The organism is Zoogloea sp. (assembly GCF_017302315.1).
Taxonomy (GTDB): domain Bacteria; phylum Pseudomonadota; class Gammaproteobacteria; order Burkholderiales; family Rhodocyclaceae; genus Zoogloea.
Window position 1 is genome coordinate 55,864 of sequence record NZ_JAFLDT010000004.1, and the last position, 57,671, is coordinate 113,534.

53 protein-coding genes and 3 tRNA genes (2 of these 56 only partly in view) are annotated in these 57,671 nt (G+C 60.8%); 48 read left to right on the forward strand and 8 right to left on the reverse strand.

The genetic code is table 11. The annotated features are described in order from the left end of the window. The 7 genes from J0L98_RS02465 to J0L98_RS02495 all read left to right on the forward strand — a co-directional run. Positions 1–404 carry the 3' portion of a MotA/TolQ/ExbB proton channel family protein gene (locus J0L98_RS02465; RefSeq protein ID WP_296409860.1) on the forward strand. The gene continues 202 nt to the left of window position 1, outside the view, so only the last 404 of its 606 coding nucleotides appear in the window; its start codon lies beyond the left edge, outside the window; its stop codon occupies positions 402–404. Positions 405–413: 9 nt separating this feature from the next. After that, a complete protein-coding gene (locus J0L98_RS02470) occupies positions 414–836 on the forward strand; it encodes a biopolymer transporter ExbD (protein ID WP_296409862.1) in 423 nt (140 codons plus the stop codon). Between the two features lie 9 nt (positions 837–845). Continuing rightward, entirely contained in the window at positions 846–1,856 is a 1,011-nt protein-coding gene (lpxK, locus tag J0L98_RS02475) for a tetraacyldisaccharide 4'-kinase (RefSeq protein WP_296409863.1), read from the forward strand. Beyond that, positions 1,837–2,025 carry a Trm112 family protein gene (locus tag J0L98_RS02480; RefSeq protein WP_296409865.1) on the forward strand — a complete coding sequence of 63 codons (189 nt, stop codon included), beginning with the start codon at positions 1,837–1,839 and terminating at the stop codon, positions 2,023–2,025. Before lpxK ends, J0L98_RS02480 begins: the two co-directional genes overlap by 20 nt. A gap of 1 nt (position 2,026) precedes the next feature. After that, positions 2,027–2,800: a 3-deoxy-manno-octulosonate cytidylyltransferase gene (gene kdsB, locus J0L98_RS02485; protein WP_296409867.1), complete on the forward strand. Its 774-nt coding sequence runs from the start codon at positions 2,027–2,029 to the stop codon at positions 2,798–2,800. Positions 2,801–2,847: 47 nt separating this feature from the next. Further along, complete coding sequence (adk, locus tag J0L98_RS02490) at positions 2,848–3,501, forward strand: adenylate kinase (RefSeq protein WP_296402728.1); 654 nt, start codon at positions 2,848–2,850, stop codon at positions 3,499–3,501. A 74-nt stretch (positions 3,502–3,575) separates the two neighbouring features. Further along, the gene (locus J0L98_RS02495; RefSeq protein ID WP_296409869.1) at positions 3,576–4,829 is read left to right on the forward strand and encodes a 6-phosphofructokinase; all 1,254 of its coding nucleotides are present in this window, start codon (positions 3,576–3,578) and stop codon (positions 4,827–4,829) included. Between the two features lie 44 nt (positions 4,830–4,873). On the opposite strand, the gene J0L98_RS02500 is transcribed toward J0L98_RS02495, so the two are convergent. Further along, a complete protein-coding gene (locus J0L98_RS02500) occupies positions 4,874–5,503 on the reverse strand; it encodes a YbhB/YbcL family Raf kinase inhibitor-like protein (RefSeq protein ID WP_296409871.1) in 630 nt (209 codons plus the stop codon). Between the two features lie 60 nt (positions 5,504–5,563). After that, the gene (murJ, locus tag J0L98_RS02505; RefSeq protein ID WP_296409872.1) at positions 5,564–7,099 is read right to left on the reverse strand and encodes a murein biosynthesis integral membrane protein MurJ; all 1,536 of its coding nucleotides are present in this window, start codon (positions 7,097–7,099) and stop codon (positions 5,564–5,566) included. Between the two features lie 170 nt (positions 7,100–7,269). Here murJ and J0L98_RS02510 point away from each other — a divergent pair, with 170 nt between their 5' ends. Further along, on the forward strand, positions 7,270–8,238 hold the full coding sequence (locus tag J0L98_RS02510) for an acetyl-CoA carboxylase carboxyltransferase subunit alpha (protein ID WP_296402737.1): 969 nt from the start codon (positions 7,270–7,272) through the stop codon (positions 8,236–8,238). Then, positions 8,225–9,556 carry a tRNA lysidine(34) synthetase TilS gene (gene tilS / locus J0L98_RS02515; RefSeq protein WP_296409874.1) on the forward strand — a complete coding sequence of 444 codons (1,332 nt, stop codon included), beginning with the start codon at positions 8,225–8,227 and terminating at the stop codon, positions 9,554–9,556. Before J0L98_RS02510 ends, tilS begins: the two co-directional genes overlap by 14 nt. Position 9,557: 1 nt before the next feature. On the opposite strand, the gene J0L98_RS02520 is transcribed toward tilS, so the two are convergent. Both J0L98_RS02520 and J0L98_RS02525 read right to left on the reverse strand, forming a co-directional pair. After that, positions 9,558–10,163, reverse strand: a complete 606-nt coding sequence (locus J0L98_RS02520) for a response regulator (RefSeq protein ID WP_296409875.1) — start codon at positions 10,161–10,163, stop codon at positions 9,558–9,560. Further along, entirely contained in the window at positions 10,160–12,118 is a 1,959-nt protein-coding gene (locus tag J0L98_RS02525; protein WP_365954081.1) for a PAS domain S-box protein, read from the reverse strand. Before J0L98_RS02525 ends, J0L98_RS02520 begins: the two co-directional genes overlap by 4 nt. 188 nt (positions 12,119–12,306) lie before the next feature. Here J0L98_RS02525 and J0L98_RS02530 point away from each other — a divergent pair, with 188 nt between their 5' ends. The 21 genes from J0L98_RS02530 to J0L98_RS02630 all read left to right on the forward strand — a co-directional run bounded on the left by J0L98_RS02530 (position 12,307) and on the right by J0L98_RS02630 (position 34,068). Continuing rightward, the gene (locus tag J0L98_RS02530) at positions 12,307–13,311 is read left to right on the forward strand and encodes a TRAP transporter substrate-binding protein (protein ID WP_296409876.1); all 1,005 of its coding nucleotides are present in this window, start codon (positions 12,307–12,309) and stop codon (positions 13,309–13,311) included. 104 nt (positions 13,312–13,415) lie between these two features. Then, on the forward strand, positions 13,416–14,108 hold the full coding sequence (locus J0L98_RS02535; protein ID WP_296409945.1) for a TRAP transporter small permease: 693 nt from the start codon (positions 13,416–13,418) through the stop codon (positions 14,106–14,108). Next, a complete protein-coding gene (locus tag J0L98_RS02540; protein ID WP_296409877.1) occupies positions 14,105–15,388 on the forward strand; it encodes a TRAP transporter large permease subunit in 1,284 nt (427 codons plus the stop codon). Before J0L98_RS02535 ends, J0L98_RS02540 begins: the two co-directional genes overlap by 4 nt. A 151-nt stretch (positions 15,389–15,539) precedes the next feature. Continuing rightward, positions 15,540–17,999, forward strand: a complete 2,460-nt coding sequence (locus tag J0L98_RS02545; protein WP_296409879.1) for a heavy metal translocating P-type ATPase — start codon at positions 15,540–15,542, stop codon at positions 17,997–17,999. 8 nt (positions 18,000–18,007) lie between these two features. Beyond that, positions 18,008–18,202 carry a cbb3-type cytochrome oxidase assembly protein CcoS gene (ccoS, locus tag J0L98_RS02550; protein ID WP_296409880.1) on the forward strand — a complete coding sequence of 65 codons (195 nt, stop codon included), beginning with the start codon at positions 18,008–18,010 and terminating at the stop codon, positions 18,200–18,202. A gap of 460 nt (positions 18,203–18,662) precedes the next feature. Next, entirely contained in the window at positions 18,663–19,088 is a 426-nt protein-coding gene (ndk, locus tag J0L98_RS02555) for a nucleoside-diphosphate kinase (protein ID WP_296409881.1), read from the forward strand. A gap of 45 nt (positions 19,089–19,133) precedes the next feature. Further along, a complete protein-coding gene (gene rlmN, locus J0L98_RS02560; protein ID WP_296409882.1) occupies positions 19,134–20,234 on the forward strand; it encodes a 23S rRNA (adenine(2503)-C(2))-methyltransferase RlmN in 1,101 nt (366 codons plus the stop codon). Then, positions 20,231–21,019: a type IV pilus biogenesis/stability protein PilW gene (gene pilW / locus J0L98_RS02565; RefSeq protein ID WP_296402752.1), complete on the forward strand. Its 789-nt coding sequence runs from the start codon at positions 20,231–20,233 to the stop codon at positions 21,017–21,019. The genes rlmN and pilW overlap by 4 nt, the downstream gene beginning before the upstream one ends. Positions 21,020–21,081: 62 nt before the next feature. Beyond that, on the forward strand, positions 21,082–21,927 hold the full coding sequence (locus tag J0L98_RS02570; RefSeq protein WP_296409883.1) for a RodZ domain-containing protein: 846 nt from the start codon (positions 21,082–21,084) through the stop codon (positions 21,925–21,927). An 11-nt stretch (positions 21,928–21,938) separates the two neighbouring features. After that, the gene (ispG, locus tag J0L98_RS02575; protein WP_296409884.1) at positions 21,939–23,189 is read left to right on the forward strand and encodes a flavodoxin-dependent (E)-4-hydroxy-3-methylbut-2-enyl-diphosphate synthase; all 1,251 of its coding nucleotides are present in this window, start codon (positions 21,939–21,941) and stop codon (positions 23,187–23,189) included. A gap of 34 nt (positions 23,190–23,223) precedes the next feature. Continuing rightward, on the forward strand, positions 23,224–24,519 hold the full coding sequence (hisS, locus tag J0L98_RS02580; RefSeq protein ID WP_296409885.1) for a histidine--tRNA ligase: 1,296 nt from the start codon (positions 23,224–23,226) through the stop codon (positions 24,517–24,519). Beyond that, a complete protein-coding gene (locus tag J0L98_RS02585; protein WP_296409886.1) occupies positions 24,506–25,159 on the forward strand; it encodes a tetratricopeptide repeat protein in 654 nt (217 codons plus the stop codon). Before hisS ends, J0L98_RS02585 begins: the two co-directional genes overlap by 14 nt. Next, positions 25,156–26,292 (forward strand): outer membrane protein assembly factor BamB, encoded by a 1,137-nt coding sequence (bamB, locus tag J0L98_RS02590; protein ID WP_296409888.1) that lies wholly within the window; start codon positions 25,156–25,158, stop codon positions 26,290–26,292. Before J0L98_RS02585 ends, bamB begins: the two co-directional genes overlap by 4 nt. A gap of 15 nt (positions 26,293–26,307) precedes the next feature. Further along, positions 26,308–27,636 (forward strand): ribosome biogenesis GTPase Der, encoded by a 1,329-nt coding sequence (gene der, locus J0L98_RS02595; RefSeq protein WP_296409889.1) that lies wholly within the window; start codon positions 26,308–26,310, stop codon positions 27,634–27,636. A 100-nt stretch (positions 27,637–27,736) separates the two neighbouring features. Further along, positions 27,737–27,979, forward strand: a complete 243-nt coding sequence (gene hfq / locus J0L98_RS02600; RefSeq protein WP_079434940.1) for an RNA chaperone Hfq — start codon at positions 27,737–27,739, stop codon at positions 27,977–27,979. A gap of 50 nt (positions 27,980–28,029) precedes the next feature. Continuing rightward, positions 28,030–29,166 carry a GTPase HflX gene (gene hflX / locus J0L98_RS02605; RefSeq protein WP_296409890.1) on the forward strand — a complete coding sequence of 379 codons (1,137 nt, stop codon included), beginning with the start codon at positions 28,030–28,032 and terminating at the stop codon, positions 29,164–29,166. Positions 29,167–29,223: 57 nt separating this feature from the next. Next, entirely contained in the window at positions 29,224–30,492 is a 1,269-nt protein-coding gene (hflK, locus tag J0L98_RS02610; protein ID WP_296409946.1) for an FtsH protease activity modulator HflK, read from the forward strand. Continuing rightward, on the forward strand, positions 30,492–31,397 hold the full coding sequence (gene hflC / locus J0L98_RS02615) for a protease modulator HflC (protein WP_296409892.1): 906 nt from the start codon (positions 30,492–30,494) through the stop codon (positions 31,395–31,397). The genes hflK and hflC overlap by 1 nt, the downstream gene beginning before the upstream one ends. Further along, positions 31,397–31,582: a DUF2065 domain-containing protein gene (locus tag J0L98_RS02620; RefSeq protein WP_296402771.1), complete on the forward strand. Its 186-nt coding sequence runs from the start codon at positions 31,397–31,399 to the stop codon at positions 31,580–31,582. The genes hflC and J0L98_RS02620 overlap by 1 nt, the downstream gene beginning before the upstream one ends. A 15-nt stretch (positions 31,583–31,597) precedes the next feature. Next, positions 31,598–32,752 (forward strand): ATP phosphoribosyltransferase regulatory subunit, encoded by a 1,155-nt coding sequence (locus J0L98_RS02625; protein WP_296409947.1) that lies wholly within the window; start codon positions 31,598–31,600, stop codon positions 32,750–32,752. Positions 32,753–32,757: 5 nt separating this feature from the next. Next, a complete protein-coding gene (locus J0L98_RS02630; protein WP_296402773.1) occupies positions 32,758–34,068 on the forward strand; it encodes an adenylosuccinate synthase in 1,311 nt (436 codons plus the stop codon). Between the two features lie 166 nt (positions 34,069–34,234). Here J0L98_RS02630 and J0L98_RS02635 read toward each other — a convergent pair. The 3 genes from J0L98_RS02635 to J0L98_RS02645 all read right to left on the reverse strand — a co-directional run bounded on the left by J0L98_RS02635 (position 34,235) and on the right by J0L98_RS02645 (position 34,758). Then, a tRNA-Leu gene (locus J0L98_RS02635) sits at positions 34,235–34,319 on the reverse strand. A gap of 135 nt (positions 34,320–34,454) precedes the next feature. Then, positions 34,455–34,539, reverse strand: a tRNA-Leu gene (locus J0L98_RS02640). A gap of 134 nt (positions 34,540–34,673) precedes the next feature. Beyond that, positions 34,674–34,758 (reverse strand) — tRNA-Leu (locus J0L98_RS02645). Positions 34,759–34,938: 180 nt separating this feature from the next. Between J0L98_RS02645 and rnr the strand changes: the two genes are divergently transcribed. The 3 genes from rnr to J0L98_RS02660 are packed head-to-tail and all read left to right on the forward strand — an operon-like array spanning position 34,939 to position 38,700. Next, positions 34,939–37,263: a ribonuclease R gene (rnr, locus tag J0L98_RS02650; protein ID WP_296409893.1), complete on the forward strand. Its 2,325-nt coding sequence runs from the start codon at positions 34,939–34,941 to the stop codon at positions 37,261–37,263. Next, complete coding sequence (gene rlmB, locus J0L98_RS02655) at positions 37,256–38,017, forward strand: 23S rRNA (guanosine(2251)-2'-O)-methyltransferase RlmB (protein ID WP_296402777.1); 762 nt, start codon at positions 37,256–37,258, stop codon at positions 38,015–38,017. The genes rnr and rlmB overlap by 8 nt, the downstream gene beginning before the upstream one ends. Next, positions 38,014–38,700 (forward strand): pyridoxamine 5'-phosphate oxidase family protein, encoded by a 687-nt coding sequence (locus J0L98_RS02660; protein ID WP_296409894.1) that lies wholly within the window; start codon positions 38,014–38,016, stop codon positions 38,698–38,700. The genes rlmB and J0L98_RS02660 overlap by 4 nt, the downstream gene beginning before the upstream one ends. Before the next feature lie 3 nt (positions 38,701–38,703). Here the strand turns inward: J0L98_RS02660 and J0L98_RS02665 are convergent, their stop codons facing one another. Beyond that, on the reverse strand, positions 38,704–39,486 hold the full coding sequence (locus J0L98_RS02665) for an outer membrane lipoprotein-sorting protein (protein ID WP_296409895.1): 783 nt from the start codon (positions 39,484–39,486) through the stop codon (positions 38,704–38,706). A gap of 42 nt (positions 39,487–39,528) precedes the next feature. Here J0L98_RS02665 and J0L98_RS02670 point away from each other — a divergent pair, with 42 nt between their 5' ends. From J0L98_RS02670 to J0L98_RS02740, 15 genes are all read left to right on the forward strand, one after another. Then, the gene (locus tag J0L98_RS02670; protein WP_296409897.1) at positions 39,529–40,275 is read left to right on the forward strand and encodes an ABC transporter ATP-binding protein; all 747 of its coding nucleotides are present in this window, start codon (positions 39,529–39,531) and stop codon (positions 40,273–40,275) included. A gap of 25 nt (positions 40,276–40,300) precedes the next feature. Further along, complete coding sequence (locus tag J0L98_RS02675; RefSeq protein ID WP_296409898.1) at positions 40,301–41,593, forward strand: DUF1302 family protein; 1,293 nt, start codon at positions 40,301–40,303, stop codon at positions 41,591–41,593. 201 nt (positions 41,594–41,794) lie between these two features. After that, on the forward strand, positions 41,795–42,400 hold the full coding sequence (locus J0L98_RS02680) for an XrtA/PEP-CTERM system exopolysaccharide export protein (RefSeq protein ID WP_296409899.1): 606 nt from the start codon (positions 41,795–41,797) through the stop codon (positions 42,398–42,400). 59 nt (positions 42,401–42,459) lie between these two features. Further along, positions 42,460–44,019: an XrtA system polysaccharide chain length determinant gene (locus J0L98_RS02685; protein ID WP_296409900.1), complete on the forward strand. Its 1,560-nt coding sequence runs from the start codon at positions 42,460–42,462 to the stop codon at positions 44,017–44,019. A gap of 9 nt (positions 44,020–44,028) precedes the next feature. Then, positions 44,029–45,000 (forward strand): XrtA-associated tyrosine autokinase, encoded by a 972-nt coding sequence (locus J0L98_RS02690; RefSeq protein WP_296409901.1) that lies wholly within the window; start codon positions 44,029–44,031, stop codon positions 44,998–45,000. Beyond that, the gene (locus J0L98_RS02695) at positions 44,997–46,571 is read left to right on the forward strand and encodes a TIGR03016 family PEP-CTERM system-associated outer membrane protein (protein ID WP_296409902.1); all 1,575 of its coding nucleotides are present in this window, start codon (positions 44,997–44,999) and stop codon (positions 46,569–46,571) included. Before J0L98_RS02690 ends, J0L98_RS02695 begins: the two co-directional genes overlap by 4 nt. 8 nt (positions 46,572–46,579) lie before the next feature. After that, positions 46,580–47,650 (forward strand): XrtA/PEP-CTERM system-associated ATPase, encoded by a 1,071-nt coding sequence (locus tag J0L98_RS02700; RefSeq protein WP_296409904.1) that lies wholly within the window; start codon positions 46,580–46,582, stop codon positions 47,648–47,650. Beyond that, a complete protein-coding gene (locus J0L98_RS02705) occupies positions 47,647–48,516 on the forward strand; it encodes an XrtA system polysaccharide deacetylase (protein WP_296409905.1) in 870 nt (289 codons plus the stop codon). Before J0L98_RS02700 ends, J0L98_RS02705 begins: the two co-directional genes overlap by 4 nt. Positions 48,517–48,526: 10 nt before the next feature. Beyond that, entirely contained in the window at positions 48,527–49,564 is a 1,038-nt protein-coding gene (locus tag J0L98_RS02710; protein ID WP_296409949.1) for a FemAB family XrtA/PEP-CTERM system-associated protein, read from the forward strand. A 39-nt stretch (positions 49,565–49,603) separates the two neighbouring features. Continuing rightward, positions 49,604–51,175 carry an exosortase A gene (gene xrtA / locus J0L98_RS02715; RefSeq protein ID WP_296409906.1) on the forward strand — a complete coding sequence of 524 codons (1,572 nt, stop codon included), beginning with the start codon at positions 49,604–49,606 and terminating at the stop codon, positions 51,173–51,175. Beyond that, on the forward strand, positions 51,172–52,335 hold the full coding sequence (locus J0L98_RS02720; protein ID WP_296409908.1) for a TIGR03088 family PEP-CTERM/XrtA system glycosyltransferase: 1,164 nt from the start codon (positions 51,172–51,174) through the stop codon (positions 52,333–52,335). Before xrtA ends, J0L98_RS02720 begins: the two co-directional genes overlap by 4 nt. A gap of 38 nt (positions 52,336–52,373) precedes the next feature. Further along, positions 52,374–54,299: an XrtA/PEP-CTERM system amidotransferase gene (locus tag J0L98_RS02725; protein WP_296409909.1), complete on the forward strand. Its 1,926-nt coding sequence runs from the start codon at positions 52,374–52,376 to the stop codon at positions 54,297–54,299. Further along, positions 54,299–55,504 (forward strand): TIGR04063 family PEP-CTERM/XrtA system glycosyltransferase, encoded by a 1,206-nt coding sequence (locus J0L98_RS02730; RefSeq protein ID WP_296409910.1) that lies wholly within the window; start codon positions 54,299–54,301, stop codon positions 55,502–55,504. Before J0L98_RS02725 ends, J0L98_RS02730 begins: the two co-directional genes overlap by 1 nt. A gap of 9 nt (positions 55,505–55,513) precedes the next feature. After that, positions 55,514–57,442, forward strand: coding sequence for an asparagine synthase (glutamine-hydrolyzing) (gene asnB / locus J0L98_RS02735; RefSeq protein WP_296409911.1), 1,929 nt, complete (start codon positions 55,514–55,516; stop codon positions 57,440–57,442). Next, positions 57,439–57,671: the start of a TIGR03087 family PEP-CTERM/XrtA system glycosyltransferase gene (locus tag J0L98_RS02740; RefSeq protein ID WP_296409912.1), read on the forward strand. 985 nt of this gene lie beyond the right edge of the window; only the first 233 of its 1,218 coding nucleotides appear in the window; it begins with the start codon at positions 57,439–57,441; the stop codon falls past the right edge of the window. Before asnB ends, J0L98_RS02740 begins: the two co-directional genes overlap by 4 nt.

Here is a 57,671-nt window from a genome sequence, read left to right on the forward strand (position 1 = left end):
CGCCCCTCGGGCGGGTCTTCGCCGCCGGCCTGCGCAATGTGCGCAGTTCCCGGGAGGTCATGAAGGAGTCCATCGAGGAAACCGGTCGCGCCGTGACCCACGACCTGGAGCGTTTCCTGACCACGCTGGGTACCATCGCTTCAATCAGCCCGCTGATGGGCTTGTTCGGTACCATCGTCGGCATGATCGAGATCTTCGGGTCCCAGGCCCCGGGTGGTTCCAATCCCCAACAGCTGGCCCAGGGCATCTCCATCGCCCTTTACAACACCGGCTTTGGCCTGGTGATCGCGATTCCGAGCATGATCTTCTGGCGTCACTTCCGCGCCACGGTGGATAGTCTGGTCATTGAGATGGAGCAGCAGGCCATCCGTCTGGTTGAGATGATCCACGGCGAGCGTCGCTGAGGGGCGGACATGAACTTTGGCCGTGGCCGCTCCCGCGAAGAGCCGGAAATCAACCTGATCCCGCTGATCGACGTGTTGCTGGTGATCATCATCTTCCTGATGCTGACTACCACGTATTCGCGTTTTGCCGGGTTGGAGATCAATCTACCCACGGCGGATGCCCAGGCCAGCAGCGAGAAGGCGGTGGAAATCAATGTGGCTGTCAACGCGGTCGGCGATGTGGTCATCAACAAGCGTCCGGTCAATGGTGCCGGCCTTCAGGCGATCGTCGCGGCCATGCAGGCGGTGGTGCCGCCCGGCGCGAAGGATCCTGTGGTGATCATCAATGCGGATGCCAAAGCGGCCCATCAGCGCGTCATCGACGTAATGCAGGCCGCCCAGCAGGCCGGACTGGTGCACATTTCTTTCGCCACCCAGGCGGCCCCGCGCTGACGCTGACGCATGCCACGCAGCGCCCCTGGATTCTGGCGGCACCGGGGCGTGACCGCGTTCGCCCTGCTTCCCCTTTCCTTGTTGTTCGCGTTTTTGTCCGGTGTGCGGCGCTGGCTCTACCGGGCCGGCCTGCTGCGCGTGGAGTGCTTGCCGGTGCCTGTCATCGTGGTTGGCAACATCGCCGTGGGCGGCAGTGGCAAGACACCGGTGGCCCTGTGGCTGGCCGCCGAGTTGAAAGCACGGGGTTTCACGCCGGGCATTGTGAGCCGGGGCTATGGCGGCAGCACCGAAGGCGTGGCCGAGGTGAAGGCGGGGGGGGATCCTGCGTGTTTCGGGGACGAGCCGGTTCTGATGGCGGCAGTGTCGCAGTGCCCGGTGTTTGTTGGGCGCGACCGGCCGGCTGCAGCGCGTGCCTTGCTTGCCAGCTACGGGCGTGTGGATGTGATCATCGCGGACGATGGCCTGCAGCACTATCGCCTGGGGCGGGATGTGGAGATTGTGGTGGTGGATGAGGCGATTCTCGGCAACCGCCTTCGTCTGCCTGCCGGCCCCTTGCGGGAGGGGGTCGGACGGATCGCCACCAGCACCCTGGTGATGGCACACGGAGCGCTTTCCGCCGGGCTGAGGGGCAGACTGGACCGGGTCCCGGTGTTTGAGTTTTCCCTCGTCGGTGATGCCTTCGAGCGGGTGGCGAACCGTCATGACCGCTGCGACCCAGGGCATTTCCGCGGGCGTCGTGTCTGGGCAATGGCGGGCATCGGCCGGCCGGAGCGTTTTTTTGAGCAGGTCGAGGCCATGGGTCTGAACGTCGAACGACGGCCGTTTCCTGACCACCATGGCTACACCCCGGCGGATGTGGCCATCGAAGAAGGCGATGTCCTGCTGATGACCGAGAAGGATGCGGTAAAATGCGGGCCTTTCGCCCCGGCAGATAGCTGGGTGTGGCCGGTCCGGGCGCAGGTGGCGCCCGGCGCGGCAGAACTGATTGTGGAGAAGCTCGATGGATCCCCGACTGCTTGAAATCCTGGTTTGCCCGATCACCAAGGGGCCGCTCGACTTCCGGAAAGACAGGCAGGAGCTGTGGAGCATCAGTGCCCGGCTTGCTTACCCGATTCGCGATGGCATTCCGGTGATGCTTGAAGATGAAGCCCGTCCGCTGTCCGAGGAAGAGCTGGCCCAGGCTCGCTGACATGAGCTTCAAGATCGTCATTCCGGCGCGTCATGCGTCTTCCCGTCTGCCCGGTAAACCACTCCTCGACATTCTCGGCAAGCCCATGGTCCTGCGGGTTCTTGACCGGGCGCGGGAGGCGGGGGCCGATGAGGTCTGGGTGGCAACCGATCACCAGGGGATCGCCGACGTGGTGGAGCAGGCCGGCGGACGTGTGATCCTGACGGCGGCCGAACATCCTTCGGGCACTGATCGCCTCGCCGAAGTGGCGACCCGTCTGGGCTGGTCCGACGAAGTGGTGGTTGTGAATGTGCAGGGCGACGAACCGCTGATTCCGCCGGGGCTCATCGGCGATGTGGCGGCGGCCCTGTCCGCTGATGCCGAGGCGGCCATCGCCACCGCTTGCCATCCTCTTCTGTCCGCCGAAGAGTTCTTCAACCCGAACGTGGTCAAGCTGGTGCTCGATGCGCGGGGTCGCGCCCTGTATTTTTCCCGGGCGCCGATCCCCTGGGCGCGCGACGCCTTCGCCGCCGACCGCGGGGCGCTGCCTGTCGGCTTGCCGGCTTACCGGCATATCGGGCTGTACGCCTACCGGGCAGGTTTTCTCAAGCGCTATGCCAGTCTTGCGGCCTCGCCCCTTGAGCAGTGGGAGGCCCTGGAGCAGCTACGTGCCATGGCCCACGGCTTTCCCATCCGGGTGATGGTGCTGGACCATGCTCCGCCGGCCGGTGTGGATACGGCCGAAGATCTGGAGCGTGTCCGCCGGGCGTTTGACGTAGCGGAAGTTTCGCGATAGTTTCGCAATCCCATGTCGCATCGACAATAACCAGAGGAGGGAAAGACATGCGTCTGATTCTGTTGGGACCGCCGGGCGCCGGCAAAGGCACCCAAGCCAATTACATCAAGGAAAAGTTCGGTATTCCGCAGATCTCCACGGGCGACATGCTGCGTGCAGCCGTGAAGGCCGGTACGCCCCTGGGCATCGAGGCCAAGAAGGTCATGGATTCCGGCGGCCTCGTTTCCGACGACATCATCATCGGTTTGGTGAAGGATCGGCTGAAGGAGGCTGATTGCCAGTCCGGTTACATGTTTGACGGCTTTCCGCGCACCATTCCCCAGGCAGAAGCCATGAAGGCTGCGGGCGTGCCCATCGATTTCGTGCTTGAAATCGACGTGCCGGACGAAGAGATCATTGGTCGCATGTCCGGCCGTCGGGTCCATGTGGCGTCCGGCCGTACTTATCACATCAAGTTCAATCCGCCCAAGGTCGAGGGCAAGGATGATGAAACCGGTGAAGCGCTGATCCAGCGTGACGATGACAAGGAAGAGACGGTGAAGAAGCGTCTTGATGTCTATCACGCCCAGACCAAGCCGCTGGTGGCCTATTATTCCGACTGGGCTGCCAATGGCGATGCAAACGCACCGCAGTACCGCAAGATTGCCGGTCTCGGCAAGGTTGACGAGATTCGCGAGCGGGCGTTCGAGGCGCTGAAGTAAGCTTCGTTCCGTCGCGGTCAGGGGCCGGCCTTCATGGCCGGCCTTTTTTTCAGGGGTCCCGTTTCGGGTATCAAGTGATGGCCAGAAATCTTCTATACGCCCAGTCGGGGGGTGTGACGGCGGTGATCAATGCCTCCGCTGCCGGGGTGATCGCCACTGCCCGCGAGGCGGGAGGACGCATCGGCAGGGTGTTGGCGGCACGCAACGGCATCCTGGGCGTACTGCGGGAAGCTTTGGTCGATACCGCTGACATTTCGGCTGATGACCTTGCGCGCTTGCGCTGCACACCGGGCGGAGCATTCGGATCCTGTCGTTTCGACCTGGACCCGGAAGAGCGCAACCCGGCCCAGTACGACCGCCTGTTTGCGGTGCTGGCGGCCCACGACATCGGTTTCTTCCTCTACAACGGCGGCAATGGCTCGATGGAGACCTGTCGGCAGATTCAGGCCGCGGCCCGGGATCGTGGCTACCCGCTGACGGTGGTCGGCGTGCCGAAGACCATCGACAACGACATCGTGCACACCGATTGCTGCCCGGGTTTTGGCTCCGCTGCAAAGTATCTCGCTACTTCGGTACGGGAGGTGGGGCTGGATCTCAATGCCATGACCACCACCGGTGGGCGGGCCTTCGTCCTGGAGGTGATGGGGCGCAACGCAGGGTGGCTTGCCGCCGCGTGTGCCTTGGCTGCCGACAGCCCGGATTGTGCCCCCCACATCATCCTGCTGCCCGAGGTTCCGTTCGACGAGGTGCCGTTCATGACGCGGGTCCGCGAGACGGTGGAGCGGCTGGGGTCATGCGCGATCGTCGTGGCGGAGGGGCTGCGGGGTACCGATGGGAAGATCCTGTCCATGCAGGCGCAGCATCCCAAAGGCTATGTCCAGTTGGGTGGCGCGGGGGAGGCCATTGCCGACCGGATCCACTCGGAGCTTGGCTACAAGGTGCACTATGCGGTAGCCGACTACCTTCAGCGAGCGGCCCGCCATCTGGCTTCGAGGACGGACACCAATCAAGCCTTTGCCGTCGGCAAGGCCGCTGTGCGGAGGGCTCTCGCCGGGGCGGGCGGGGTCATCGGGATCAAGCGTCTGTCGGGCCGGCCCTATCGTTGGCGCACGATTCAAGCGGCCTTTGAGAAAGTCGCCAATCTCGAGCGCACGTTGCCTCCGGACTTCATCGCGGCGGACGGCCTGGGGGTGACGGATGATTTCCGGAACTGGTGTCGCCCCCTGATCGCTGGCGAAGATCTGCCCCCGTTTGTGGACGGGCTCCCCGATTACCTGCACCTTCAGCTTCCCCTGCTGGCGCGGCTTCTGCCCGAATACGAGCCCTGAGAGGGCGCCGCGACCGTGTCAGGGGTGGTGTGGTGGCAAGGGCTTCAGGCCGGGACCGCGGGGTTCAGGCTGTAGGTGACGGTGAGGCTCGCCTGGGCCAGTATGTGTCCGGCCATGGCGTTGCGTGCCTGCTGCCCATTGAATGCCCCGGAGACGGCCAGCGTAGGCACATCAAGGGCATACACCGTGAACACGTAGCGGTGGCGGATTGAATCGTTCCAGGGCGGGCAGGGGCCGTCGTAGCCGAAGTAGTTGCCCTTCATCTGCTCATCGCCCGCAAACCAGCCGGTGTAGTCGTTGAGCCCATGGCGGCTGCCGTCCGGCCGGTCGGGACCGGGCTTGCCGTTCGGGGTCACCTCGCGGGAATGCTCACCTTCGGCGATGGCCTTGGTTGTTTCAGGCAGGTCGATCAGAACCCAGTGGAAAAAGTCGGTCCGCGGCAGGTCGGCGGGCACCTGCCGATCTTCCTGATTGACATCATCGCCCCGGCTGGGCACGTCCGGGTCGTGACAGATCACGGCGAAGCCGCGGGTACCGGCCGGCGCGCCGCTCCAGCTCAGTTGCGGATTGCGGTTGCTGCCGAGGCAGACGTGCCCTTCGGCGGCCGGGATGCAGAAGGTGTAGGTGCCGGGAATCACGGCACCGTCGGCAAAGCTCTGGCTGGTCACTTGCATTGTTGTGGTCTCCCCTGTGATTCCGCTGATTTTAGCCAAGTTTGACCGATGCGTTGGGGCTCAGGCGCCGCGACGGCGGAAGTCCCTGACGCGGAAGCCGAGTGCGAACAGCACGGCGAAGTACACACCGATTCCACCCAGCACCAGGGCGCACAGACGGATCACGCGTTCGACCCCGGAGGCGCTCAGCCACAGGCTGTCGCTACCTGTTGCGAAATGCACGCAGGCACCCAACACCAGCAGGGCGATGACCAGTTTTCCGGCGAAACGCCCCCAGCCAGGCAGGGGCTGATAGACCCCGCGTTTGCGCAGACCGTGATAAAGCAGGCCGGCATTGACGCAGGAGGCCAGACCGATGGACAGGGCCAGACCGGCATGCTGGAAGGGGCCGATGAATACGAGGTTCATCAGTTGGGTGATGACCAGCGAGAAGATGCCGATGCGCACCGGGGTGCGCACGTCCTGACGGGAATAGAACGCGGGCGCCAGCACCTTCACCAGGATCAGCCCCGTCAGGCCGATGCTGTAGGCGATCAGAGCGCTGCGGGTCTGCAGGACATCGTTGGCACCGAAGGCGCCATGGTGAAACAGGGTGCTGATCAGGGGCACTGCGAGCAGGGCCAGCCCGAGGGAGGCTGGCAGGGTGAGCATCAGGGTCAGGCGCAGACCCCAGTCGAGCAGGGCCGAGAACTCGGCGGGCTGCTCGTCGGCATGCATTTTGGAGAGGCTGGGCAGCAGGATGGTGCCGAGGGCCACGCCGAGCATGCCGGCGGGGAACTCCATCAGGCGGTCGGCGTAATACAGCCATGACACGCTGCCGCTGGGCAGGAAGGAGGCAAAGACCGTATTGATCAGCAGGGAGATCTGGCTTACCGAAACACCCAGCATGGCCGGGCCCATGAGTTTGAGGATGCGCCTTACGCCCGGGTCGGAGAAATCAAGGGAGAAACGCGGCAGCATGCCGATCTGCGCCAGCGGACGCAGTTGCAGCAGCACCTGGGCCAGTCCGCCGATGAAGACCGCCCAGCCGAGTACGAGGATGGGTGGATCGAAATAGGGCGCTGCGAACAGCGCCATGACGATGAAGGACAGGTTGAGCAGTACGGGCGTGAAAGCCGGGATCGCAAAGCGGCTCCAAGTGTTGAGCACACCGCCGGCAAGGGCCACCAGTGCCATGAAGAAGATGTAGGGGAAGGTGATGCGGGTCAGCTCGACGGTCAGTTCGAACTTCCTGGCATCGGCCGAGAAGCCGGGGGCCGTGGCGTAAATGATGGCCGGTGCGGCCAGGGCGCCGAGGATGGAGACGATCAGCACCACCAGCCCGAGGGCACTGGCCACATGGTTGATGAGGCGGCGGGTTTCCTCGTCTCCCCGTTTGTTCTTGTACTCGGCGAGGATGGGGACAAAGGCCTGGGAGAAAGCACCCTCGGCGAACATCCGGCGTAGCAGGTTGGGCAGCCGGAAGGCCACCACAAAGGCGTCCATCTCGATGCCGGCGCCAAAGGCCCGGGCCTGCACGAAGTCGCGTACAAACCCCAGGATGCGCGACAGCAGGGTCATGCCGCTGACCGTGGCGAGGGCGCGGAGGAGGTTCATCGAGGCCATGGAGTCGGGGGCGTTGCGAGGGCAAAGACTGTTGATGTTAGCGGCTTATGGCGCCTTGCAGCAATGCGATTTTCGGCCTTTGGCGGCGTTTGGGCCGGCCCTGGCGCCCGTCGCAGGGGGGGATGGGGTAAAATGGCAAAAATTTTTGCGAGCTCGACCTGATGAAAACCACGTTCCTAGATTTTGAACAGCCTATTGCGGAACTCGAGGCAAAGATCGAAGAACTACGCTTTGTGCAGGATGATTCGGCGGTGGATATCTCCGAGGAGATCGGCCGTCTTGAGCAGAAGAATTACGGCCTGACCAAGGAAATCTACGGAAAGCTCACGCCCTGGCAGTGTGCGTTGGTGGCCCGTCACCCGCAGCGTCCCTATACGCTCGATTACGTGCAGCACATCTTCACCGATTTCGAAGAGCTTCATGGGGACCGCAGTTTCGCCGACGACAAGGCCATTGTGGGTGGTCTGGCCCGCTTCAATGGTCAGTCGTGCATGATCATCGGCCACCAGAAGGGGCGCGATACCAAGGAGAAGATCCATCGCAATTTCGGCATGCCCCGGCCGGAAGGCTATCGCAAGGCCATGCGCCTGATGAAACTGGCCGAGAAGTTCAACCTGCCGGTGTTCACCTTCGTCGATACGCCGGGTGCCTACCCCGGCATCGATGCGGAGGAACGGGGGCAGTCGGAGGCCATCGGCCACAACCTGTTTGTGATGGCCGAACTGAAGGTGCCCTTGATCTGTACCATCATCGGTGAAGGCGGTTCGGGCGGGGCGCTGGCGATTGCCGTCGGTGACCAGCTGCTGATGCTTCAGTACTCTACCTACTCCGTGATTTCTCCGGAGGGGTGCGCCTCCATTCTCTGGAAGAGTGCCGAACGGGCTTCCGATGCCGCCGAGACCATGGGGATCACCGCTTCGCGCTTGAAGTCGCTCGGGTTGATCGACAAGGTCGTGAGCGAACCTGTCGGTGGTGCCCACCGGGATCACCGGGCCATGGCCCAGAACCTCAAGCGGGCGCTCCAGGATGCCCTGCGCCAAGTCTCCGAGCTTTCTCCCTCCGAGTTGCTGGAGCGGCGTTTCGAACGTCTGATGAGCTACGGCAAGTTCAAGGAAATTGCCGTCGACTGAGCCTGTCTCGGCTGTCGTCCGTCATTGGCGGCAGCTTCCGGTCACGCCGACCCGCCTCAGGATCGGCCTGAGTGGCGGACTTGATTCCACCGTTCTTCTGCATGTTCTCGCGGGTCTTCGCGAGGCGCTCGGCTTCGAACTCTCCGCTGTCCATGTCAACCACGGCTTGATTCCTGGGGCGAATGCATGGGCCGTGCGGTGTCGGCAGTTTTGCGACCGCTTGGGCGTGCCATTTCTTGTGCGGGAGGTCGTGGTCAGGCGCGACCATCCTGGCGGGCTCGAGGCGGCTGCACGGGAGGCCCGCCACGGGGCTCTGCAGGAGGATGCCGATGGCGCCTGCCTGGTCCTCGCCCACCACCAGGGTGATCAGGCTGAGACCGTGCTGTTTCGCGCCCTGCGGGGGGCAGGGATGCGAGGAGCAGGGGGCATGCGCGTATGGGATGCCCGCGCCGGTGGGGTGGCCATCTGGCGGCCCTTGCTGGATGTGCCCCGTCGTGATCTTCAGGCTTACGCCGACGAGCACACCCTGCTCTGGGTCGACGATCCCAGTAACCAGGATCCACGGTTTTCCCGCAATTTCCTGCGTCTGGAGGTTCTGCCACGCATTGAGGCACATCAGGCCGGCGCCTCTGCCGGGCTGGCCCGTACCGGGCGCCTGTGCGCCGAGGCGGCGGATCTGCTGGACGATCTGGCCGACCTGGATCTCGCGGCCATGGGTGGCACGGCTGAGCGTCGCTTCAACCATTCTATGGCGCTGGGGCTCACGTCGCCCCGTTTGCGCAATGTTTTGCGCCGCGCCCTCCATGGGGCCGGGGCGCTGATGCCCGATGAGGACCGGTTGAGGGAGGCGGAGCGGCAGATGCGCCAGGAGACGGCGGCGACTGGCTGGCGCCTGGTGCTGGGGAGCCACGCCCTGTGTGTATATCGGGACGCCTGGTGGATCGAGCCTGCCGGCCTGCCCGTGATGGCCTTGCCGCAGGTTTGGGCGGGTGAGCCCCGGTTGGCGTGGGCAGGCGGTGCCGTGGCCTTCAACGCTGCCGTGGGGCAGGGCATTGCCGCATCAATGCTGCGTGGTGCGTGCTGCGAACTACGTCCACGGGTGGGGGGTGAGCGTCTCCGTCCGCGACCTGACGGCCCTGCACGGAGCATCAAGAATCTGCTGCAGGAGGCCGCCATCCCACCCTGGCGGCGTCGATCACTGCCACTGCTGTGGGTGGAGGGACGCTTGGCGTGGGTCGCCGGGGGCGGCGTGGATGTGGCCTTCCGCTGCCCGCCCGGCGAGCCGGGTGTGGTGCCTGACTGGTCCGAGACAGCCTGAATCAGTCGCGCCCTGGCGCCAGCAATTGGGCCAGTTCCACCGCCGAGCGCACGCCCATCTTCTCGAAAACACGGGAGCGGTGCACCTCTACCGTCCGCATCGAGATGTTCAATTCGTCGGCGATCACCTTGTTGAATTTGCCCGTGAGGACCAGATGCATCACCTCGATTTCCCGAGGGGTCAGTTGCGCCAGGCGACTGCTCATGGTGGCCTGGGCCTCTTGGCTGGCCGTGCGCCTGGCGTCGCTTTCCATGGCCCGGATCACTACATCAACGAGGGCGTTGTCATCGAAGGGCTTTTCGAGAAAGTCGAAAGCCCCTTTTTTGAGGGCACCGACGGCCATGGGGACGTCTCCGTGGCCGGTGAGGAAGATCACCGGCATGTTGTTGCCGCGTTCAAGCAGGACGTCGAAACACTCCAGGCCGCTCATTTCGCGCATCCGGATATCCAGCACGACGCATCCATGGAAGTCAGGCTGCCAGGCTGCAAGGAATTCCTCCGCCGATGACCAAGCCCGGGACGCTACGTTGCGGGTGCGGAGCAGCCAAGTAAGCGCATCGCGGATGGCCTCGTCGTCGTCGACAATATGGGCAAGGGGTGGATTCATGGCAGAACAGGAAGCGAGAAGTAAAAAATCGTACCACCGCCCGGGTTCTCCTCGAAGCTCAGGCGGCCCCGGTGAAGTTCAGCGATGGAGCGGCAGATGTTGAGCCCCATGCCCATGCCTTCTTCCTTGGTGGTGAAGAAAGGGGCGAAGAGCTTTTCAGCCACTTCGGGAGCAATGCCTTTGCCGCGGTCAGCGACGCTGAGAATCAGCATGTCGTCCTGCAGACGCGTGACGAGCTGGAGATTGCGCTGAGCCCGGGGGGCATCGGCCATGGCATCCATGCCGTTGCGGATGAGATTGACGGCAACCTGTTCGATCATCACGGGGTCGGCGGCGACGGGGGGCAGGGCGTCGGCCAGATCCTGGTGAATGTTCACACCACGCCGTTCGGCATCGGGCTCCACCAGTCCGACGGCTTCGCGCAGGATCGCGTTGAGGTCCACTGGCTCACATTTGGGTTCGCTGCGTCTGACGAAGGCATGGACCCGCCTGATGATCTGGCCTGCGCGCTGGGCCTGTTTGCCGATCTTCTCGAGAATGCCGGTGAGCTCGCGGGGAGACATGTCCCCGTTGCCGATCATGTTGATGCACCCCGTGTTGTAGCTGGAGATCGCCGCAAGGGGTTGATTGAGTTCGTGGGCCAGGGTGGAGGCCATCTCCCCCATGGTTACGAGCCGGGCCGTGGCCTGCAGGCGCTCCTGCTGCTGGCGGGCCAGCTCCTGGGCATTTTTCTGTTCGGTGACGTCCACCATGGAACCCATCCAGCCGATGTGCCGGCCCTCCGAGTCGATCAAAGGCGCTTCGATGAGCAGCGCGTCGAAGCGCTCACCATTCTTGCGCATCAGGCGGATCTCGATGCCCTGGGGTGGGGCATGGCCGCCCAACACCATTTCGTGGACTGTCAGGGTTCGTTCCAGGGCCTCGGGTGCCCAGTAGGGCATGGGGGGGAGCAGACCGACCAGTTCCTCGGCGCTCCATCCGACCATGCGGCAGAACGCCGGATTGACATAGGTGATGCGCCCTTGAAGGTCACGGGCCCGCATGCCGGTGTTGAGGGAGTCCTCCATGGCCTTGCGGAAGGCGTGCTCGGCACGCAGAGCCTGCTCGGCGGCTTGGCGGCGCTGCATGTGGCGGCGTAGCTGCCACAGGCTCCAGACGATGGCGCCGGCCAGCACACCTAGGGAGCCCATGAGGAGCAGGGGGATCCAGCGTACTTCGCTTTTGTATGCCGTCACATTGAGAGTCAGGCCGTGACCCGGAGGGTCGAAGGGGATCTCATAGCTCAGGCCGGAAAGGGGGGAGACCCGTGACTTGGCTGCGATCTCGACCCCCAGGCTGTTGTCCACCGATACCCGGTAACGTTCGGAGAACCACCAGGGCACCTGACGGGAGATCATGTTGTTGAGGGAATAGACACCGACGACCGAGCCCTGGTAACGCCCGCCTTCGAATATCGGCACGTGTACTTCGAACTGGGTCTGGTTCTCGATGACCGCATAGGCATCGCTGTACACCGGTCGGCCCATGGAGCGGGACAGGCGGTAGGCCGAACTGGAAGGGAAAGTGCCGCCGGTTTCGCCCACCAGATGGCTGTCTGTGTAGGGCGGCTGGGCGCCTTTCACGTCGCCGTTGCCGTTCAGCCACAGAATCCGGATCAACCCGCTCTCCGGGTCGAGGGCCTGGCGCAGGCGGGCCTCGGTGGTCGGGGTAAGTGGCGCGTTTTTGAGCAGCTCTGTGCCCAGTTGGGTGAGGTGGCTGTTGTTACGCTCGAACTGGAAGCCCAGGTTCTGCTCCATCCACAGCACGTCGTTGATCAGGGTGGCCCGTTGTTCTTCCGCGTCCTGCCGATGGGTCAGCCACAGTAGCGCCGCCATGGTGGCCACAAACAACGCCACCGCCGCGTAGGGCAGGCTCCAGTACCAGCTCGGCGGTGGGGAGGGGGCAGGAAGAGGCAAGGGGTCAAGTATCACGGGTTGGTTTGTCCACGTTATCGCCCGAACCGGTTGGCAATACCATCAGCGCTTTCCACACTGCGGATGACCACAATTGCTGCAGCATGGCGGCGTGCCGATAGTGCAGGGGTAGCCTGCTGTTGTTCTGAAGGCTCCAACTTCGCACCAATTCCAATGATGGAGACAGGAAAATGAAACTGCGCACCGTACTTTTCAGCCTCGCTGCCCTCGGCTTCTGCGCCTCGGCGTCTGCCCAGGCCCCGATCGTGATCAAGTTCAGCCACGTCGTGGCTGTCGATACGCCCAAGGGCAAGGCTTCCGAGTTCTTCAAGAAGCGTGCCGAGGAGCTGACCAAGGGCAAGGTGAAGGTCGAGGTCTACGCCAATAGTGCACTGTACAAGGACAAGGAAGAACTGGAAGCCCTCCAGCTGGGCGCCGTGCAGATGCTGGCGCCGTCCCTGGCGAAGTTCGGGCCGTTGGGCGTGAAGGAATTTGAAGTCTTCGATCTGCCCTACATTTTTGACGACTACACCGAGCTGCACCGCATCACCCAGGGCCCCGTTGGCGCCAGCATCCTGAAGAAGCTGGAGCCCAAGGGCATCGTTGGTCTGGCCTACTGGGACAATGGCTTCAAGTCCTTCTCCGCCAATACCCCGATCCGCACCCCGGCCGACCTGAAGGGCAAGAAGCTGCGCATCCAGTCGTCCAAGGTGCTGGAAGAAGAGATCCGCACGGTGGGTGGTCTGCCCCAGGTGATGGCCTTCTCCGAGGTGTATCAGGCTCTGCAGACGGGTGTGGTGGATGGTACCGAAAACCCGCACTCCAACATGTTCACCCAGAAGATGCATGAGGTGCAGAAGCATCTGACCGTGACCGATCACGGTTACCTCGGCTATGCGGTCATCGCCAACAAGAAGTTCTGGGATGGCCTGCCGGCCGACATTCGCGGCCAGCTGGAAACGGCCATGAGGGAGTCCACGGTTTACGCCAACAAGATTGCCCAGGAAGAGAACGACAAGTCTCTTGAAGGCATCAAGAAGAGTGGCAAGACCCAGGTCTATGTGCCGACCAAGGAAGAGAAGCTGGCCTTCAAGAAGGCCATGGTCCCGGTGCATCAGAAGATGGAAGGCCGCATCGGCAAGGATCTGATTCAGTCCATTTACAAGGAAACCGGCTTCGATCCCGCGAAGCTGTAAGCACTCTCCGCTTCACGTCCGAAGGGCGTCTTCCCGCAGGCCGGGAGGACGCCAGGCCCGGGTTCCGTCCCGACGCATCCAATCGCAATTCTCTGCGAGGCTAAATCATGAAATTACTCGATCACCTGGAAGAGTGGATCATCACCTTCCTGATGGGCGGGGCCACGGCCATCATCTTCCTGTCCGTGGTTCACCGCTATCTGGCGGGTCTCAGCATTCCCGGTCTGCAGGACTGGTTGCTGTCCCTCAACTTTAGCTGGGCCCAGGAGCTGTGCATCATCATGTTCGTGTGGATGGCCAAGTTCGGCGCCGCCTATGGCGTGCGTACCGGCATCCACGTGGGTGTCGATGTGCTCATCAACCGCCTGTCCGACAGCAACCGCAGCAAGTTCATCATCTTCGGCCTGCTGGCCGGCGCCCTGTTTACGGGCATCGTCGCCACGCTGGGCGGCCATTTCGTGTGGGAGAACGGTGCCCACTACGCCTTCCTGGGCATGACCGGCGCCGAATTCGGCGACGTACCTGAAGGCCCCACCACGCCCGACCTCGAATGGCCGACCTGGATCGTGTATAGCGCGATTCCCCTGGGTTCCAGCCTGATGTGTTTCCGCTTCCTGCAGGTGACCTGGAACTTCCTCAAGACGGGCGAGTTGCCCCACCACGACCACGGTCATGTGGATGGTCTTGAAGACGAAGTCGCCGCGGTGGATGCGAATCCCTACTCGCTGGACGACAACCTCCACATCCACGACCTCAAGCACAAGCCGCTCGGCGACCGTGAAGGAGACCGCAAATGAACGCCGCAATCATCTTCGGGATCCTGCTGGCCCTGATGCTGACGGGGATGCCGATCTCCATTTCCCTCGGCCTCACCGTGTTGTCCTTCCTGTTCACGATGACGCAGGTGCCGCTTGAGTCGGTAGCCCTCAAGCTGTTCACCGGCATCGAGAAGTTCGAGATCATGGCGATCCCGTTCTTCATCCTGGCGGGCAACTTCCTGACCCACGGTGGCGTGGCCAAGCGGATGATCAACTTCGCCACCTCCATGGTTGGGCACTGGTATGGTGGCCTGGGCCTGGCCGGTGTGCTGGCCTGTGCGCTGTTCGCGGCGGTGTCGGGCTCTTCGCCGGCCACCGTGGTGGCAATCGGCTCCATCCTGCTGCCGGCGATGGTCAGGGCGGGTTTTCCGAACAAGTTCGGGGCCGGCATCATCACCACTGCCGGCGCGCTGGGCATCCTGATCCCGCCGTCCATCGTCATGGTGATGTACTCGGTGGCCACCAACACCTCCGTCGGTGCGCTGTTCATGGCCGGCGTGGTGCCGGGCTTGGCCCTGGCGGCGACGCTCGGCGGCGTCACCTGGTACCGGGCGCGCAAGTTCAACTACCCCCGTCAGCCCAAGGCGTCGGTGGCTGAGCGCGTGAAGGCCTTCAAGGAGTCCGTTTGGGGCCTGCTGCTGATCGTGGTGGTGATGGGTGGTATCTACACCGGCATGTTTACGCCCACCGAAGCGGCGGCGATGAGCGCCATGTACGCTTTCTTCGTGGCCGTGTTTGTGTACCGCGACATGCCCCTGAAGGACGTGCCCAAGGTGCTGCTCAACTCGGCCAACATGTCGGCGATGCTGCTCTACATCATCACCAACGCGGTGCTGTTCAGCTTCATCATGACCAACGAGAACATCCCGCAGGCCCTGGCCGAGTGGATGCTGGGCAACGGGTTGGGTGTTGTCGCCTTCCTGCTCGCGGTCAACGTGCTGTTGCTGCTGGCCGGCAACTTCATGGAGCCCTCGTCCATCGTGTTGATCTTCGCGCCGATCCTGTTCCCGGTGGCCATTAAGCTGGGAATCGATCCGGTGCACTTCGGCATCATCATGGTGGTGAACATGGAAGTGGGCATGTGCCATCCGCCAGTGGGGTTGAACCTCTATGTGGCTTCGGGCATCACCAAGATGGGTATCACAGAGCTGACGGTGGCTGTATGGCCGTGGCTGCTGTCGATGCTGGTGTTCCTGGGGCTGGTCACCTATTGGCCGGGTCTGTCCCTGTGGTTCCCGCGCATGCTTGGGATGATCTGATTCTCTCCTGCTGAATGTCCGAAAGCGCGCCCTTGTGGCGCGCTTTCGGCTTTTGCGGGTTCGGGGTGCGTTTTGCCGGGCCTGCGCTTTGTGATAAAAGAACGTGTTTACTGCGGCCGTCCGGTCGCGCGTGTCGTCTGCGAGGCTCCTGTTGTCTGAATCTCTCCCGTCGTCCGAGCACGACTGCTATCACTGCGGGCTACCCATCCCCGCCGACGTGGATCTCCAGGTGGAGATCGAAGGGGTGCCGCACCGGATGTGCTGTACGGGGTGTCAGGCTGTTGCCCAGTCCATCGTGAGTAGCGGCTTGGTGGATTACTACAAGCGCCGCGACACGCTGCCCGAGCAAGCCCGCGAGGCCATGCCCGACGAGCTCAAGGAACTGGGGCTTTTCGATCATCCGGATTTTCAGCAAGGCTTCGTCAAGCCTATTGGTGAACACGAGCGGGAAGCCGACCTGATCCTCGAAGGCATCACCTGTGCCGCCTGCATCTGGCTCAACGAGCAGCACGTCGCCCATCAGCCCGGAGTCACGGCGGTGGACATCAACTACGCCACCCGGCGGGCACGGGTGCGATGGGACGAGCGCCGGATCAAGCTCTCCGACATTCTCGGGGCCATCCAGGCCATTGGTTACCGGGCCTATCCCTATGACTCCGCCCGGTCGGAGCAGATTTCCCAGCGCGAGCGTCGTTCCGCCCTGTGGCGTCTGTTCGTGGCCGGCTTCGGCATGATGCAGGTCATGATGTACGCCTTTCCGGTGTACGTGGCCGATCCTGGCGACATGACGGCCGACATCGAGTTGTTGATGCGCTGGGCCAGCCTGATTCTCACCGCGCCGGTGGTGCTGTACTCCGCAGCGCCCTTCTTCAGCCACGCCCTGCGTGACGTGCGCCTGCGTCGCCTGGGAATGGACGTGCCCGTAGCCCTCGGCGTGGGGGCGGCCTTCGTGGCAAGTTGTTGGGCCACCTTCACGGGCAAGGGGGAGGTGTACTTCGACTCGGTCACCATGTTTGTGTTCTTTCTGCTGTGCGGGCGTTACGTCGAAATGCTTGCCCGTCAGAAGGCTGTGCGAGGGGTCGAGGAGCTGGGCAAGGCCTTGCCCGCCTTTGCTGAGCGACTGGCGGCCTACCCGCTGCCCGAGGGAGAGCGGGTGCCCGTCTCGCAGCTCCTGGTGGGTGACATTATCCGCATCAAGCCCGGTGAAACCGTCCCCGCGGACGGTGTGGTGGTTGGCGGCAGCAGCGAGGTCAACGAAGCCCTCCTCACGGGTGAGAGCCGGCCAGTGCCAAAGACGCCGGGGGGCGAGGTGACGGGCGGAAGCCTCAACATCGGAAGCCCCCTGACCGTGCGGGTCAGTCGCACCGGCGACAACACCCGGCTTGCGGCCATCCGCCATCTGATGGAGCGAGCGTCGGCAGAGAAGCCGAGGGTCGTCCAGCAGGCCGACCGCGTCGCCGCATATTTCATCGTAGCGTTGCTGGTGCTTGCGGTGGTAACGGCCGCGTGGTGGTGGTGGACCGATCCAGACCGGGCTTTGTGGGTCTTTGTTTCGGTGCTGGTGGTGAGCTGCCCCTGCGCTTTGTCCCTTGCAACGCCGGTGGCCCTCACGGTGGCCACCGATGCGCTGGCTCGCATCGGTGTATTGGTGACCCGTGGGCACGCCATCGAAGCCCTGGCCCGCGCCGATCATTTCGTTTTCGACAAGACTGGAACCCTTACCTATGGCGAGATGCGGGTCGAGCAGATCCGCCTGTTGGGCCGTGCCGAAGAGGCGGATGTCCTGGCGCTGGCTGCTGCGCTCGAACAGGGGTCCGAACATGCCATCGCTGCGGCGCTGCGTCTGCGGGTGGGGACCGCGGCCTTGCCGGTCCTCGTCGAACTCGCCGCGACCACGGGGCAGGGCGTGTCGGGTTCGCTGGCCGGTGTGCGCCATCGTATCGGGCGGCCGAGCTTCGTTGCCGACCTGACCGGTTCGCCGGTGCCCGAGGCTCTGCGTGAAGACGAACGCTCGGGCCGTACCGTGATTGCCCTGGGGTCGGAGAAGGGCTGGCTGGCTGGCTTCACCCTGTCCGATGGGCTCAGGGAGGATTGCCCCGCGGCTTTCGAGTCTCTGCGTAGAAAGGGTATCGCTCTTTCCATCTTCAGTGGCGATACGCCTTCCACCGTCGAGGAGTTGGGTCGCCGCCTCGGTGTAGCACAGGCCCTCGGCGGCATGACGCCCGAGGACAAGCATAGCGGCCTGGTGGCCCTGCAAAAGGGTGATGCCGTGATTGCCATGGTGGGCGATGGCGTGAACGACGCCCCGGTGCTGGCCCAGGCGCAGGTATCGGTGGCCATGGGCGGCGGTACCGATCTGGCCCGCAATCAGGCTGACATCGTTCTGCTGAACGGTCACCTCTTGTCTCTTGCTGACGGCGTCAGCCTGTCCCGGCGGGCGCTTGCCATCATCAGGCAGAACCTATGGTGGTCGTTTGCCTATAATTTCACAGCGATACCCCTTGCCATGCTTGGGCTCGTCACACCCTGGATGGCAGGTATCGGCATGTCGGCGAGTTCACTCTTTGTCGTTCTGAACGCCCTGCGCCTCCAGCGCAGGCTGTCCCGCTGAGGATTCCCATGGAAAGCCTTTACTTGCTGATACCGCTGTCCGTTGTGCTGGTTTTCGTGATCGGGGTCGTATTCTGGTGGTCGGTGCGGAGCGGTCAGTTTGATGATCTCGAAGGGCCGGGTTATCGGGTGGTGGTCGACGATGACGCTCCGCCGTCGGCGAAGCCTCCGGTCAAGGGAGAGGAAGGCGCCGAGCCCCGCTGACAAATCGAAAATTCACCCTTCTATCTGAATGGTTTTTGACCCAAATCAAGACGCCCGGGCAGGGAAGTGCGCATACTTCGCTCCAAGTTGAAAACGCGAACACGAGCAACAACATGCGTTTTCGTGGCGCGATGGCGCCAAGACTGAAGTCTCTCTGTTGGGGTTGGGGGTGCGCGATGCGCACCCTTTTTTTTGTTTCGTCGCCCCCCTGTCGCCACACGACGAATGCCCTCCATGCGCCCTTGCTGTCCGACCGCCTTGTCGGACCCGAGATGGGGTCTTCAGTCGTTCCGTCCCTGGGTTTATCTCGTGCTCCGCCGGGCACTTGCCGCTGGCGTCCCTTGCTTTTCACTCGCTCTCATGGCGGCCTGCGCGGAAAAGCGCCGATCTGCAGCGCCAACCTGCTAAAATTCCGGGCTTTAGTTTTTCGACCATCCCTTGTCTCACTGGAGTCTGCCTCATGGCCATTGAACGTACCCTGTCCATCATCAAACCCGATGCCGTCGCCAAGAACGTGATCGGCCAGATCTACGCCCGCTTCGAAGGCGCCGGCCTGAAGATCATTGCTGCCAAGCTCGTGCACCTTTCCGAGCGTGAAGCCGGCGAGTTCTATGCCGTGCACAAGGAGCGTCCCTTCTTCAAGGATCTCGTTTCCTTCATGACGTCCGGCCCGGTGATGATCCAGTGCCTCGAAGGGGAGAACGCCATCGCCAAGAACCGTGAGCTGATGGGCGCCACGGACCCGAAGAAGGCCGATAAAGGCACCATCCGTGCCGATTTTGCCGAATCCATTGATGCCAACGCTGTGCATGGCTCCGACGCGCCCGAAACTGCGGCGGTCGAAGTTGCCTTCTTCTTCCCCGGCATGAACGTTTACAGCCGTTGATGATCTCTGGTTGCGGGGTGAGATGTCTTCTTCCCGCAACCAAGGATGGAACTGCCCGTGGTCAATCTTCTCGATTTCGATGCCGAAGCCCTCACCGACTGGTTTGTCCAGCAGGGTGAGAAGCCGTTCCGCGCCAAGCAGGTGCTCCGCTGGGTGCATCGTTTTGGTGTCACCGATTTTGAGCAGATGACCGACGTGGCCAAGTCCCTGCGGGCCAAGCTCGCGGGGACGGCCCGCATCACGCCGCCGGTGCCGGTGCGTGACAGTGTTTCCACGGATGGCACACGCAAGTGGCTGCTGGATGTCGGTAACGCCAATGCGGTCGAAACGGTGTTCATTCCCGAAACCAACCGTGGCACCCTGTGCATTTCCTCCCAGGCGGGATGTGCCCTTGATTGTGCGTTCTGTTCGACCGGCAAGCAGGGCTTCAACCGCAACCTCAGTGCAGCCGAGATCATCGGCCAGTTGTGGCTGGCCAATCGCATGCTGGGCGCCAATGGTGACGGCGAGCGGGTCATCAGCAATGTGGTGATGATGGGCATGGGCGAGCCCCTTGCCAATTTCGACAACGTGGTGTCGGCGCTCAAGCTGATGCTCGACGACAACGCCTATGGTCTGTCCCGGCGACGTGTCACGGTGTCCACGTCCGGCATCGTCCCGGCCATGGATCGCCTGCGCGACACCTGTCCCACGGCGCTTGCCGTGTCGCTGCACGCGTCCAATGACGCCCTGCGCGACAGGTTGGTGCCGATCAATCAGAAATATCCCCTCCGCGAGCTGATGGCGGCTTGCCGGCGTTATCTCGAGAAGGCGCCGCGTGACTTCATCACCTTCGAGTACGTCATGCTGGACGGAATCAACGATTCCGATGCCCATGCCCGCGAACTGATTGCCCTTGTGCGGGACGTGCCCTGCAAGTTCAACCTCATTCCGTTCAACCCGTTTCCGGGGTCCGGCTTCGAGCGTTCTCCGGCGCCGCAGATCCGGCGTTTTGCCGAAATACTCATTGATGCGGGCATCGTCACCACGACGCGCAAGACACGCGGAGATGACGTGGATGCGGCTTGCGGTCAGCTTGCCGGTCAAGTGCAGGACAAGACCCGCCGTACGACGCGTATCGTGCCGATTGGGGAGGTCCGAACTTGAAGCGTCTTGTGCTCTTGTCCATTCCGCTCCTGCTGTCGGCCTGTGCCGGGCCACAGATCCCCGGGGGCGTGGCACGCCTTGAACGTCCGGTATCCGAACAGCCCGTTCAGAGTGACGGGCGGCGCAAGGCAAAGGTGCATGTGGAACTGGGGCAGGCCTACTTTCAGGCCGGGCGTTTCGGCGTTGCGCTCGATGAGGCCCGTGCCGCCGCGGCTTACGATTCCGGCTACGCGCCTGTCTATCAGTTAATGGGTCAGGTGCATATGTTCCTTGAGGAGAACGCGATCGCGGAGGCGAATTTTGCCCACGCCCTGCGTCTTGCTCCAGGCGACCCGGAAGTGATGAACTCGTACGGATGGTTCCTGTGCTCCGTCGGCAAGGAGCAGGCCGGGCTCGAACTCCTGAATACGGCGGCCCGGAATCCCTACTATCAGAGTCCGGCCCGGGCGTTCACCAATGCGGGCCTGTGCCATGTCCGGCTGAAGAACGACAGGGCGGCCGAAGAGCAGTTCCTGCGCTCCCTTGAGGCGGACCCGACGAATCTTCAGGCCATCTATCACCTCGCTGCCATTACCTATCGCCGCGGCGCTTACGAGGCCTCACGGAGGTACGTCGCGGCCTTGCATGAAGGCGGGGAACCCACCGCTGAAAGCCTGTGGCTTGGTATCCGCGTTGAGCGCCGTCTTGGTGATCGTGCTGCCGAAGCGACCCTCGTGCAGCAGCTACGCCGACGTTTTCCCACTTCCCCCGAATATCAGGCATTTCTGCAAGGGCAGTATCAGTGACAGATTCTCAAGCTTTGCCGTCTTCCTCGAACCTGGCTGAGGAGCCCTCTGCTGGTGAAGGATTGCGACATACCCGTGAGGCCCAGGGGCTTAGTGTTCCCGAGGTTGCCCATGCGCTCAAGCTCAATCCGCGCCAGATAGAAGCCCTCGAGGCGGGCCGTTTCGATCTCCTGCCCGGATACGCGTTTACACGGGGCTTCCTGCGCAATTACGCTCGTCTGCTCAAGATGGATCCTGCGCCCTTGTTGGCGCAGCTTGATCCTCAGGAGGCTGGCGCAGATGTGGAGCTGGCGCCCAGCTCAAACGCCCAGGGGGAGATGCCCGAGGTTGGGCGAGGGCGTTTCCGGCGTTCCGTGATTCCCGGCATCCTTGCGGCGCTTGCCCTGCTGGGTGTCGTTGTTGCGGGCTGGTACTACGATACCCTTCGCTCCAGACCGGCCGAGGAGCTTGCCGCCAGTCTTCCTGCTCCTTCTGAGGCTGCCCCGCCGACCGAGTCATCTCCGCCGGTTGGGGCGGTGTCGGTGCCCGTGCCTGTGCTTGTGCCTCAAGTCGATTCGTCCGTGGTGCCTCCTCAGATTCCGGCGGCGACTTCGCCCGCGGCTGTTTCGGTTTCCGAGACTGCGGCGGTGCAGGCGGCTGAACCTGCGGCGGCCGCAAAGACGCCCGATGGGATGGATCGCCTGGTTTTCGATTTCACCCAGGACGCCTGGGTGGAGGTCAAGGACGGAAACGGCAAGATCGTGTTCTCGCGTCTGGGCAAGGCGGGCTCGCGGGAGCAGGTCGAAGCACGTGCTCCGCTGTCTCTGGTCGTTGGCAATGCCCGCTACGTGAAGCTCGAGCGCAATGGTAGTCCGGTCGACCTGGGGGCATCCACCAAGGTGCCGGTTGCCCGTCTTAAGCTGGAATGAGTACACGAACCATGGATCTACTGCTTTCCGGGCGGGCAGCCGCCCGCCGCGTCACCCGTGAAGTACGGATTGGCAGCGTTGTGATCGGATCAGCCGGCCCCATCGTGGTGCAGTCCATGACCAACACCGATACCGCTGATGATTTTGCCACCTCGATGCAGGTTGCGCAGCTCGCCCGGGCCGGGTCGGAGTTGGTGCGGATCACGGTGAACACTGACGAGGCCGCCAAGGCAGTACCGAAGATCCGCGACAAACTGCTGTCCATGAATCTGGATGTTCCCTTGGTGGGGGATTTCCATTACAACGGGCACAAGCTGCTGGCTGACAATCCCGCCTGTGCCGAGGCTCTTGCCAAGTTCCGCATCAATCCGGGGAACGTGGGGCAGGGGGCCAAACGCGATACCCAGTTCGCCTCGATCGTCGAGATGGCTTGCCGTTTCGACAAACCGGTCCGCATCGGTGTCAATTGGGGCAGTCTTGACCAATCCGTTTTGGCTCGGATCATGGATGAGAATGCCCGCAGGGAGATTCCTCGGGATGCCGGTGCAGTCATGCGGGAAGCCCTGGTGGCCTCGGCGCTGGAGTCGGCCGCGAAGGCGGAGGAGTACGGCCTGGGCGGTGACAAGATCATCCTGTCCGCCAAGGTGAGCAGCGTGCAGGATCTGATCGCGGTGTATCGGGATCTGGCCGCCCGCTGTGACTATCCCCTGCACCTGGGCTTGACCGAGGCAGGCATGGGTTCGAAGGGCATCGTCGGTTCGACGGCTGCGTTGGCTGTACTCCTGCAGGAGGGGGTCGGCGACACGATACGTGTCTCACTGACACCTGAGCCCAATGGCAGTCGAACCCAGGAGGTCATCGTTGCCCAGGAGATCCTGCAGACAATGGGGCTGCGTGCGTTCACGCCGATGGTGACGGCATGTCCCGGCTGCGGACGCACGACAAGCACCCTTTTCCAGGAGCTTGCTTCCGATGTGCAAAGCTATGTTCGCGACAACATGCCCATCTGGCGCGAGCAGTTCGATGGCGTCGAGAACATGAATCTCGCGGTGATGGGCTGCATCGTTAACGGCCCAGGCGAAAGCAAGCATGCCAACATCGGGATTTCCCTTCCGGGTACGGGCGAGTCTCCTGCAGCACCCGTATTCGAGGACGGCGTGAAAACGCAGACCTTGCGTGGCGACAATATCGCCAACGAATTCAAGACGATCATCGAGCGGTACGTTGCCCGTACTTATCGCCGTAAGGTCGCCCCGACCTGATAGAGCGGTCGTCTTCTACCCATACAAGACTGATATGAGCAAAGCCCTCCAGGCCGTGCGCGGGATGAACGATATCCTGCCCGACGAAGCCGAAATCTGGGAACAGTTCGAGGACATCGTCCGCAACTGGCTTCATAGCTACGGCTATCGTCCCATCCGCATGCCGATTGTCGAGCCTACCCCGCTTTTCAAGCGGGCCATCGGTGAGGTGACTGACATCGTCGAGAAGGAAATGTACTCTTTCGAGGATGCACTGAACGGTGAGCACCTGACCCTGCGACCCGAAGGTACCGCTTCCTGCGTGCGGGCTGCGATTCAGCACAACCTGCTTTTCGGAAACCCCCGTCGGCTGTACTATCACGGGCCGATGTTCCGTCACGAGCGCCCCCAGAAGGGTCGTTATCGCCAGTTTCATCAGGTGGGGGTGGAAGCACTGGGTTACGATGGGCCCGACATTGATGCCGAGCACATCCTCATGTGCGCCCGTCTGTGGGACGATCTGGGCCTGGACGACGTAAGGCTCGAGATCAATTCCCTCGGTAGCAGTGACGAGCGTGCCTTACACCGGGCTGCGCTCATTACCTATCTTGAGCAGCACAAGGCACGTCTCGACGAGGACGCTCAGCGCCGTCTCTACTCGAACCCGCTGCGCATCCTGGATACCAAGAATCCTGAATTGCAAGATATCGTGGAGGCGGCGCCCCGTCTGGCCGACTTTCTGGGCGAGGAGTCCCTGCGGCATTTTGACGGCGTGCAGACGCTTCTGAAGGATGCGGGCCTGCCCTATCGCATCAATCACCGCCTGGTGCGCGGTCTGGATTATTACAACCGCACGGTTTTCGAGTGGGTGACGACCCGCCTTGGTGCTCAGGGCACGATCTGTGCCGGTGGTCGCTACGATGGGCTTGTGGCCCAGCTAGGCGGCAAGCCGGCGCCGGCGGCGGGTTTCGCCATGGGGGTCGAGCGGCTTTTGGCCCTGTGGCAGGAATGTGGCGGCGAAGCAGAGCGGGTGGTGCCGGATGTCTATGTGGTGCATGCGGGCCAGGAGGCTCAGCGGGCCGCCTTCCGCGTGGCAGAAGCACTGCGTGGTACGGGGTTTTCGGTCACCCTGCATTGCGGCGGGGGTGGTTTCAAGTCCCAGATGAAGAAAGCCGACGCATCGGGTGCGCCCTTTGCCGTGGTCATCGGTGATGACGAGGCCGCGGCGGGCGAGGTCAGCCTCAAGCCACTGCGCGATGGTAGTGAACAGATTCGCGTCCCCATGGATGCGCTCCCGGAAACCCTGGCGGACCGCCTACTCGAATCGGAAGAAGACGATGGCAGCATTTGACCTCGAAGAACAGGAACAGATTTCCCAGATCAAGGGTTGGTGGGAGCAGTACGGAACGGTCGTGACTGCGATCGCCGTTGTCGCCGCCCTGGCCTCCGTTGGCTGGCAGGGCTGGAACTGGTACAGGGGGAAGCAGGGCGCCGAGGCGTCGGCCTTGTATGGCGTGGTTCAGCAGGCTGTCGCTGAGCGCAATGCCCAGAAGGCCCGTGAAGCGGCGGGTACGATCATTGAAAAATACAGCGGCACGCCCTATGCAGACCTTGCCGCCTTGATGTCGGCCAAGGTCCAGAGTGATGTCGGTGATCTCAAGAACGCTCGAGTGCCCCTCGCCTGGGCCGCCGAGAAGGCCAATGATCCAGCGCTCCGCAGCCTCGCGCGTTTGCGTCTGGCTTCGGTCCTGCTTGACGAGAAGGCTTACGACGAGGCTCTTGCGCAAGTCCAGGCGCCGGTCGATGCGGACATGGCTGCGCGTTTTGCCGATTTAAAGGGCGACATCCTTGTGGCCAAGGGCAAGCCGGAAGAGGCGCGGGCCGCCTACAAGGAAGCGGTTGATGCCTTGGCTGGCGCGACCAAGTCCGAGGCATCGGCGTTGCGCGAGATTGCCCAGGCCAAGCTTGATGCGGTCGGGAGCGTGAAGTGAGCGCGCGTCGTCTTACGCTGCTTGTGGCGGGGGCTTTTTGCCTGGGCGCGTGTTCTTCCCTCAATCCATTTTCGTCATCGAATACCAAGATCCCGGCACTGAAGCCCCTGACCCCGGTTGCAAAGACCGCGGAGGTTTGGCGCGGGCGGGTCGGGAGTGCGGGACGCTTCGTCTTCCAGCCGGCGGTCTTTGGTGATGCGGTGTTTGCTGCCGCAGCCGATGGTACGGTGGTCAAGTTGCAGGCCGGGCGCAATGTATGGAAGTCCTCCGCCGATATGCCGATCTCCGGTGGTGTTGGCAGCAACGGCCGGCTAGTTGTTGTCGGATCACCCAAGGGTGATGTGCTTGCTCTTGACGCCGAGTCGGGCAAGATGAAGTGGCGGGTGTCGGTCAATGCCGAGATACTCGCGGCGCCGGTCGTGTCGGATGGGATGGTCGTGGTGCGTAGCGCGGATAGCCGTCTCTTCGGCCTGGACCCTGCGGATGGCAAGCGGCGCTGGGTCTATCAACGGGCTCTGCCAGCATTGTCCCTGCGGAGTTCCGCCGGTGTGGTGCAGGAGGGGAATGCGGTTCTTGCTGGATTTCCCGGCGGCAAGCTGGTGGCGGTCAACGCGATCAATGGCAGCTTGATGTGGGAAGGTGCAGTCGCAGTGCCCAGGGGGGCTACCGAGCTTGAGCGTATTGCCGATATCACGAGCCTGCCAGTGCTGGGCAGTCGTGCCGCGTGTGCTGTGGCCTATCAGGGGCGTATTGCCTGCTTCGATTTGGCCAATGGATCGACCTTGTGGGCGCGGGACATGTCGAGCTCCAGGGGGCTTGATCAGGATGGCAGACATGTGTTTGTGACAGATGAAAAAGGGTCCGTGCATGCGCTGGACCTGTCCACCGGTTCCAGTGCCTGGAAGCAGGATCAGCTGGTCGGGCGCGGTGCAGGGCGTCCCAGGGTGGTTCGGGAATATGTCGTCGTCGGGGATGTCGAAGGCTACATCCATGTCTTGCGCAAGGATGATGGGAGTATTGTCGGCCGCCTGCGTGCGGAATCCAGCCCGATTCTTGCCGATATCCAGCTTTCTGGCGGTGATGTCGTCGTGCAGACGCAGGACGGAAGTGTCTACGCCCTTGGCGTTCAATAACGGAGTCGCCGACGCGTGAAACCCACTCTCGTCCTGGTAGGACGCCCCAATGTGGGCAAATCGACCCTTTTCAATCGCCTCACCAAGACCCGTGATGCCCTCGTTGCCGATTTTCCGGGCCTGACCCGGGACCGGCGCTATGGTATGGGGCGCGCACTTGAGCGAGAGTTCCTGGTCGTTGATACCGCGGGTTTCGACCCGGTCGCCAAGGACGGCATCGTTCATGAAATGGCCAAGCAGGCAGAGCAGGCCATTGCCGAGGCCGATGCGCTGGTCTTCATGGTGGATGCCCGTTCTGGACTGACTCCCCACGACGAGCAGATTGCCAGTCGTCTGCGCCGTACCGGTCGACCGACCTTTCTGGTGGTGAACAAGGCCGAAGGCATGAACCGGGCGATGGTATCGGCGGAGTTTCACGCCCTGGGGATTGGCGATCCCCTGTGCATTTCGTCGGCCCATGGCGACAATGTAAACGCGTTGATGGAGTTGATTCTCGAGTCCTTCCCGGAGGACGACGAGGGCGATGTTCAGGATGAGAAGGGGCCGCGGGTGGCCATCGTGGGGCGGCCCAATGTGGGCAAGTCGACCCTTGTGAATACGCTGATTGGTGAAGAGCGGGTCATTGCCTTCGACATGCCGGGCACCACACGCGACGCCATCGAAGTGCCCTTCGAACGCAATGGCCGCCACTACACGCTGATCGATACAGCGGGCCTGCGCAAGCGCGGCAAGGTTTTTGAAGCCGTCGAGAAATTCTCGGTGATCAAGACGCTGCAGGCGGTTGAGCAATGCAATGTCGTGGTTCTGGTGCTCGATGCAAGCCAGGAGATTTCCGATCAGGATGCACATATCGGGGGCTTTGCCGTCGAAGCCGGTCGTGCGCTGGTTGTGGCAGTGAACAAGTGGGACAGCGTTGACGACTATCGTCGGGAGCGCATCAAGGAGGACATCTCCCGGAAGTTGCCTTTCCTGGGCTTCGCCAGATTCTTGTACGTATCGGCCTTGAAGGGGCAGGGTATTGTTCCCATGTTGAAAGCGGTTGACGGCGCTTACGAGGCGGCGATGACAAAGCTCTCGACACCCAAATTGACCCGCCTGCTTCTCGATACGATCATCCGTCAGCAGCCGCCCCGGCATGGGGGTTTCAGGCCCAAGATGCGTTATGCCCATCAGGGAGGAATGAATCCTCCCGTGATCGTGATCCACGGCAGCGCACTTGATCATGTGCCACCGTCATATGTCAGATTTCTGGAGCGGAGTTTCCAGGAGGCGTTCAAATTGCAGGGCACGCCATTGCGGATACAATTCAAGTCGTCCCACAATCCTTACGCGACCAAGGATTGAAGAACCGTTTTCCACACCATCGAGCGAATTGCTGCCGTTTTGTGGCAGTGCAGCAAAAAGCTCTATAATTATTCCAAACTAAAACCATAGAGGTTCTACCATGAGCAACAAGGGGCAACTCCTACAAGATCCGTTCCTCAACGCATTGCGGCGCGAACATGTGCCCGTCTCCATCTATCTCGTGAACGGTATCAAGTTGCAAGGACAGGTTGAATCCTTCGATCAGTACGTTGTTCTGTTGAAGAACACCGTAACCCAAATGGTGTACAAGCACGCCATCTCGACCGTTGTGCCTGCTCGGCCGGTCAATATTCAGCAGGAACAGAACGAGGCAGCAAGCTGAGTCCCGTTACCAAGGGCCGTATTTCGGTCCGGGAAGGAGTGGGTTGAGTCGTGTTTGAGCGACCCGCTGCGGGAAACCGGGCCGTCCTGGTTCAGGTTGATTTCGGACAGGGCAGCATCGAAGAACGCCTCGCGGAGGTAGCGCTGCTGGCCAGTAGCGCGGGCGCATCTGTCGTGGCCGTGGTTCAAGGGCGTCGGCAGGCGCCCGACCCGGCCTTCTACGTGGGCAAGGGCAAGGCCGATGAGGTCGGGCTTGCGGCCCAAGTGAATGGTGCGGATCTCATCATCTTCAACCACGACATTACGGCCGCGCAACAACGAAATCTTGAACGCAAGCTGAGTTGCAGGGTTGTGGACAGGTCGGCGTTGATCCTCGACATCTTTGCATTGCGGGCCAAAAGCCATGAGGGCAAGCTGCAGGTCGAGCTGGCCCAGTTGCAGCACCTGTCCACTCGCCTGGTCAGGGGCTGGACCCACCTAGAGCGTCAAAAAGGGGGGATCGGCTTGCGGGGCCCGGGAGAGAAGCAGCTCGAGACGGACCGTCGTCTCCTGGGTGAGCGCGTCAAGATGCTCAAGGGCCGCCTCGCCGCGCTTGAGCGTCAGCGTGCTGTGCGCAGGCGGGCGCGGGAGCGTAGAGATGTGCTGAGCGTGTCTCTGGTTGGTTACACGAATGCCGGCAAGTCGACCCTCTTCAATGCCCTGACAAAGGCAGGCGCCTATGCGGCCGATCAGCTATTTGCCACGCTGGACACGACCTCCCGTCGACTTTTTCTTGGTGATGCCGGGAACATCGTCCTCTCGGATACGGTCGGATTCATTCGAGATCTGCCCCATGCCTTGGTTGCAGCATTTCATGCGACGCTGGAAGAAACGGTGTCGGCCGACTTGCTCCTGCATGTTGTCGATTCCTCCAGTGCTGACAGGGAAGGGCAGATTGCGGCTGTGAATGGTGTGCTGGAAGAGATCGGTGCCGGTATGCTTCCCCAGATTCAGGTCTGGAACAAGATTGACGCGGGTATGGCGAGTGCGGAAGTGCAACTGAATGCTTGTGGTAACATCTCGCGCGTTTTGCTCAGCGCCAGGTCTGGAGAAGGGCTTGGCCTTCTGCGTCAGGTTCTTGCAGACGTTGCGCTGAAACACAAGGCATCGCTGGCAGCCATCTCGGAGTCCCGGGAAGAGTCCTACTGACTGTTCCCATTACCTCACTTCCCGGAGCGGATACATACCGTGATCTCAGGCATTCTCATGTCCCTCAATGACCCCAAATGGGGCAACCGTGGCGGTGGCGACAATCGCGGCGGCGGTGACAACCAGGGTCCTCCGGACCTCGAAGAACTGTGGCGCGACTTCAATCGGCGCCTGTCCGGCATGTTCGGGCGCAATTCAGGGCGGCCCGGGGGTTCTGGTGGCGGGGACGGTGGAAATCGGCTTCCCGAATTCAATTTTCGCCAGTTTGGGGGTGGGATCGGACTGATTGCAGCCTTTGGGGCCGTGGTCTGGCTGGCCAGTGGGTTTTACATCGTGGACGCCAGTCAGCGTGGCATCGTCCTGCAGTTCGGGCGCTTCCAGGAGGCCACTGAGCCGGGTCTGCGCTGGCGTCTTCCTTACCCGATACAGACGCATGAGCTTGTGAATCTGACAGGGGTGCGCACGGTGGAGATCGGCTACCGTGGCTCGGAGCGCAACAAGGTGCTCAAGGAAGCCCTGATGCTCACGGATGACGAGAACATCGTGAACATTCAGTTCGCAGTGCAGTACATCCTCAAGGATCCACAGCAATATCTGTTCAACAATCGCGGTGCTGATGATTCAGTCATCCAGGCGGCTGAGACGGCCGTGCGCGAGATCGTAGGCAAGAGCAAGATGGACTTCGTGCTTTACGAGGGACGTGAGCAGGTGGCGGCGAATGCCCAGAAGCTTACTCAGGAGATCCTTGACCGTTACGCTACCGGGATCCAGGTGAGCAAGGTCACCATGCAGAATGCCCAGCCGCCTGAGCAGGTGCAGGCGGCTTTCGATGATGCGGTGAAGGCTGGGCAGGATCGTGAGCGTCAGAAGAATGAAGGCCAAGCTTACGCCAACGATGTCATACCCCGGGCCCGCGGCGCGGCGTCACGCCTGCTTGAGGAGGCCGATGCGTACAAGGGCAAGGTCGTGGCCCAGGCAGAGGGTGATGCCTCGCGCTTCAAGCAGATCCTCACCGAGTACGCCAAGGCTCCCGAGGTCACCAGGCAGCGCATGTACATCGACACCATGCAGCAAGTTCTGTCCAATACCTCGAAGGTTATGGTGGATGCCAAAGGAAGCGGAAACCTGCTCTATCTTCCCCTCGACAAGCTGATGCAAGTCACTGCCGCAGCCGGCGTGCCGCCGAGTACCGATCCGACTCAAGTGGCGCGTCCGTCTTCCACCCCCGCGACGGAAAGCGCGGTTACACCGCCCCGTGTTGATGCCCTTTCGGGTGAAGCGAGAACCAGGGAATCCACACGTAATCGCGAAAGGGGAGAACGTTGATGAGAGAGCGTCTGTCACTTCTTGTCGGCATTGGCCTTTTCCTTGTTGCCGTGTTGTCGATGTCGCTGTTCACCGTCGATCAGCGTCAGCATGCGCTGGTATTTCAGTTGGGTGAGGTCAAGGAGCAGATCAGCGAGCCCGGGCTTCACATGAAGATTCCGCTGATCCAGAATGTGCGCTACTTTGATAGTCGCATCCTGACGCTTGATACGACCGAACCGGAGCGTTTCATTACTTCTGAAAAGAAGAACGTGCTGGTCGATCTGTTTGTCAAGTGGCGCATCGTTGATCCCAAGCTGTATTACATCTCGGTCGGTGGGGACGAAGCCCGTGCCAAGACGCGTCTTGAGCAGACAGTTAACGCGGGGCTGCGGGAAGAGTTTGGCAAGCGCACGGTACATGATGTTGTCTCTGGTGAGCGGAACAAGATCATGGATGAGATGCGCGTCAAGGCCGACCAGGATTCCCGCAAGATTGGTGTGCAGATTGTGGATGTCCGTTTGAAGCGGGTGGATCTGCCTGCGGAGGTTTCCGAGTCTGTCTACCGGCGCATGGAGGCCGAGCGCAAGCGTGTGGCCAATGAATTGCGTTCGGAAGGCGGCGCCGAGGCGGAGAAGATCAAGGCCGATGCGGACAAGCAGCGTGAGGTGATTCTCGCTGAAGCCTACCGGACAGCCCAGATGGTCAAGGGTGAGGGCGACGCCAAGGCGTCTGCGATCTACGCTCAGGCGTTCGGGCAGAGCCCCGAGTTCTACGCCTTTTACCGCAGTCTTGAAGCGTACCGGAGCAGTTTCAAGAGCAAATCCGATGTCATCGTCGTCGAGCCGAACTCCGAGTTCTTCAAGTATCTCAAGAGCTCTGGCGGCCGCTCGGGTGGGTCTGATTCGGGCAAGAGCGGGAAGTGATGGGGCGAACCCTGATCATCGCATTTGCGCTGATGCTGGTGCTGGAAGGCATCATTCCTTTTGTCGCTCCCGCCACATGGCGGGAGACTTTTTCCCGCCTGATCCGCTTGGCGGACGGGCAGATTCGCTTTGTCGGTCTGGGTTCGATGGTTCTCGGCCTCGTCATTCTGATAGTTTTTTCCTGAGGCGCTTTGCCCATGTTGCGTTGGGTTCTACCCGAATATATCCAGGATGCCCTGCCCGCCGAGGCGGCCAAGCTGGAAGATCTGCGCCGTCGCTTGCTTGATGCTTTCCGCTTGAGCGGGTATCAGCTTGTGGCGCCCCCTCTGCTTGAGTATCTCGAGTCCCTGCTGACCGGGGCTGGCCAGGATCTTCAGCTCAAGACGCTGAAGCTCGTGGATCAACTCTCGGGCCGTACCATGGGGGTGCGTGCTGACATCACCACTCAGGTTGCCCGTATTGATGCTCATCTCCTCAACCGACGGGGAGTGGCGAGGCTCTGCTACTGCGGCACGGTGGCCCATGCGGTTCCTTCGTCACTCACTGCCACCCGGGAGCCTCTGCAGCTTGGCGCGGAGCTCTACGGTCATGCAGGGCTGGAGGCAGATGCGGAGGTGATCCGACTGCTTGCCGAAACCCTCACGATTGCGGGCGTAGGCACTTCCCGGATAGATCTGGGGCATGTGGGCCTGTTCAGAGCTTTGTCCCGTAAGGCATGCTTGGCCGCTGATCGGGAAGAGGCTCTGTTTGATTGCCTTCAGTCGAAGGATCTGCCTGGCTTGCATGACTTGCTTGGTGATGTTTCTGCCGATGTCCGGGCAGGCCTGTTAGCCCTTCCGACGCTTTATGGTGCCGCTGACGTGCTGACCAAGGCCCGGGCCGTTCTGCCGGACGACGTGGAGATTCGCGCGGCGCTTGATGATCTTCAGCAGCTTGCTACCGATCTGGCGGATCTGCCTGTCAGTTTTGATCTGGCCGACCTGCGTGGCTATCACTATCACAGCGGCGTCGTGTTTGCGGCCTATGGCGGAAACTCTCCTGTCGCACTGGCCTTGGGGGGACGCTATGACAGTGTCGGTCGCGCGTTTGGACGCGGCCGCCCTGCGACAGGTTTCAGCCTGGATCTACGCGATCTGGCCGCTCAGGTGGCGGATCCCTTGATGCCCGGCGCCATCCTGGCGTCCGGATCCGGGGTCGCGGGCTTCAACGAGGCGGTAGCCCGTCTGCGCGAAGCGGGGGAGAATGTAGTCATTGAATTGCCAGGCCACGGGGGGACGTGGCGTGAGGCCGGTTGTGACCGGCATCTGGTTCTGCGGGGCGGTGCCTGGCAGGTTGAACCGCTTCAGGGAGAGTAGGAATAATGGCAAAGAATGTCGTGGTGGTCGGTACCCAGTGGGGTGACGAGGGGAAGGGCAAGATCGTCGATTGGTTGACTGATCAGGCCCAGGGGGTTGTGCGCTTCCAGGGGGGGCACAATGCGGGTCATACCCTTGTAGTGGGGACAACCGAGTACAAGCTCAACCTGGTCCCGTCGGGGATCGTTCGGGCAGGTGTGCAGTGTTATATCGGCAATGGCGTGGTGCTGGATATTCACCATCTATTGGCGGAAGTCCGCGGCCTTGAGGCCGGCGGCATCAAGGTCCGTGAGCGCTTGCGGATCAGTCCGGGTTGTCCAATCATTCTGGGCTATCACTCGGCCCTGGATCGTGCCCGGGAAGCCAAGAAGAGTGCAGGCGACAAGATCGGCACCACGGGAAAGGGCATCGGCCCGACCTACGAAGACAAAGTCTCTCGCCGTGCCCTGCGGGTTTATGATTTGTTTGACCCGAAACGTTTCGCGGAGAAGTTGACCGAGGTTCTCGATTATCACAATTTTGTGCTGACGAAGTATCTTGGGGCTGAGCCGGTCGAGTTTCAGGCCGTTTTTGATCAGGCGATGGCGGACGCGGATGAGATCCGGCCGATGGTGACCGATGTTTCTGCCGATCTCTACGCCATCAACAAGGCAGGCGGCAATTTGCTGTTTGAAGGCGCCCAGGGCACCCTGCTCGATATCGATCACGGTACCTATCCTTTTGTAACGTCGAGCAATTGCGTGGCCGGTCAGGCTGCTGCGGGATCTGGCGTGGGGCCGGGCCGGTTGCACTACGTGCTGGGCATCACCAAGGCCTATTGCACTCGCGTCGGCGGCGGTCCTTTCCCCACCGAGCTCGATTTCGAAACGCCGGGAACACCTGGCCATCAGATGTCCACCGTTGGCAGGGAATTTGGCACCGTTACTGGCCGCAAACGCCGTTGTGGATGGCTGGATCTCGCTGCTCTGAAACGTTCCATCATTATCAATGGTGTTTCAGGGCTGTGTATTACCAAGCTTGATGTGCTGGATGGTCTGACTGAACTCAAGCTGTGTACCGGCTACATGCTGGACGGCAGGCGCATCGACCTGCTGCCGATGGGGGCAGAGGAGGTGGTTCGTTGCGAGCCCATCCTTGAAACGATGCCGGGCTGGAGTGGGACTACCTTTGGTGCGCGAACCTGGGATGCCCTGCCACCTGAGGCCCGCGCCTACCTGCATCGTATCGAGGAGATCTGCGAGATTTCGATTGATGTCATCTCGACCGGGCCGGAGCGAGACGAGACGATTCTGAAGCGCCATCCTTTCGGCGCCTGAGTAGGCGTGTAGTTCGACGCAACCCCCTTGGTGCAGATGAGATTGAATCATCGCCTGCGCCAAGGGGGTTGCGCGTTTGTGCGTCGGTGAAGATGTTGACGCGACGGCCGTAGCGGACGATAAAAACAGAAAGGCCGGTCACGAATGACCGGCCTTTCGATGTGCTTGGTGCCCAGAAGAGGACTCGAACCTCCACGCCTCGCGGCACTAGTACCTGAAACTAGCGCGTCTACCAATTTCGCCATCTGGGCAAAGAAGGCCTAATTATAGACTATTCCTTCGTTTTTGCAAGGAGATTGGCGGAGGTTTTCTATCGCTGGTCTGGTATAACTTTGGGAAGCAAAATGAAGAAAGCCGGTCGCAATTGACCGGCTTTCTTCATGAATTGGTGCCCAGAAGAGGACTCGAACCTCCACGCCTCGCGGCACTAGTACCTGAAACTAGCGCGTCTACCAATTTCGCCATCTGGGCAATAAAGCGCTATTATAGAACAAATTGATGCATACGCAAAAGCCTTGCCGTCTGAAGCCCTCCGGCGTCATCTGTTCCAGATCGAAACGATCAAAGAAAAAGCCGGTCAAAAGACCGGCTTCCTCGAAACATCCTGGTGCCCAGAAGAGGACTCGAACCTCCACGCCTCGCGGCACTAGTACCTGAAACTAGCGCGTCTACCAATTTCGCCATCTGGGCGACGAGCTGAGAATTATAGAGTAGAAATTATCCGTGTCAATATCGAAAACTAAGAACACCAAGAAACTCAGCAAACTGCGTCGCAGTGACCCCTTCTTTGAAAGGGAGTGTCAGAAGTATGACTTTCCCTTGCCAAGCAGGGAGTTCATCATCCAGACGCTCGGAGAGCATGGTATTCCGATGCCGTTCTCCGATCTGGTCATCGCCCTGGATATCCAGGAAGGAGAAGTCCCGTTCTTCGAACGTCGCATGTTTGCGATGGAGCGGGACGGACAGGTCATGCGCAACCGGCGCGGAGACTATCTGCTTCCGGCCAAGGCTGATTTGATCCGCGGGACAGTGCAAGGCCATCCCGATGGCTACGGATTCGTGAGCACCGAGGAGGAGGGGCCTGACGTCTTTCTTGGTCCCAATGAAATGCGGGAGGTTCTGCACGGGGATCGAGTGATGGTTCGCGTTGCGGGGCTGGATCGGCGGGGGCGGCCTGAGGGCAAGATCGTCGAGGTGCTCGAGCGAGCCAATACGCGGGTCGTGGGGCGCGTTCTAGTCGAGAACGGAGTCACCCTCGTGGTGCCCGAGAATCGGCGCATCTCTCAAGAGATCCTGCTGGCGCCCGGTGTCAAGGCGAAGGCAAAGGCAGGGCAGGTTGTGGTGGTTGAGCTCGTTCAGCAGCCGACCCGCTATGCCCAGCCCATCGGCAAGGTGGTCGAGGTGCTGGGCAATTATGCGGATCCGGGCATGGAAATCGAGATTGCCCTGCGCAAGCATGAGTTGCCGTTCGAGTTCGGCAAGGCGGCGAAGGAGCAGACACGTCGCCTGCCTGACAAGGTTCGCAAGATGGACTGGAAGGGCCGGGAGGATCTCACGGCCCTTCCGCTGGTGACCATTGACGGTGAGACGGCACGGGACTTCGATGATGCTGTGTATTGCGAGCGCCAGGGGCGTGGTTTCCGACTGGTCGTGGCGATTGCCGATGTCTCCCACTATGTAACGGTCGGTTCCGCTCTGGATGGGGAGTCGTATGACCGGGGTAACTCGGTCTACTTCCCGCGTCGGGTGATCCCGATGTTGCCCGAGAAGCTGTCCAATGGCCTGTGCTCTCTCAATCCGCAGGTGGAGCGTCTGTGCATGGTGTGTGACATGGCCATTTCCCAGACCGGCGTGATCAAGCAGTATCGGTTTTACCCGGCGGTGATGTTCTCCAAGGCGCGCCTTACCTACAATCAGGTTGCGGCAGCACTCTACGAAGGCGATCCGGCGGCGCTAGAGATTGTTGGCGGCCTGCTGCCCCATCTGCAGAACCTGGACAAGCTCTTTCGGGTGCTTCTCAAGGCTCGGGCGAAGCGGGGGGCAATCGACTTCGAAACCCAGGAAACACGGATGGTCTTCGACGATCAGGGCAAGATCGAGAAGATTGTTCCGGAGAGTCGCAACGATGCGCACCGCCTGATCGAGGAGTGCATGCTTGCGGCCAACGTGTGTGCCTCCGAGTTCCTGCAGGGGCAGGAGCATCCGGCCCTGTACCGGGTTCATGAAGGCCCCACACCCGAGAAGCTTGCCAAGTTGAGGGACTTTCTCGGTGAGTTCGGGCTGCAACTGGGCGGGGGAGATGAGCCCAAGGCCGGTGATTATGCCCGCCTGCTGGACAGCATCAAGGAGCGGCCGGATCTGCAGCTCCTGCAGACCGTGATGCTTCGCTCCCTGCGTCAGGCCGTTTACAGTCCCGACAACGTGGGCCACTTTGGCCTTGCCTATGAGGCCTATACCCACTTCACTTCGCCCATCCGGCGCTATCCGGATCTTCTGGTGCATCGGGCCATCAAGGCGGCCTTGTTGGGGCAGCGCTACGTGCCGGCACAGGAAGGCGGGGATTGGGAGGCGATCGGTATGCATTGCTCCATGACCGAGCGCAGGGCAGATGAGGCCGACCGGGATGTGGAGAACTGGCTCAAGTGCTATTACATGCAGGACCGGATCGGCGAGGAATTTGACGGCAGCGTGTCGGCGGTGGTTCCCTTCGGGCTATTTGTGGCGCTGCACGATGTGTTTGTCGAAGGCCTCGTGCATATCTCGGATCTGGGCAGCGATTACTTCCATTTCGATGATGCCCATCACGCCCTTGTTGGCGAGCGTACAGGCCAGCGTTACCGGCTGTCTGATCAGGTCAGGGTGCAACTGGTGCGGGTCAACATGGAAGCGAGCAAGATAGACTTTCGACTCGTTCGGGGCCCTGAGCGTGCAACCGAACGCGTGGGCAAGACCGCTCGCGCCCACCTTGCACGGGACGCTGCTGCGGGAGCGCCGGCGAGTATGGATCCGACCCCGGCTGTTCCTCGCCGCCAGGCCAGCAGGGCGAGCCGCCCAGAATTGGTCCGGCCGATAGTAGAATCGGCTCCCCCGCCAGCGGCTGTCACCTCCAAGGTGGCTGACAAGGTCAAAACCACCAAACCGCGAAAGAGCACCGCGGACAGTTCCAAGAAGAAGAAAGCCAAGCCTCGTGTCTGATAACACCAGTTCCCGTCTCATTTACGGTTTCCATGCTGTTCTTGCCAAGCTTCGTCAGGATCCGGAAGGTATCTTTGAGATCTTTACCGATGCGCAGCGTAATGATGCTCGGGCGAGGGATCTTCTTCGCCAGGCAGAGCAACTGGGAGCCCGTATCATTCCTTCCGAGGGGGAGCGGCTTGATCGCATGGTGGGGACACGTCGCCATCAGGGCGTTGTCGCGAGGGTGGATGGGCGCCGGAAGGAGCTGAAGCTACCCGATGTTCTCGATGGTCTGACCGAACCGGCCCTGTTGCTGGTGCTCGATGGCATTCAGGATCCCCATAACCTGGGGGCCTGTCTCCGGGTGGCGGATGCTGCGGGTGCCCATGCGGTCATTGCCCCCAAGGACAAAGCGGTGGGTTTGAACGCAACGGCCATCAAGGTTGCGAGCGGCGCGGCAGATACTGTTCCCTATATTACGGTTACCAACCTTGCCCGGGCCCTTCGGGAAATGCAGGAGGCGGGAGTCTGGATCTTGGGCGCCGCAGGCGAGGCGGAAAAATCCATCTACACCGTGGATCAGAAAGGACCGGTGGCTTGGGTGCTCGGTGCCGAGGGGGACGGTTTGCGAAGGCTGACACGCGAGACCTGTGATGAGCTGATCAGTATCCCCATGTACGGTACCGTCGAGAGTCTCAACGTGTCCGTTGCCAGCGGTCTGTGTCTGTTCGAGGCGCGTCGCCAGCGTGGCGGTGAACGTCTTCAGGCATGAAGCTCGACTACACGGAGGTTCGCCGCTTGCTGCGCACCGGGCGCAGCGGGGCGCTCGGCAGCATCTCCGTGGCCATGTCCGGCTATCCGTTTGTCAGTCTGCTGCCCTACGGGCTGGACGAGAGGGGCCGCCCTCTCTTTCTGCTCAGCCGTCTGGCAGAGCACACGAAAAACCTGCTGGCTGATCCCCGCGCCAGTCTGATGATTTCCGACGAGGCGCCAGGTAGTCCACTGGAGAGTGTCAGGCTGACTCTGTTGGGAACGGTGGGCAGGGTGGATCTGGATGAGTTCGGGCGCGCCCGCTTCCTGCGCTACAGTCCGAATTCCGCCGAATTCCTTGACTGGGGGGACTTCAGCTTTTTCAGGATGGAGCCCCAGAGGGCGCGATTTATCGGCGGTTTCGGGCGCATGGGATGGCTTGATGCAGTGTCCTTGAATGACCCCCTTCAGCCTGGGGAGGAAACGGCTCTGCTTGAGGCTCTTGCCTGCCGGCTTCCTGCCGGTATGGGGGTCGAAGGGCTGGATCCGGAAGGGGTGGATCTCGTGGTCGCAGGGGTCCGTCGTCGGATTGCTGTTGAACCCATGCGAACAGGACCGGAGGCCCTGCTCGAGGCCGCATGTGATGCGCTTGACAGGGCAGGCTTGTTCGAATCCACCGATCCCCCGGCGGGGGGCTTTGTCTGATGCTCAATCAACCCGATTGAGTTTGTCCATGTATTGTTTGGTGAACACCCGGTCCGGTAGATCCTTCGCCGTCATTTGGGAATATCGCAGAACTGACACTTCACCCTTCTTGAGCGCATCCTCCATCACGAGCTGGGTGGGGCGGACTCGCCCCCCCAGATTCTGGAATTTTTCGTAACGTGCGACCTTGAGGAGGCGCTCGGAGAGCGAGTAGAACTCGGCTCGGTGAGGCCAGTTGTTCGATTGTCTGACCCAATAGAGGACTTTTGCATAGGTTACGCCGCGGTCGACTGCAGTCAGTTCAAGAACGTACATCTTCTCGCCGTCAATGGTCTCGGTTCGCAAGATCTTCGGCTCATAGTCACCAGAGAAGTTGGCTCGTGCCAAGTCGCCGTTGGCAACCTGGCCTGTCAGCCGCTGGGCGAGGGAAAGACGTACGGGTTGGGAGATGTTGGGCATGAAGATCCAGAGGTCGCGACCACGCATGAGCATCGACTGACCGCGGTCAGTCGCGGGTTCAAGGGTCTGCACGATCGTGTTTTCATTTCCCTTGGAGAGAATCCGGTACTTTCTTTCTTCAGCAGGCTCGCCCGGGGTGGTTGACTCGATCGTGATCAGAACCTGAAAGCCATCTCGGGGGAAGCGCACTTCGTCGGAGCGGGCCACCACAGTACGGGCTGTATCGTCATCGTCTGCCAGTGCAGGGGTGGAAAGCCCCATCACTGAGGCAGCCATGAGTGCAATGCTGGTTGCGCGCAAGCCGGGCAGGTAAAACTTGAAGCTCATGGTGTTATCCTTGGAAAGCAAACAACATAGTTCAGTGCGCAAATGCCGATTATCCGTGTTGACGATTTAAGCAAGACCTACCGACTTGGCGAGCAGGACGTCACTGCGCTGGAAGGGGTGTCGTTGACTGTTGAAGAGGGTGTTTTCATGGCCATTGCCGGGCCGTCCGGGAGCGGTAAATCGACATTGCTCAATATCATGGGGTGCATTGATACGCCAAGCAAGGGGCGCGTCGAGATTGAAGGAAAGGACGTGTCCGGACAAAGCCCTGACGATCTTGCTGATGTACGCGCACGAACAATCGGTTTCATTTTTCAAACCTTCAATCTCCTGCCGGTGCTCTCAGCCTTCGAGAATGTCGAGTACCCGTTGCTGCAAATGCCTGAGCTATCGGCGCCGGAGCGGCGGGAGCGGGTGAATCATTATCTGTCGAAAGTGGGGTTGGCAAAGTATGCCCATCACCGTCCAAATCAGTTGTCTGGCGGGCAGCGGCAGCGCGTGGCGGTTGCGAGGGCGCTGGTGACCCATTCGCGCGTTGTGCTGGCGGACGAGCCGACGGCCAATCTGGACCGACGTACCGGGGAGAGCATTCTCAATCTGATGCGGGATCTCAACCAGAACGACGGTACTACCTTCGTGTTTTCAACCCACGATAAGCGAGTCATGAACCGGGCTGATCGTTTGGTCAGGATGGAGGATGGTCAGATCACCGCGCTAGGCCTGCGGCGCGACGGAGCCTGGAAGTTTGTTCAGGATCGACGCAAGCCGGAAGACGATCCTGAGATCTGATCGCAATCATTATCAAGAGGAATAGATGAATCTTTTCAGGTCAAAGCCCACTTTGCTTGCCTTGGCCTTGGCGATGTTGGCCTCGGCTGGGTCCGCTACCGCAGCCACCGATGATCTTGATCTTGATCTCGACGCCGCCGGGAAAACCAGGGCCGGGGGTGTTCTCCAGTTTGATCTTGCGCGAACCTATGCTGACCGGGAACACTGGTCGATGGCCCGGTCCCGTGCGGAACTGTCTGCCCAAGGTAGCGGTTCGGGTTTCAAGTGGAAGATTTCCGGGCGGGCTGACGCGGATGCGGTCTTCGCCATCGATTCCGGCTTCTATCCCGATGCCGTGCGTCGGGATCAGCAGTATCAGTTTGATCTTCGCGAAACCTACGTGGACTTCTCGGCGGGTGATGTGGATGTCCGGCTTGGGCGGCAGCACATCGTTTGGGGTGAGATGGTCGGCCTCTTCTTTGCCGATGTGGTCTCCGCCAGGGATCTGAGGACATTCTATCTACCTGATTTCGAACAACTGCGCATTCCCCAGTGGGCCGCGCGTGCAGAGTACTATTTCGGCGAGACCCATGCCGAGCTGGTCTGGATTCCCTCGCCCAGCTACGACAGAATCGGCAAGCCAGGCGCGGAGTTTTATCCGCTCCCTCGGGGAGCGAACGTTCGTGGTGAAGTCAAGCCGGATAGCTCGCTAGGGAACACCAATTGGGGGGGGCGTCTTTCCCGGCTTGTCGGGGGGTGGGACGTATCGGGTTTTTACTACCGTAGTCTTGATGTCGCCCAGACCTTCTATGTCGTTGGATTGAATGAGTTTGAGCCCCGGCATGACCGGATCACCCAGGTGGGCGGAACCGTCGCGAAGGATTTTGGTGAGTTCGTGCTGAAGGGTGAAGTGGTGCACACGCGGGGACGGCAGTTCCTTTCGACCGACCCTGCGGCGCCAAACGGCTTGGTCCGGCAGGACACCCTCGACTACGTCATCGGGGTTGATGTGCCCGCGTTCAATGATGGTCGGATCAACCTCCAGTATTTTGCCCGTCGGGCGGCAAACCACGATCCATCCATCGGGACGGATCGTACCGAGGGCGGAGCCAGCATCCTGTTGGGTACCCGGGTGACCCAGGCATGGGAGACCGAAGCTCTGCTGGTTTCAATGCTGAATCGCACGGATTTCATGTTCAGGCCGAAGCTGAAATGGACTGCAGCGAAGAACCTGAAGGTTACGTTCGGTGTAGATGTCTTCGGTGGAAAGCCTAGCGGTCTCTTTGGTCGCTATGACGATCGTGATCGTGTATACACCGAGGCACGCTGGTCCTTCTGACGTTTGTTCGCTCCAGTTTGCATCGCAAATATGACGAATCCCGGTGTTCGTGGTGGTTTTCTCGTTTACGAATCGTTGCGCCATGTGCCCATTGCGGGGTGGCGTGACGTTTTTCTCCAGAGCCGTGTTCGGGCTGCCGTAATATCCGCTTGTTATCATCAGAAGGCTGCAGACGAGCCAAATTGAGGGAAAGGTTTTTTTATGAAACGACTATTGACGATTGGTGCGCTGGCCTGCCTTGCAGCGGGACTGACCGGGTGCGCGACACCTCATCCCGCGGCGCCGGCTTCCGCCTCGAATGCCGAATACAACTACCTGATCGGGCCCGGTGATTCCGTCAATATCGTCGTGTGGCGAAATCCCGAACTGTCCATGCAGGTTCCCGTGCGCCCTGATGGTCGGATCACCACGCCGCTGGTGGAGGATCTTCCGGCTGCTGGGCGTGACGCGTCCACGCTGGCCCGCGAGATCGAAAAAGCGCTTGCCAAGTACATTCGTGATCCGGTCGTGACCGTCATCGTCACTTCCTTTGTCGGCCCCTATTCGGAGCAGGTTCGGGTTGTTGGCGAGGCGGCTCGTCCGATGACGCTCCCGTTCAAGCAGAAGATGACGCTGCTTGACCTCATGATTGCGGTCGGCGGCATCACCGATTTTGCCGACGGAAATCGGGCAACGCTGTTGCGTACGTCAGAGGGAAGCAAGCAGTATTCGGTTCGTCTCCGAGACCTCATCAAGCGTGGCGACGTCTCTGCGAACGTCGAGCTCAAGCCGGGCGATGTCCTGATCATTCCCCAAAGCTGGTTTTGACCCATTCTTCTTGATTTCCTCCCCGGGGCATCCCGGGGAGCCGCCTTCGGAATCTCCCAATGGAAGACATACTAAGACAGCTGTCGGTGATCCTCCGCGGCATGTGGCTCTATCGCTGGTGGGGCTTGGCTGCGGCATGGATTGTCGGCCCGATCGCTGCCGCGACGGTTTACTTGCTGCCTGACCGTTATGAGTCCTCGGCGCGGGTCTATGTGGATACCCAATCGATCCTCAAGCCCCTGATGTCCGGGCTTGCCGTCCAGCCCAACGTCGATCAGCAGATCAGCATTCTCAGTCGAACCCTGATCAGCCGTCCCAATGTGGAAAAGCTGATCCGAATGGCCGATCTCGATCTGACAGTCAAGACCAAGGAAGAGCGCGAAGCGCTCATTCTCGGTGTCACGAAGTCACTTGAGATCCGGGTTGCCGGTCGCGACAACCTCTATACGCTGGCTTATACGGATACGGATGCGGAGCGTGCCAAGCGTGTCGTTCAGTCCATGGTGTCCATGTTCGTCGAATCCGGACTCGGCGACAAACGCAAGGATTCAGACACTGCCCGTAAGTTCATCGAAGAGCAGATCAAGTCTTACGAGCAGAAGCTTGAGGAAGCCGAGAACCGGCTCAAGGAGTACAAGCTGCGTAATCTGACCACCGTCGGATCTGGCGGGCGGGATTACTTCGCCAAGATGAACGAAGCCAACGAGCAGCTCGGTCAAGCCCGTCTGGCCTTGCGTGAAGCGGAGAACTCCCGTGATGCCCTGAAGCGCCAGATCGTTGGAGAGGAGCCCATCCTGCTGCCTGATAATGTCAGCAGCGCGTCGCTGGCGGCGGTGTCGGTGCCCGAACTCGACGGACGTATCGAAGCGCTGAAAAAGACGCTGGATGGTTTGCTGCAGCGCTACACCGACCAACATCCGGACGTTGTCGGAACCCGCAAGACCATCGAGACACTCGAAGCGCAGAAGATCCAGGAGATCCAGAATCGCCGGAAGACAGCACCTACCGGCATGTCGAGCTCGGCAGGTTCCAACCCTGTTTACCAGCAACTCAAGATGTCCCTTGCCGAGGCTGAGGCGAATGTGGCGTCCTTGCGTGCGCGGGTTGCAGAGTACGAGAGCCGTGTCCAGTCGCTGTCGGCGGCATCGCGCATGCTGCCGCAGATCGAGGCTGAATACACACAGCTTAACCGGGACTACGATGTCAACAAGCGCAACTATGATCAACTGGTTGCGCGTCGTGAGTCCGCCACGATGGCCGTCGAGATGGGGGCTACATCCGGTGTGGCTGACTTCCGCCTGATCGACCCGCCGACGGTGCCGAACAAGCCTGCCGCGCCGAATCGGCTGTTGTTGATGCCGGCTGCTGGCCTTGCTGCCTTGCTGATGGGGGCTGCGATCAGTTTCCTGATCAGTCAGATCCGTCCGACTTTCTCGGACACAAACGTGCTGCGGGACGTGACGGGGCTTGCGGTGCTTGGTGCTGTCAGCATGATTGCCGATCCTGACCGGGCGCGAAATCAGCGTCGGGGCAAGATCGCGTTTCTGGGTGGGGTGGGAGCCCTGGTGGGGCTGTTTGGCGCAATGACGGTCTGGTTGATGCTGGCCAGAATGGCTTGAGGGGCAGATATGAGCATTATTGAAAAGGCCGTCGAGCGGCTCGAGCAACTCCAGCGAGCTGCCGGTAACGGCGATACCGCCGAGCGTCAGGAGCCTTCCGACCAGGCGCCGGCGGCCGCGCCAACCTCAACCCAGGCGCCGCCACCGGCTGCGGCAGTGACTGAGCAGCCCGCTTCGGCAGTACCGGCAGCTGCCGTATCCCGTGCGCAAAGTCCGGATCGTTTTGTTGACATTGATCTTGATCGCCTCCATTCGATTGGAATCGTTACACCCAACGCCCCGCGTTCCTTGATTGGGGACGAATTCCGTATCGTCAAGCGCCCCCTGCTGCGCAACGTTCAGGGCAAAGGGGCTGCTGCGGTCAAGAACGCGAACTTGATCATGGTCACGAGCTCCCTTCCTGGTGAGGGGAAGAGCTTCAGTTCCATCAACCTCGCGATCAGCATGGCCATGGAGCTGGACCACACCGTGCTCCTGATCGACGCGGATGTCTCCCGTCCGTCCGTTCTCAATATTCTAGGTCTGGCGCCACGCAAGGGGCTGATGGATGTACTGACCTCCAATGACATGCATTTGGGCGATGTGCTTCTCAAGACGAATATTGAAAAGCTCAGCATCCTTCCCGCCGGGACGCCTCATCCGCGGGCAACCGAATTGCTGGCCAGCGATGCGATGAATCATCTTTTGGCGGAGCTTGCCGACCGCTATTCAGATCGGATCATCGTATTCGACTCCCCGCCGCTTCTGGTGACCACGGAATCCCGTGTGCTTGCCACCCATATGGGGCAGATAGTGATGGTTGTTGAGTCCAATCGCACCACGCAGGCTGCTGTCAAGCAGGCGCTGGGTACCATCGACACTTGTCCGGTCAGATTGATGCTTCTGAACAAGGCACAGCAAACCAGTGGTGGTTCCTATGGCTACGGCTACGGCTACGGTTATGGCTATGGCTATGGTCAGGGGCCGAGGGAGGGCGCGTGAAGCTCCGTCACTCTGCCTGTTGTCCTGGCTCCTTGCCGAGCCTATGTTTTGCTGCATTGTCCGCTGCGTTTGCCGGCCCGGCCTTTTCCCAAGTGCAGGAAAAGACACAGGTGCAGGCAATGGCGCCAATCTTCCAGACTGCTGTCCGTGTAACGGAGACCATCACCGACAACGTTCAGCTACGCAGTGGTTCTGAGGCCAAAGGTGACTGGATCACGACGATCAGCCCGAGCGTTGCGATGAGATCCGATGGGGCGCGAGTCAAGGGAAATCTGCAGGCAGCGTTCAATGCGTCGCTGTATGGGCGTGACTCGGATCTGAGCCGGGGTTATCTGACCCTGCGTGGAGACGGGAAGGTGACGGCCTGGGAAAATCTGGCTTTTGTTGATCTGCAGGCTTCGGTTTCCCAGGAAGCGCTGTCAAGTCTCGGCGTGCAGTCCGGAGATGGCGTTACCGGGCGGTCCAATCAGACCAGTGTTCGGAATATCGTTGTCAGTCCCTATCTCACAGGCCGATTCGCCTCTACCGGTAAGGCTGAATTGCGCTACACCCTGTCAGATACCGATACTTCCTCAAGTACCTTCCAGAAGTTGCAGAGTCGAACGCTGTCGGCGAATGTTTCCGACCCGAAGGCGTTTGGCAGAATCGGATGGTCGGTGGTCGCCGTTGATAGTGCCATTGAGGCAACTGATCGGCGTGATCTGAATAGCAATTCAGTTCGCGGAAGCGCCCTGCTTCAGATTGATCCCCAGCTTCAGATGCGTCTCATCGTTGGGTCGGAAGCCAATAACTACCGGACGGTCGACAGCGAACGCTCCACCATCACCGGTGTTGCCCTGGACTGGATGGCAAGCCCCCAGACGAAGTTTTCGGGGCTCTGGGAGGATCGCTTCTTCGGCCCAGGCTACTTGATGAGCGCCAGTCACCAGAGCGGGCGCTATATCGTTTCGGCGCGCTACTCCAAGGATGCGAGTTCCACGAATCAATCCCTGAGCTCGAGTGCTCAGCTGGATACTTATGGCCTTCTGATGGCCATGACCGCTGCACGCTTCCCGGATTTCGCTGAGAGGGATGCCTTCGTGCGCTCCTACATCGCGGAGCGGGGACTTCCCAATCGTCTGGGAGTGAGTCAGGCTGTGCTCTCGAACGGAGTCTTTCTGGATCGACGAATCAATCTGGATATGATGGTGACGGGCCCCAGGAATACCCTCCAGTTTTCCGTTTATCGGTCCGAGCGCTCCACGCTGACCAATCAGGATTTTGCCTTGACCGGGGATTTTGCATCGAACTCGCGGATAACCGACATCAGTGGTACGGTGAGTCTTACGCGTCTGCTTACGCCCGTCACTTCGGCAAACATCGGCCTGACACTGGTGCGCAGTCATCAGGACAGCGTCAGTACCGCCTCAAGTTTGGATCTGAGCAACCGGACGCGCCGCATCTATGCCGGCGTGATGACTCAGTTCACGCCCAAGGCCGATGGCTCACTGCAGATTCGCAACAGCGAGGGCAAAGGAACTAGCTCCTATTCCGAGAATGCCATCATCGGTTCGGTTTCCGTAAGGTTCTGAGGGCGCTCATGTACGAAGCTTATTTCGGTCTGCGCGGAAAACCCTTTCAGTTGAACCCGGACCCGTCCTTTTTTTATGGTAGCCGAGGTCATCGCAGGGCGATGGCTTATTTGGAGTATGGGCTTCACCAGAATGAGGGCTTTATTGTCGTGACTGGTGAGGTCGGCGCTGGTAAGACACTACTGGTGCGTAGCCTGCTTGAGAAGCTCGACCCCAGCAGGATCGTTGCCGCCAACCTGGTGAGCACACAGATAGATGCTGATGACATACTTCGGCTGGTTGCGGCTGCCTTCGGAATACCGAGCAAGCATCTTTCGAAGAGTGATTTGCTACTGGCGATCGAAGCGTTTCTCGTATCAACCACTGCAGCCGGCAAGCGTGCGCTGCTGATCGTTGATGAGGCGCAGAACCTGACCCAACGTGCGGTCGAAGAACTGCGGATGCTTTCCAACTTTCAGCTGGAAGATCATGCCCTGCTGCAGAGTTTTCTGGTCGGGCAGCCCGAATTCAGAAGCATCATGCAAAGTCCTGAAATGGTGCAGTTGCGTCAGCGTGTCATTGCGTCATATCACCTCGGCCCCTTGGACGTGGCGGAAACCCAGGCCTACGTGGAGCATCGTCTTGGATGTGTTGGCTGGAAGGGTAACCCGGCTTTCGAAGCGGAGGCCCTGAAGGGGATATTCAATCATAGCCAGGGGATTCCCCGTCGCATCAATGCCCTTTGCGACCGAATAATGCTGGCTGCATTTTTGTCTGACAAGCACCAGGTTTCGGTGGAGCTCGTGGAGCAAGTCGCAGCCGAGATGAGCGAGGAACAGGTTGTGCCTTTAGCGCATCAGACCGAAACAGCCGTGCCTGATCAGGTCCATTCCGGGGGCCATCTTCTACGCCTGCTGGCTGATCCGGAGGCATCACGGACCCTTGCCGGTTTGGGGGCCGGCTATGACACGAGCCGCTTTGAGGACCGTCTGGCCCTCCTTGAGCGGACTCTCTCCACTACCCTGAACGCTCTCAGTCAGTTAATTGGTGCTGCTGAGCAGCGCATTGACGGAGAAGGGAAAGAGGTTGCCAGCAAATGACCGTATCGCGAGATGACGGAGGAAACGTCACAAATGCCCTGACCATCGATGTGGAGGACTACTTCCAGGTTTCCGCCTTGGCATCCCATTTTCCTAAGGATGTTTGGAACTCTACTCCGTGCCGAGTGGAGCGGAACGTGGAGCGTATTCTTGCGATTCTTGCGGAGCGCGGTGCCAGGGGCACCTTCTTCACATTGGGCTGGATTGCGGAGCGATATCCCGCGTTGGTGAGACGAATCGCTGCCGAAGGGCATGAACTGGCCAGTCATGGCTATGCCCACGAGCGGGCCAGCGACCAGTCACCGGAGGCTTTTCTAGCCGATATCAAGCTTGCCAAAGTAGTGCTTGAGGATGTGGCCAGCTGCGAGGTGCGGGGGTATCGGGCGCCCAGTTTCTCGGTCGGGCTGTCAAATCCCTGGGCTCATGGCTGCATCGAGGAGGCAGGCTATGCCTATAGTTCCAGTGTCTATCCGGTAAAGCATGACCATTACGGCGTGCCTGATGCACCGCGTTTCCCTTACGCGGTTGGCGCGAGGCTTGTCGAAATCCCCATCACCACGGTGAGGCGTTTCGGACGCAACTGGCCAGTTGGCGGAGGAGGGTACTTCCGCTTGCTGCCTTACCCTGTTTCGGCTTGGGGTATCCGGAAAGTTAACCAGGAAGACCGAAAACCCGCCATCTTCTATTTCCATCCTTGGGAGATTGATCCCGGGCAGCCGGTCGTGCGTGAGGCTTCTGCCAAGGCGCGATTCCGGCATTACGTCAATCTCGCGCAGACCGAGGCACGTCTTCAGCGCCTTCTCCAGGATTTTTCCTGGGGCAGGATGGACGATGTGTTTCTGCCTGCGGCAAGTCAGTCTGTTTAGGGTTCCCGGCATGGTTTCTGTAGTCAAAGTGCGTCCATTCGCAGAGGCTGACTCTGTACGCTGGAACGAGTTCGTGTTCGCTTGCCCCAGTGCAACCTTCTTTCACCGGATCGAGTGGAGAGGGATCATGCGGGACGTGTTCCGGCACAACACGCACTATCTGTTCGCCGAGCGTGACAACAGGGTCGTGGCTGTCCTTCCGCTGGCGGAGGTGAAAAGCCGGCTGTTTGGCCATGCCCTGACATCCCTGCCGTTTGCCGTTTATGGCGGGATTGCAGGAGACGATGCGGAGGCTGTGGCGGCCCTTGAGGCGGCGGCGGAGGAGCTGGCCCGCAAGATCGGCGTCCAGCATCTCGAATACCGGAATCTCGGCGCCCGACACGTGGATTGGCCGCGGCAGGAGGTCTATTTCACCTTCCGCAAGGAGATCTTCCCGGACGAAGACGCGAATATGGCGGCGATTCCGCGCAAGCAGCGTGCGATGGTCCGAAAGGGCATCAAGAACGGCTTGATGGCGACTTTCGACCCCACGCCGGATCGCTTCTTTGCCCTGTACTCCGACAATGTGTTGCGCCACGGTACGCCAGCATTGTCCAAGAGATTTTTCCAGACGCTGTTGTCGGTTTTCGGTAAGGACTGCGACATCCTTACGGTTTCCACCGCTGATGGCAAGCCGTTGTCGAGTGTGCTGAGTTTCTATTTTCGTGAGGAAATCCTTCCGTACTACGCGGGAGACGATCTGGCTGCGCGGGATCTGGCCGCCAATGATTTCAAGTACTGGGAGTTGATGCGTCACGCCTGCAACCGGGGTTGCCGCATCTTCGACTACGGCCGCAGCAAGGCGGGTACCGGACCCTTTAGTTTCAAGAAGAACTGGGGGTTCGAGCCGCAGCCCCTGTCTTACGAGTACCGTCTTTTCAAACGGGACGCCATACCCCAGAACAATCCCCTGAATCCGAAGTACCGTGCCTTCATTGCCTTGTGGCGACGCTTGCCGATCGGAGTGGCCAACCGTCTTGGTCCGACGCTTGTGCGTAATCTCGGATAGACACTTGCTCGATACCATGAACATGTCGTTCGTCGCCAAGTGCCAACCCTGCTGATGGCAGTCGACGTGTCCATGCCGCATAAACAACAGGAAAACTCAATGAGCCCTATCTTGCGGGTGTCTTCAGTCATGGCAGCCGTCTTGGCGTGGGTTGTTGCATGGTATTCAGGTACCGCCCAGGAGGTGTTCTCCATCTGGTGGCGGTCCGAGACCTTTGCCCACGGACTTCTGGTGCTGCCGATCTCTGGCTGGCTGGTTTGGCGCAACAGGGATCGCCTGATCGGACTGCAAATTGGGACTGCCCCGGTGATGGCCTTGCCGATCCTCGCCGCTGGCTTTGGCTGGTTGCTCGGAGAGCTGGCCAGTGTTGCTTCCGTAACGCATGCGGCTCTGGCCTTCATCCTCATCTTCAGTTTGGTAGGTGTGCTCGGTTTTCAACTCGCCCGCCCTCTGGCCTTCCCTATTCTGTTCCTGCTTTTCGGGGTTCCGATCGGGGAGTTCCTGCTGCCGGTGATGATGGATTACACGGCTGAGTTTACGGTCTCGGCAGTCCGTCTTTCCGGTGTCCCCGTCTATCAGGAAGGGCTCCACTTCGTTGTTCCCAATGGACGCTGGTCGGTGGTAGAGGCATGCAGTGGAGTTCGCTACCTGATGGCTTCCCTGATGGTGGGTACCCTGTACGCTTACCTGAGTTACCGCTCGCTTCACCGGCGCCTGCTTTTCTTGGTTGCGGCAATTGTTGTTCCGGTCGTTGCAAATTGGTTGCGTGCCTACATGATCGTCATGCTGGGTTTCCTCAGCGACAATCGAATCGCTACGGGCGTTGACCATATTTTGTACGGGTGGCTGTTCTTTGGCATTGTCATCATGCTGATGTTCTGGATTGGGGGGCATTGGCGTGAGGATCTCGACCCGGTGGAAGCGGCTCGAAAGCGGCCTCCGGTGAAGGTGGGCGTGGCGCGCTCAGGTCTTGTCCGGCTCGTTCCCTTGGCACTGGCCGTTGCTGTTGCACCACTGGTTTTGCATCATCTCGAAAGCTCCGAGGCACTGCATCCGGCGACAGCTTCGCCCATACCTGCGCTGGCGGTCGCTGCACCTTGGCGTGAGCTTGCTGCTCCGCCCGTCAGTTTCAAGCCGTCTTTCATGGGCTATCGGGAGGACAGTCTTCGCCACTACGCGAATGGCAAGCAGGTCGTGTCGGTTTACGTGGCAAGTTATGCCGATCAGCGGCCAGGTCATGAATTGGTGCAGAGCCAGAATGCCTTGTTGCTGCCGAACGACCCGCACTGGAACCGTCTGACTCAAAGTCGGGGGGCTGATTCCGGTGCAGGGCATTGGATGGCGACCAGTATGGCGCGGGAGTCGATCAGGGCACTGGTGTGGTCGGGATACTGGATAAATGGGCGTCTCGTTACCAATGATTACCTTGCCAAGTCGTTGCTGGTGCTGGAGCGCTTGCAGGGTCACCCGGATACCTCTGTTTTTATTGCAGTTTGGGCGACGGCAGATGATCTGACTGCCGCTGCGTCGACGCTCCAGGCCTTCCATCAGGCGAACGGGCCGGCGCTCCTCGACATGATTGCGAAGACCGTGCAGCCGGCCCCGAAATGAGCGCTTCAAGCAAGGATGGACGCCTCCTCGTGATGCACGTGGTATTCAGCTTCGCCGTCGGCGGGCTGGAGAATGGTGTGGTCAATCTGATCAATCGACTTGATGTGCGCCGCTTTCGGCACGTGGTCGTGGCTCTGACAAAATGTGACCCCGTGTTCTGCGCCCGAGTAAGCCGCCCGGATGTAGAATTTGTCGCATTGCACAAACCCCCCGGGCACAGCATCAGATTGTTTCCGGCGCTCTTTCGCCTGTTTCGCAAATATCGCCCGGATGTTGTCCATACCCGCAATCTCGCTGCGCTTGAGACGACTCTGCCGGCTTGGTTGGCAGGCGTTCCCGTGCGGATTCACGGCGAGCACGGCTGGGACGTTACCGATCCGGACGGGACCAACCCGACCTATCGTCTGATCCGTCGCCTGCACCGCCCTTTTGTGACCCACTACATCGCGCTCTCCGGACATCTTGAGTCCTATCTGCGCGATGCCATCGGGGTTCCCGGAGGACGTGTTACCCGGATCTGCAATGGCGTGGATCTGACGCGCTTTGTGCCGCGAGGGCTCCAGAGGGCCGCGATTGCAGGGTCTCCGTTCAACGATCCGAAGTTCTACGTCTTTGGCACGGTCGGGCGTCTGCAGGAGGTGAAGGACCAGATGAATCTGCTTCGGGCCTTCGTCCTGCTCATCCGGCGTCAGCCGGAACTGGCAGCGCTTGCCCGGCTGATCCTCGTCGGTGAGGGGCCGCTCCGGAAAGTGCTTGAGGCAGAAATTTCCCGGGAGTGTGTCGATGGTCACGTCTGGTTGTCCGGCGAGCGGGGTGACGTGCCGAATGTCATGTCGGGGTTCGATTGTTTTGTGCTTCCCTCCAAAGCTGAGGGGATTTCCAACACCATCCTTGAGGCAATGGCGGCCGGCCTGCCGGTCGTTGCGACCGCGGTCGGTGGCAGTGGAGAGCTGGTCGAGGACGGGGTGACCGGTGTGCTGGTCCCTCCTCAGGATGCGGATTCGCTGGCCGGCGCACTTGAGCCTTACCTGATCCGGCGCGAACTCGCTGCCGAGCAGGGTAGGGCAGGACGCAAGCGCGTCGAAACGTTCTTCAGCATTGATGGCATGGTGGGGCAGTACGCAGGTTTGTATCAATCCCTGTCGGGACTTTCAAATTGACTTGCCCGGGCAAGACGACGGAATAAGGGTTAGCAACTATGTGCGGCATTGCCGGACTTTTCGATACACGAGCGAAACAGACCTTCCCGCGCGAACTCATGCAGCGCATGAACGACATCCAGCTTCACCGTGGGCCGGACGAGAGCGGATATCACTTTGAGGCGGGGGTCGCGCTGGCGCACCGACGTCTTTCCATCATCGACATTTCAAGCGGGCAGCAGCCCCTGTTCAACGAAGATGAGTCGGTGGTCGTGGTCTTCAACGGAGAGATCTACAACTTCCAGGAGCTGATTCCCGAACTCACCGCCCTTGGCCATCGCTTCCACACCCGCAGCGACACCGAAGTGATCGTCCATGCCTGGGAGTCCTGGGGGGAGGCATGCGTGGAGCGCTTCCGTGGCATGTTTGCGTTCGCCCTGTGGGATCGCAACCGCCAGACCTTCTTCATGGCCCGCGACCGGATGGGCGTCAAGCCCATGTATTACGCGATTCTGGACGATGGCACCCTGATGTTCGGATCCGAGCTGAAGGTGCTGATGCAGCATCCTGGCCTTGACCGAAGCATGGACCCCCTGGCGGTCGAAGAGTACTTTGCTCTTGGCTATGTGGCTGAGCCACGTACCATCTTTTCAGGTGCCCGCAAGCTTGAGCCCGGATTCTCCCTGTGCATTCGTCACGGCCAGCCCGTTCCGGAGCCCAAGCCCTACTGGGACGTGCGTTTCACCCTCGACAATAAAGTGTCCCTTGCCGACGCGCAGGCCGAAATGGTCGAACGCCTGCGCGAGTCGGTGCGTCTGCGCATGGTCGCCGAGGTGCCCCTGGGGGCTTTTCTGTCTGGCGGGGTGGACTCCAGTGCCGTGGTGGCGACCATGGCCGGCCTGTCATCAGAGCCCGTTAATACCTGTTCCATCGCCTTTGAAGATCCGGCGTTCAACGAGTCGGCGTTTGCCCAGATGGTGGCCGACCGTTACAAGACCAATCATCGGGTTGAAACCGTTCAGTCCGATGACTTCGATCTGATCGATACGCTGGCGGCCCTGTATGACGAGCCCTACGCCGACAGTTCGGCGATCCCCACCTACCGGGTATGCCAGCTCGCCCGCAAGCACGTGACCGTGGCTCTGTCGGGTGACGGGGGGGATGAGAACATGGGGGGCTACCGCCGCTATCGTTTCCACATGATGGAAGAGAAGATGCGCGGTGCTCTTCCCCTGGGGGTGCGCAAGCCGGTGTTCGCACTTCTCGGGAAGGTCTATCCAAAGGCTGACTGGGCGCCCCGCGTCTTTCGTGCGAAGACCACCTTTCAGGCGCTCGGCCGGGATTCGGTCGAGGCTTACTTTCACTCCGTCTCCATCCTGCGGGGCGATATGCGTGCGCAGCTTTTCTCGCCGGATTTTCAACGCCGTCTGGCGGGCTACAACGCGTTGGAGGTATTTCGGCGCCATGCCGCGAACGTCGGTACCGACGATCCGTTGGCGCTCATCCAGTATCTGGACATCAAGACTTACCTGGTGGGTGACATCAACACCAAGGTAGACCGGGCGAGCATGGCCCATTCGCTGGAAGTCCGTGAGCCCCTCATGGACCATCCCTTGGTCGAATGGCTGGCCAGCCTTCCGAGCACCCACAAGATCCAGGGCCAGGAAGGCAAGTACCTGTTCAAGAAGGCGATGGAGCCCATGCTGCCCAATGATGTGCTCTATCGCCCCAAGATGGGGTTTGCCGTGCCGCTGGCCAACTGGTTCCGTGGCCCCCTCAGGGAAAGGGTGCGTAGTGCCCTGACCGGAGAGATCCTGGCGGCGACCGGCATGTTCGATCCGGCGTATCTCAGGCATCTCGTGGACGCCCATCAGAATGGGAGCCGTGATTACAGTGCGCCGCTGTGGACACTGCTCATGTTTGAGGCTTTCCTGCGCAATTGTCAGGCCGTCACGGGTAGTGTTCCAGCAATGAGGGCGGCTTGATGCGTATCCTTCACGTTCTCGATCACTCCCTGCCCTTGCATAGCGGCTATGCCTTCCGCACGGTTTCTATCCTACGGGAACAGCGCCGCCTGGGCTGGGAGACCTATCATCTGACCACGCCCAAGCAGGGCACGGGTGACGCCCTTGAGCAGGAGGCGGATGGCTGGCATTTCCATCGCACCCCGAGCGATGGCAACGAAGGGCTAGTGGCCCAGATGCAGCTGACGGCCCGTCGGCTCGACGAGCTCGTCATGCAACTCCGGCCGGATGTCATTCATCCTCATTCCCCGGTGCTCAACGCCTTGCCGGCTCTTTGGGTGGGGCGCAAGCACCGGATACCTGTGGTCTACGAGATGCGGGCCTCCTGGGAGGACGCAGCGGTCGATCACGGCACGACTACGGAGGGAAGCCTGCGTTACCGCATTTCCAGGGCGCTGGAGAGCTTCGCCCTTCGGCGGGCCGATCAGGTCACGACGATCTGCGAAGGCCTGCGGGGCGACATTCGGAGCCGGGGTGTACCGGACAGCAAGATCACGGTGATTCCGAACGCGGTGGATGTGGCAACCTTCACATTCGGCGCCGAGCCGGACCCGTCCTATCAGGCCCGGCTCGGCGTGACCGGAAAGACCGTGCTGGGCTTTGCCGGCTCGTTCTACGGGTACGAGGGGCTGGATCTGCTGATTGATGCAGCCCATAGGCTGGTGGGCAGGTATCCCGATCTACGGGTCTTGCTTGTGGGGGGCGGGCCGCAGGAGGCCAGCCTGAAGGCCCAGGTCGCCCGCTTGGGGCTGGATGACCGGGTGATCTTCACCGGTCGGGTTCCCCATTCCGAGATCCAGCGCTACTACGAGTTGATCGATGTGCTGGCTTATCCGCGCATCCCGATCCGGCTGACCGAACTTGTGACGCCACTCAAGCCGCTTGAGGCCATGGCGCAGGGCAGGATGTTCGTCGCGTCCGATGTCGGCGGTCATCGCGAGCTGATCCGTGATGGTGAGACAGGTTTTCTTTTCAAGGCCGGCAGCGTCGATGCCTTGGCCACGTCGATAGACGATGTTCTCGCGAAGCGCGAGGACTGGCCCCGCATCAGGATGCAGGCACGCCACTTTGTGGAGGTGGATCGGACCTGGGCGAACAGCATTTCCCGCTATCGGGGTGTGTATCAGCGGGCGCTTGCCACTTACGGCCGAATCGTCAAACTTTGAGGTGGCATTGTGTGTGGAATTCACGGGATTTACCGATTTGACGGGCTGCGGGTTGAGCCTGCAATGCTCACTGCCATGGGCGACCGGACCGTCCACCGGGGGCCGGACGATGAAGGTCAGTACGTTGATGGCCCCTGCGGAATCGCGATGCGCAGGCTGTCCATCATCGATCTGGCGGGGGGGCACCAGCCCATCTCCAACGCCGATGACAGCGTTTGGATTGTCTGTAATGGCGAGATCTACAATTTTCGGGAACTCAGGGCCGAACTGCAGGGGATGGGCTTCACGTTCAAGACCGGCTCCGACAGCGAGGTGTTGCTCCATGCCTACGATGCCTTTGGCGATGATTTCGTCCTCCGCCTCAATGGCATGTTCGACTTTGCCCTTTGGGACCGCCGCCGTCGCCGGCTGCTGATTGGTCGTGACCGAATCGGTGTAAAGCCGCTCTACGTGCTCCAGGATGCCCATCGCCTGGCGTTTGCCACCGAGGCAAAGGCCTTGCTTGCCTTGCCCGGGGTGAGCGTCGAGCTGGACACGGCTCAACTTCCCGGCTATCTGCATCTTGGTTATGTGGCCGCGCCGGGGTCCATGTTCAAGGGGATTCGCAAATTGCCTCCCGCAACGCTGCTCTCCATCGAGAATGGCGAAGTAAAGGAATGGCGTTACTGGCGCCTGCCAGCGGGGATTGATCGTTCGTTGTCGGAAGCCGAATGGCGGGAACGGGTACGTGCGCGGATAGAAGAGTCGGTGCGCATGCAGATGGTCAGCGATGTTCCGATTGGTGCCTTCCTTTCGGGCGGTGTTGATTCCAGTGCAGTCGTCGGGCTGATGGCCCGCCATTCGGACCAGCCCATCCGCACCTATGCCATTGGGTTCGAAGGGGGCGAGGCGGAAACCCTCTACAACGAGTTGCCTTACGCTCGGCAGGTTTCACGGCTTTTTGGCACGGAGCACCATGAGATCGTGGTCAAGCCGGATGTGGTGGATCTGTTGCCGAAGCTCTTGTGGCACATGGATGAGCCCATTGCCGATACAGCGTTCATCACGACCTTTCTGGTCTCGGAATTTGCACGCAAGGACGTGAAAGTGATCCTCTCCGGCGTGGGTGGAGACGAGCTGTTCGGAGGCTATCGGCGTTACCTGGGTGGGCACTATGCCCAGCGTTTCCAGCAGCTCCCTGGTGTCGTTCGAGGATTGATGTCCAGCGTGGCGCGACGCCTGCCTAGTGATCGGCATTCCGGGTTGCTGAACACCCTGCGATTGGCAAAGGGTTTCATCGCCACGGCCGAGATGAGCCCGGATGAGCGTTATCGCAGCTACCTCCAGGTTCTGGGCCGTGAGACAGTGAACAGCCTGTTGTGCGCACCTTCGGCAGCATTTGCGGCGGATTCCCTCTCGCAGGCCTTCGCGGCGGCGGGGAGCCAGGATGACTTGAACCGCATGTTTGCCGTGGATGCGGAAACACAGCTGCCTGACGATCTGCTGTTGCTGACCGACAAGATGAGCATGGCAGTATCCTTGGAATGTCGGGTTCCCTTGCTCGATCACGAGCTTGTGGAGCTTGCGGCCGCCATGCCAGCTTCGATCAAGGTCAAGGGTGGGCGCCTCAAGCACCTGATGAAGGACTCCCTCAGCGATCTCCTGCCCGCTGACATACTCGATCGCAAGAAACGCGGTTTTGGCACGCCGATGGGGGCGTGGCTCAAGCGCGAACTTGCCCCTGTCCTCAAGGAACTGCTATCGCCCCGGGTCGTGGCGCAACGGGGCCTGTTCCGCCATGAAGTGATAGCGGGGCTCATGAACGATCATGAAGCCAACCGCAGTGATGGTACGGATGCGCTGCTGTCCTTGATGAATCTTGAAATCTGGAGCCGTATCTATCTCGACCGACGTGAGCCCGGCGATGTTGCCGCCGAGTTGAAGAGCTACATTCAATGAACATCCTTTACGTTTGTCACCGTTTTCCGTATCCCCCCAAGCGGGGCGGGAAGATCCGTCCCTTCAACATGGTTCGCCACCTCAGCAGCAATGGGCACCAAGTAACAGTCTGTTCGCTGGCCCGTTCCGAGGCGGAGGCGGAGGAGGGGAGGGGGATCGCCCCCCATTGCGCAGGCTTTGAAATGGGAATGGTGAGCAACCCGGTCCAGGTCTTGCGGATGGTTGCCCG

Bases quoted from the DNA above. Each gene is read 5' to 3' on its own strand.
- J0L98_RS02510 (WP_296402737.1), top strand. From the start codon at position 7,270: ATGAAAACCACGTTCCTAGATTTTGAACAGCCTATTGCGGAACTCGAG.
- J0L98_RS02725 (WP_296409909.1), top strand. From the start codon at position 52,374: ATGTGCGGCATTGCCGGACTTTTCGATACACGAGCGAAACAGACCTTC.
- ndk (WP_296409881.1), top strand. From the start codon at position 18,663: ATGGCCATTGAACGTACCCTGTCCATCATCAAACCCGATGCCGTCGCC.
- J0L98_RS02500 (WP_296409871.1), bottom strand. From the start codon at position 5,503: ATGCAAGTGACCAGCCAGAGCTTTGCCGACGGTGCCGTGATTCCCGGC.
- J0L98_RS02520 (WP_296409875.1), bottom strand. From the start codon at position 10,163: ATGAATCCACCCCTTGCCCATATTGTCGACGACGACGAGGCCATCCGC.
- ispG (WP_296409884.1), top strand. From the start codon at position 21,939: ATGGATCTACTGCTTTCCGGGCGGGCAGCCGCCCGCCGCGTCACCCGT.
- hfq (WP_079434940.1), top strand. From the start codon at position 27,737: ATGAGCAACAAGGGGCAACTCCTACAAGATCCGTTCCTCAACGCATTG.
- J0L98_RS02700 (WP_296409904.1), top strand. From the start codon at position 46,580: ATGTACGAAGCTTATTTCGGTCTGCGCGGAAAACCCTTTCAGTTGAAC.
- kdsB (WP_296409867.1), top strand. From the start codon at position 2,027: ATGAGCTTCAAGATCGTCATTCCGGCGCGTCATGCGTCTTCCCGTCTG.
- J0L98_RS02705 (WP_296409905.1), top strand. From the start codon at position 47,647: ATGACCGTATCGCGAGATGACGGAGGAAACGTCACAAATGCCCTGACC.
- ccoS (WP_296409880.1), top strand. From the start codon at position 18,008: ATGGAAAGCCTTTACTTGCTGATACCGCTGTCCGTTGTGCTGGTTTTC.
- murJ (WP_296409872.1), bottom strand. From the start codon at position 7,099: ATGAACCTCCTCCGCGCCCTCGCCACGGTCAGCGGCATGACCCTGCTG.
- J0L98_RS02685 (WP_296409900.1), top strand. From the start codon at position 42,460: ATGGAAGACATACTAAGACAGCTGTCGGTGATCCTCCGCGGCATGTGG.
- J0L98_RS02665 (WP_296409895.1), bottom strand. From the start codon at position 39,486: ATGAGCTTCAAGTTTTACCTGCCCGGCTTGCGCGCAACCAGCATTGCA.
- J0L98_RS02710 (WP_296409949.1), top strand. From the start codon at position 48,527: ATGGTTTCTGTAGTCAAAGTGCGTCCATTCGCAGAGGCTGACTCTGTA.
- J0L98_RS02620 (WP_296402771.1), top strand. From the start codon at position 31,397: ATGGGGCGAACCCTGATCATCGCATTTGCGCTGATGCTGGTGCTGGAA.
- lpxK (WP_296409863.1), top strand. From the start codon at position 846: ATGCCACGCAGCGCCCCTGGATTCTGGCGGCACCGGGGCGTGACCGCG.
- hflK (WP_296409946.1), top strand. From the start codon at position 29,224: ATGTCCCTCAATGACCCCAAATGGGGCAACCGTGGCGGTGGCGACAAT.
- hflC (WP_296409892.1), top strand. From the start codon at position 30,492: ATGAGAGAGCGTCTGTCACTTCTTGTCGGCATTGGCCTTTTCCTTGTT.
- J0L98_RS02720 (WP_296409908.1), top strand. From the start codon at position 51,172: ATGAGCGCTTCAAGCAAGGATGGACGCCTCCTCGTGATGCACGTGGTA.
- J0L98_RS02480 (WP_296409865.1), top strand. From the start codon at position 1,837: ATGGATCCCCGACTGCTTGAAATCCTGGTTTGCCCGATCACCAAGGGG.
- rnr (WP_296409893.1), top strand. From the start codon at position 34,939: ATGCCGTTCTCCGATCTGGTCATCGCCCTGGATATCCAGGAAGGAGAA.
- J0L98_RS02540 (WP_296409877.1), top strand. From the start codon at position 14,105: ATGAACGCCGCAATCATCTTCGGGATCCTGCTGGCCCTGATGCTGACG.
- J0L98_RS02670 (WP_296409897.1), top strand. From the start codon at position 39,529: ATGCCGATTATCCGTGTTGACGATTTAAGCAAGACCTACCGACTTGGC.
- J0L98_RS02660 (WP_296409894.1), top strand. From the start codon at position 38,014: ATGAAGCTCGACTACACGGAGGTTCGCCGCTTGCTGCGCACCGGGCGC.
- J0L98_RS02690 (WP_296409901.1), top strand. From the start codon at position 44,029: ATGAGCATTATTGAAAAGGCCGTCGAGCGGCTCGAGCAACTCCAGCGA.
- J0L98_RS02470 (WP_296409862.1), top strand. From the start codon at position 414: ATGAACTTTGGCCGTGGCCGCTCCCGCGAAGAGCCGGAAATCAACCTG.
- J0L98_RS02585 (WP_296409886.1), top strand. From the start codon at position 24,506: ATGGCAGCATTTGACCTCGAAGAACAGGAACAGATTTCCCAGATCAAG.
- adk (WP_296402728.1), top strand. From the start codon at position 2,848: ATGCGTCTGATTCTGTTGGGACCGCCGGGCGCCGGCAAAGGCACCCAA.
- J0L98_RS02675 (WP_296409898.1), top strand. From the start codon at position 40,301: ATGAATCTTTTCAGGTCAAAGCCCACTTTGCTTGCCTTGGCCTTGGCG.
- J0L98_RS02530 (WP_296409876.1), top strand. From the start codon at position 12,307: ATGAAACTGCGCACCGTACTTTTCAGCCTCGCTGCCCTCGGCTTCTGC.
- J0L98_RS02630 (WP_296402773.1), top strand. From the start codon at position 32,758: ATGGCAAAGAATGTCGTGGTGGTCGGTACCCAGTGGGGTGACGAGGGG.
- J0L98_RS02680 (WP_296409899.1), top strand. From the start codon at position 41,795: ATGAAACGACTATTGACGATTGGTGCGCTGGCCTGCCTTGCAGCGGGA.
- hisS (WP_296409885.1), top strand. From the start codon at position 23,224: ATGAGCAAAGCCCTCCAGGCCGTGCGCGGGATGAACGATATCCTGCCC.
- rlmN (WP_296409882.1), top strand. From the start codon at position 19,134: ATGGAACTGCCCGTGGTCAATCTTCTCGATTTCGATGCCGAAGCCCTC.
- J0L98_RS02730 (WP_296409910.1), top strand. From the start codon at position 54,299: ATGCGTATCCTTCACGTTCTCGATCACTCCCTGCCCTTGCATAGCGGC.